A 57,671-nucleotide genomic window follows, 5' to 3' on the forward strand; every position below is an offset into this window, starting at 1 on the left:
CGACGGCGCCGCGCCCGCCGGTTCCACGGACGCCCTCGCCGGCGCGCTCGCGCGCTCCGCCGGCGCGGCGCGCGAGCTGGAGCGCCGCCTCAACGGCCTGGCAGAGCAGGCGCGACTCATGTTCGATGCCATGGACTTCCGCTTCCTTTTCGATTCTGGCCGGCATCTGCTCTCGATCGGGTATCAGGTCGCCGACGGCTGTCTCGATCCGAGCTGTTATGACCTGCTCGCCTCGGAAGCGCGGCTGGCCAGCTTTGTGGCCATCGCCAAGGGGGACGTGCCGGCCCGGCACTGGTTCCGCCTCGGGCGCGCGCTGACGCCGGTCGACCGCGGCTCGGCGCTGATCTCCTGGTCGGGCTCGATGTTCGAGTATCTGATGCCCTCACTCGTGATGCGCGCGCCGGCGCGCAGCCTCCTTGAACAGACGGGCCGCCTCGTCGTCCGCCGGCAGATCGGCTACGGCGCCACGCTCGGCGTGCCGTGGGGGATTTCGGAGTCGGCCTACAATGCGCGCGATCTGGCACTTACGTATCAGTACTCGAACTTCGGGGTTCCCGGCCTCGGCCTCAAGCGCGGACTCAGCGCGGACGCCGTCGTTGCGCCATACGCGACGGCACTCGCGGCGATGGTGGACCCGGAGGCGGCCACACGCAACTTTGCCCGCCTCGCCCACAGCGGGGGTCGTGGGGACTTCGGCTACTACGAGGCGTTGGACTACACGCCGGCGCGGCTACCCGAAGGCGAGCCGGTGGCCATTGTGCGCGCCTACATGGCCCACCATCAGGGCATGACGTTGGTCGCCCTCGACAACACACTTCACGACGGCGCGATGCGCACACGGTTTCACGCCGAACCCATCGTCCAGGCGACGGAGCTCTTGCTGCACGAACGCTGCCCACGCGATGTTGCGGTCGCCCGCCCGCGCGCCGAAGAGGTGGTTGCCGCCGTCAACCTTCGCGCCATCGTGCCCCCGACGCCGCGCCAGTACGACACCCCGCATGACCCGGTGCCACGCACGCACATCCTCTCCAATGGCCGCTACGCCGTGATGCTTACTGCAGCCGGTTCCGGTTACAGCCGTTGGCGCGATCTGGCGGTGACACGCTGGCGGGAGGATGTCACGTGCGACGCCTGGGGTACGTACGTCTTTCTACGCGACGTTCAGAGTGGGGATGTGTGGTCGGCGGCCTACCAACCGTGCGGCGTCGAGCCGGACAGTTATCACGTGGAGTTCGCCGAAGACCGGGTCGAGATCGGCCGCCGCGACGGGACGATAGCGACGACGCTCGCCGTGGCGGTCTCTCCCGAAGCCGACGCCGAGGTCCGCCGCGTGTCGCTTTCGAACCTCGGCAGCCGCCCGCGCGACATCGAGCTTACCTCCTACGCCGAGATCGTTTTGGCGCCGCCGGCGGCCGACGCCGCCCATCCGGCGTTTGCGAAGCTCTTCGTGCAAACGGAATTCGTCCCCACCGTCGGCGCGCTCCTCGCGACGCGCCGCCGGCGGTCGCCGGACGAGCCCGAAGTCTGGGCGGCGCACCTGGCCGTCGTCGAGGGCGCCGGCGTCGGCACCCTACAGTTCGAGACCGACCGGGCCCGGTTTCTGGGACGCGGCCGCGAGGTTCGCACGGCGGTCGCCCTCCTCGACGGGCAGCCGCTCTCCAATACGGCGGGTGTCGTGCTCGATCCCGTCTTCAGTCTGCGCCAACGCGTCCGGATTCCCCCGGGCGCAACCGTGCGTGTGGCCTTCTGGACCCTGGTTGCACAGTCACGCGGCGAGGCGCTCGACCTGGCCGACAAACACCTCGATGCCGCCGCCTTCGATCGGGCTGCCACCCTGACGTGGACCCAGGCGCAGGTTCAGCTTCATCATCTCGGTGTCGGCCCCGAAGAAGCCCACCTGTTCCAGTCGCTTGCCAACCACGTCCTTTACGCCAACCCGGCGCTCCGCCCGTCATCGGCAGTCCTCGCGCGCAGCGAAAGCGGTCCATCGACGCTCTGGGCACACGGCATCTCCGGCGACCTCCCGATCGTCCTGGTGCGCATCGACGAGGTCGACGATCTCGCTATCGTCCGGCAGCTTCTCCGGGCCCACGAGTACTGGCGGCTGAAGCTGCTGGCCGTCGACCTCGTCGTTCTGAACGAACGGTCGACGTCGTACACCCAGGAGCTGCAAGGGGCACTCGACGCAGCCGTGCGAGCCAGCCAGTCGCGGCCGCGGTCCTACGGCGAGGGCGCGCGTGGCAGCGTCTTTGTCCTGCGCTCGGACCTGCTGTCAGGCGAGGCTTACAGCCTGCTCCGGACGGTGGCGCGCGCGGTCTTGCTCAGTCGTCGCGGCAGCCTCGCCGAACAGCTCGAACACCTGGAGGCCGCGGCGCTCGCCGCCCCCCCCGGGGCCGCGCTCCCTGATGCTCGACGCTCACTGGCACGGATTGCGTTTCCACCGGTGACGCGAGATGCCGGGCGCGTCGCGTCGTCCGGCCCGGCGCCCGCCAGTGGAGCGCCGCCGCTCGAGTTCTACAACGGCCTCGGCGGGTTTGCCGCCGGCGGGCAGGAGTATGTGGTCGTCCTCGGCGCGGGACAGTGGACGCCCGCCCCCTGGATTAACGTCGTCGCCAATCCGTCGTTCGGCTTCCAGGTGTCCGCCGAGGGCGCCGGCTACACGTGGGCCGCCAACAGCCGCGAGCACCAGTTGACGGCGTGGTCGAACGATCCCGTGAGCGACCGACCGGGCGAGGTTATCTACGTCCGCGACGACGACACCGGCGCGCTCTGGGGGCCCACCGCGCTGCCGATTCGCGTCGAAACCTCGCGCTACCTGTGCCGGCACGGCCATGGCTACAGCCGCTTCGAGCACAGCGCCCACGGGCTGGAGCTAGAGTTGGTGCAGTATGTTGCGATCGACGACCCGATCAAAATCTCGCGCCTGACGGTGCGTAACAACTCGGGTCGCGCGCGACGACTCTCGATCACGGCATACGTGGAGTGGGTGCTCGGCTCCTCACGCGGCACTACGGCGCCCCACGTGGTATCCGAAATCGATGCGGAGACCGGGGCCCTGCTCGCGCGCAACCCCTGGAGCAACGACTTCGGCCGGCGCGTCGCTTTCGCCGACCTCGCCGGCCAGCAGATCGCATGCACCGGTGACCGCACGGAGTTCATCGGTCGCCACGGCACGCTCGCACAGCCGGCAGCACTCGCCGACGGTGCGATGCTGTCGAACCGGGTCGGTGCCGGGCTGGACCCCTGCGGAGCGCTGCAGACCCGGGTGGATCTCCGCCCTGGTGCGGTCGCCGAGATCGTCGTGTTCCTCGGCGAGGCGGCAAGCCGAACTGACGCGCGGGCCCTGATTCGACGCTACCGCACCTCCGACCTTGACGAAGTGCTCGGGGCGGTGACGCGCCACTGGGACGACGTCCTCGGCACGGTGCAGGTGCGCACGCCGGATCGGTCGATGGACCTCCTGCTCAACCGCTGGCTGCTCTACCAGACCCTCGCCTGCCGCCTGTGGGCGCGTTCGGCCTTCTACCAGGCGAGCGGTGCGTACGGCTTCCGCGACCAACTCCAGGACGTCATGGCGCTTGTGCTCACGCAGCCGGCGCTGATGCGCGCACACCTCCTGCGCGCCGCGGCGCGGCAGTTCGCCGAAGGCGACGTCCAGCACTGGTGGCTGCCACCCTCGGGCCAGGGAGTTCGGACTCGGGTGTCCGACGACGCGATCTGGTTACCCTATGCCGTTACCCATTACATCGAGGTGACGGAAGACGCCGGCGTTCTGGACGAGGTGGTGCCTCTACTCGAGGGACCGACTCTGGGCGACGGCGAGGACGACGCGTACTTCTGCCCGCGCGGCGGCGACGAAACCGCAACCGTGTTCGAGCACTGTGCGCGCGCGCTTGACCGGAGTCTGGCGGTGGGGGCGCATGGGCTACCCCTGATTGGCACCGGAGACTGGAACGACGGCATGAACCGTGTCGGTCACGCCGGTCAGGGCGAGAGCGTCTGGCTCGGTTGGTTCCTGTGCGCGACGCTCACCGGTTTTGCGCCGATCGCCGAGCGTCGGGGCGAGGCAGTGCGGGCGACGGCCTGGCGGCGCCACGCGGCGGCCGTCGGTGCGGCACTGGAACACGGGGCATGGGATGGCGGCTGGTACCGCCGGGCCTACTTCGACGACGGCACGCCGCTCGGGTCGGCCACCAACGCCGAGTGCCGTATAGATTCGGTCGCGCAGTCGTGGGCGGTGCTTTCCGGAACGGGCGACCCGGAACGGGCGGCGCGGGCCATGGCCGCCGTGGACGAGCACCTTGTGCGGCGCGATGCGGGACTCGTCCTGCTCTTCGCGCCGCCGTTCGACCAGACCCCCCTCGATCCGGGGTACGTCAAGGGATATCCCCCCGGCATCCGCGAGAACGGCGGCCAGTATACCCACGCCGCCGCCTGGTCGGTGATCGCCTTTGCAATGCTCGGGGACGGCGACCGTGCCGGAGAGCTGTTTTCACTGGTCAACCCCATCAACCACGCCACCTCGCGCGTCGCGATGCACCGCTACAAGGTAGAACCGTACGTCGCCTGCGCCGACGTCTACGGCCAACCGCCACACATCGGGCGCGGCGGCTGGACGTGGTACACCGGCTCGGCCGGATGGCTGTACCGGGCCGGTCTGGAGGCGATCCTCGGGTTTCGCGTCCGCGGCACGACACTGCTCCTCGACCCCTGCATCCCGCACGCCTGGTCCGGCTTCGAGGTCGTGTATCGCTACAAGTCGGCTCGCTACGAGATCGTGGTCGAGAACCCTTTGGGTGTCAGCCGCGGCGTCGCTCGGGCCGAGCTAGACGGCGCGACGCTGCCCGGTCCCGGCGCGCGTATCCCCCTGGCGGACGATGGCGCCCGCCATCGCGTCCGCGTGGTCCTCGGCTGATCGCGATGGAGATCGGCCGGCGGCGATCGCCCCGGCGTTGTTTGGCAGCCGGCGTTCGGGCACACTCCCGCGCGATCGGGGGCCGATGTCGAATGGCGCAAGAATCCGTGGATGTCCTGATCGTCGGTGCCGGTGCCGCCGGGGCGGCCCTGGCGTGGAGCCTGGCCGACACGCGCATGAACATCCTCTGCCTGGAGCAGGGCGACTGGATGGACCCGGCGCGTTACCCGCCGACGGCGATGGATTGGGAGGCGCGCCACCTCGGCGATTTCGCGGTAAGCCCGAATGTTCGGCAACGGCCGGAAGACTATCCCGTCAACGACTCGGAATCGCCCATTCAGGCCGCGATGTTCAACGCCGTCGGCGGCAGCACCATTCTTTACGCCGCCCATTTCCCGCGCTTCCACCCCTCCGACTTCCGCGTGCGCACGCTCGATGGCGTTGCCGACGACTGGCCGATCGACTACGCCCGCCTGGAGCCGTACTACGACCTGAACGCCCGCATGATGGGCGTGGCCGGGCTGGCCGGCGACCCGGCGTATCCGCCGAAGGAATTGCCGTTGCCGCCGGTGGCGTTGGGTAAGTACGGCGAAATGCTTGCCCGCGGGTTCAATCGTCTGGGCTGGCACTGGTGGCCGTCGGACAGTGCGATTGCCACGCAGGATTACGAAGGCCGCGCCGCCTGCGTCCATGCGGGGACCTGCCTGTTCGGCTGTCCGCAGGGGGCCAAAGCGAGTACCGACATCACTTACTGGCCCGAGGCGGTGCGGCGCGGGGTGCGCGTGCGGACGCGCTGCCGGGTGCGCGAGATCGCGGTCGACGCCACCGGCATGGCCACCGGCGCGGTGTATTACGACGCCGATGGCAGCGAGCGCTATCAGCCCGCGCACGTCGTCGTGCTGGCGTGCAACGGCATCGGCACACCGCGCCTGCTGCTCAACTCGCGTTCGCAACAGTTCCCCGACGGGCTGGCCAACCGCAGCGGCCTGGTCGGCAAGAACCTGATGTTGCACCCGTACGCCATGGTGCTCGGCGTGTTCGACGAACCGATCGAGGGTTACAAGGGCCCGACCGGCTGCTGCATCATGAGTCAGGAGTTTTACGAGACGGACCGTGCCCGGGGTTTCGTGCGCGGTTATTCCCTGGAGATCACACGGGGGTTCGGACCGGTGATGACGGCCATGTGGGCCCTCAACAACGGGCGCCTGCCGTGGGGCGCCGAGCATCACCGCGCCTATGCCGGCCTGTTCGACCGCATGGCGGGCATGGTGGCGATTTGCGAGGACCTGCCCGAACCGACCAACCGCGTCACGCTCGATCCGACGCTGGTCGACGGCCACGGGATTCCGGCCCCGAAGGTCACCTATCGTCTCGGGGACAACACCCGGACGATGCTCGCTCACGCGGTGGCGCGGGCACAGGAGGTGCTGGCAGCAGCCGGGGCCAGGGACACCGTCGTCGAGGCGCCGCTGGCGCTGGCGGGCTGGCACCTCATGGGCACGGCGCGCATGGGCACCGATCCGCGCGCGTCGGTGGTCAACGAGTGGGGCCGCTGTCACGATGTGCGCAATCTGTTCATCGTCGACGGCAGCATCTTCGTCACCGCCGCGGGCGTGAATCCGACCAACACCATCCAGGCGCTGGCACTCCACATCGGCGACACGATGAAGAAGAACCTGGCGAACCTGTTCGACTGAGAACGGCCGGAGCAAGCGCACGCCATGACCGACCACGTCGCCGCCCCTGAATCCGTGAATTTGTGCCTGCTCGCAAGCGTGCTCGACGAGCTCATCCCGGCGCGGCCGGACGCGGATCTGCCCGCCGCCGGCCAGCTCGATCTGGCCGGAGCGGTGGAAGCCGCCCTGCGCACCGCCCCGATGCTGCACGCGATGGTCGTCGAGGGTCTGAAGGATCTCGACGACGCCGCGCGCCGCCGTTTCGGCCGCGGCTTTCCCGATCTAAACGGTGCGGACAAGGTCACGCTACTCGGCGAGCAGGGCTTTGTCCTGCCGCTGACCCTGCACGCGTACATTGCGTACTACCAGCACCCGCGCGTCGTGAGCGCGCTCGGCCTCGAACCACGTCCGCCGCACCCGAAGGGTTACGAGGTCGAGATCGGCGACCTCACGCTGCTCGATCCGGTGCGGGCGCGGCCGACGCTCTATCGCCGCTGTTAGGCGTGATGTGACAGACGAAGTAACAGATAAGGATTAGCCACGAAGGTCACGAAGACCACGAAGAACGGCACCCGGGCATGACTGCGGCATGCCTCCGGCGCCGACGCCAGCAGACTCCCGCTGCCCCGAGCAGCATGATCAGCCAGCCCGGTCCGGTGCCCTCCGCTGCGCCGACGTGGCACCCGCCGCTGCCGGGAGCGCGCGAGCCCGCGCCGCCGCCTGCCTCGAGCGGCTGACCACCGGACTGGATGACCTCTACGCTGCCGTCGGCGGCCGCCACGTCGATCCGTTGCCCGCGCACGTCCGAGCCGACGACCTGGGTGGCAAGCAGCGGGTAGGCCCCCGGGGGTAGCCCATCGGGGGTCGACACCGTACACGTGTACAGGGTGTGGGGGTTGCCGAAGAACTCGGCGTCGGAGCTCAGCAGGATCGCCCGCAACCAGCCCGTACCGACCGTGAACCCGCGGCCGATGCTGCCTGTTTCCGGGCCCCGGCGGCAGTCCCCGACCTGCAGGCGGGGATCGAACACCAGGTCGTTCTGGATGGCGAATAGCGGAGCGCCTGCCGTGGTGAGGGTCACCGTGATCGTGCCGGTACCCCCGGCAGGTCCCGTGGTCGACCCGACCTGCAGGCATGGTGTGCCGCCCGGGCAGTGCGGGGTCGGGGCCTTCGTGGGTGTCAGCGTGAAGGTGGGGGTGGGCGTCGGCGTTGGCCGCGGCGTGTGGTCCGCGGGACGGCACGGCCCGGCCATACGCCCGACGGCAATATCGCGGGGATAGTTCCAGCCGGGAATCCGTGCGGTGACGGTCAGCGTGCTCGTGTCAACCGCGAGCACCGATCCTCCAGCCTCCGGCGCGAACACGGCGTGGCCGTCCGGGGTCACCGCCAGTGCCGTGACGGCCACACCCAGATCGAGGCTGCCGATCTGCTTCGTAGACGTGTCGATGGCGTGCAGCCTGCCAATGCCGTTGTCGCTTGCAACATAGAGGCGGCCACCATCCGGTGCGAGGGCCAGCGCGTATGGCGTGGTACCGTGGGGGGGGATCTCGACGTGGGCAATCGAAGAAGCGGTTACCACATCGAGGATCGGAACCGCGCCGAAACCGTCCCTGAGCAGCACGTACGCGGTTCGGTCATCGGGAGCCAGCACCACGCCTGTCGCGATGGGTCGTTCCAGGTCTGGGAGGAACGGGATCGTCTCAACCACCGCGCCGCTGTTCACGTCGACGACGGCCACGCCGCCGCGAAGGCCCCATGGCAGTGGCGCGTAGAGGCGCCCCCCATCGCGGCTTGCGGCGACCTTCACGTTCGTCCAGTCCCAGAAGCTCTTGGCGCCGAGCGGAAACTGGATCGACTTAATGAGCGAGCGGGAGGCGAGGTCGACGATCGAGACGAAGTCCTCGCACGCATCGACCACGTACGCGACGCTGCCGTCCGCGCTGACGGTAAGACTCGTGGGACACGAACGGACCTGCACGGCGTCGACCGGCTCGTACGTGTCCCCGGATACCACCCAGAGCCGCTCGCCGTCCGTGACGTAGACGAAGCGCCCGTTCGGATCCACCGCCACGCCGCGGGGTGCCCCTCCGACGTCTATGGTAGCAACGACCGCCAGCCTCTCAGCATCGATGACGGTGACGTAATCCGCTCCACTGTTGGCGACATACGCACAAACGTCCCCAGCGACCGTCGGCGCGGCTGTCGACACCGCCAGGACCGGCGCGGCAGCGGCGATAAGGACCAAGAAGCAAGACCGCTTGAAGGCTTCCATGTGAGGCTCACTTTCGCCGGTTGTTTCAGGGTTCACTCACCGCACTCGCCACCGATACGGACGTACCCTTCCGTGGCCGCGCTTTCGAGAACTCGGCCTAGCCGGCCGGCCACGATGGGTTTGGCAATCGCGAGAGAGGATTTCTCGCCCGCGCTGCCAACGATCTCGAAGCGACACGTTACTAAGGTGCCATCGTGCAGCACGGTGCCACCGCTGTCGAAGACAATGACCCGGAGTCGCCCGTCGTGAACGAGGTTGGTGTGGGCGCCCCCGCGGTAATCTGACTCGCCGGGCACGCACGCCATAAGGGGATCGGCCGGGCTCAGCGATGACGCGTCGTAGAGCAGGTCGAATTGGACACCATGCACCGCTGCCTCTCCGCCGTACATCGCGATCGGGACTTCCACGACTCGCTCCGCGCACGTGGAAACGGAGTCGACCGCGAGCGTGACCAATGGAGCAGCGGGCCCCTCGGCCGTCGCCATCGCTGTGCAGGTGATGCACTGGCCCGGTGCCACATTGAGGCATGCTGAGACCTTTGCCTGGGCCCCTGTCCCTTCATATGCCCCGATGTCGTAGGCGCCACCGCCCGGCTCGGGTCGCCCGTGGGCGTCAGCATCGCAGCAACCCGCCCGACATACTGGCAGCGGCGCGAAGCTGCTCGGCGGCAGTCCCCAATTGGAGCCTGCGCTGCTCGTCGTAAGGTGTCGGCCATCCCCCTGGAAAGACGGCAGGCTCGTCTGCGTGCGGTCGTGCACGTCGAAGTCGTTGGCGGCCCCCACGGCAGCAATGATTTCGTCCACCGTTACCGTCCGGTCGCCGTTGAGATCCCCCTGATAACAAGCGGAGAGCGGTTGCAGGCCATTGGCGATGCCCGTCATGATCAAGATCTCGTCCACGGCCACCGAGAAGTCGTAATCGCAGTCACCTACTGCGTCGCACATGCCGAGGGTCTGATCGGAGCTGCAGTCGCGCGGCGTTCCCGCGCGGTCGAAGTAACGCACCCGCGGACCGGCATCCGCCCGCGCCACGACGTCGCGGGTCCAGCGGATTTCGCCGCCCGACCCGTCAGGTGGGTTTCCCGACCCCGTATACTTCTTGGAGTACACCCACATGATCGAGTTACTACCCGTGATGATCGTGTTGTGGATACGGAGGTTGAAGCCAAGTACCCGACTATCGTTCCCCCCAGCTTGGATCCGCGGGTTTGGGCTTGCGGTGTTCCGGATCGTGCTAGTCAGGACCGTCACCTCGCCGACCACGGTCGACGGCGCCGAGCCCGCTGGTGGGCCGACGGCTACCCCAGCATTGGTGTTGTTCGCGGCATAGACGTTTTCGAGCTGGGCCGACATGCTGACTTTGAAACCGTTCTGCCCGTTCCCCGTTGCCTCCGCGTCCAGGAAGCGGGCAACGGGCGCGCTCAACGGGGTCGGCGTCGGGGCCGGCGCTGCCTGAATGTCGTAGCCGTCGTCGCCGCCCACGGCACCGTTGCCGGTCGCAACGGTGCGGTCGAAGGTGAGGTTCGACACCCGGTTGTTTGCCGAGGGGACCACGAAGCCGTCCCGCGCGCACTGGATGGCTTGCGCCGCGCGAAACACAATGTCGGAGGTCGGTGCTGCCGACGTACCGCTGATCAGAAAGCCGTTGCCGGCGCTACCCTGAACCCTTCCGCCATCCACGAGGACGCCGCTGCAACCGCCGATCCTCATGCCCAACTGGTGGGCGCCTTCGACAATGACGTTCTTGATGACGATGTTGCTGGCGTTCCCACCAACCTTCAGGGTGTCATTGAAGAGCATGCTCCCGCTCGGCTGGAAGGTGAAGTTCTCGACCTCCAGGTTCCTTACTCCGCCCTGGATCACGAACCCGTCGGTATTGTGCTGCTGCGGAATGACGACGACCGGCCCGGGGTCTCCGCGAAAGATCGTGCAGGCGGCTTTGCAGCTTGAGTCGGAACCGGCGCCAAGACGAGTAACATCAAGACGGGCGCGATCGGAAGGACGATCTGACGATCACTCACAGGAACCTCCCGTGGTGCCCTTGCTGCCGCCCTGTGAGAACAATCCTGCCACGGACGGGACTTGTCAACGGCGTTCTCCTCGCCCGGGCGCCACATGAACCCAAGGTGCCGAACGCCATTGGCGTCCATCACCCGGCTTGCCAGACCCCTGCGGCCCCGAACCCACGGCCGGGTGCTCCAGCCGTCGTCAGGCAGGGTCCGGACATCCGACCCGGTGGCTCGCCATAGGTAAGCGCCTCATCGAGGACCTCGATGCGCTCGTCGCTCAACTCGGCGACGCCTGAACCCGCGGTAGAGACCGGACACGACTGGTATACGCGACGCCCCCCGATTGCCGTACCTGGGCTCTTCCGGTACCTGAACTCATCCACCCAGTTGCGGCGCCGGCCGCCGGAGAGGGCACACCATGGGTTACGAGCGCGTTTCACTCGACTTCGACGGCAAGGTTGCCGTCCTCAAGTTCAATCACCCCGAGGTTCTGAACGCCATTGGCGGGCAGATGCTCGACGATATGCTTGCGGCGTTGCGCGAGGTTGGCGCGAAGGGAACGGCAGTGCGTTGCTTGCTGTTGACGGGCGAGGGGCGCGCCTTCTGTTCCGGGGCCAACCTGACCGATCGCGCCATTCGCACCAGTGCCGCCGAGGTGCTGCGCACGCGCTACCATCCGATCTTCTGCATGCTGCGCGATCTCGACATGCCGATGGTGACCGCCGTCCACGGCGCCGCTGCCGGGGTGGGCATGAGCTTCGCCCTCATGGCCGACATGGTATGCGCCTCGAAGGACGCCTACTTCCTGCAAGCCTTCGCGAAGATCGGCCTGGTGCCGGACGGCGGCGCGACTTTCCTGCTGCCGCGGCTCATTGGCTGGGGCCGGGCCGTGGAATTGTCGATGCTCGCCGAGCGGCTGCCCGCCGATAAGGCTTACGAGTGGGGCCTCATCAATCGCCTTTACGACGATCGCGAGGCCTTGATGGCAGGCGCCATGGAGCTGGCGCGCCGCCTCGCCGACGGCCCGCGCGCGCTCGGCCTGATCAGGCGTTTGTACTGGAGCACATGGACCAATGCCTACGAGCAGCAGCTCGATCTCGAAGCGCGCATGCAAGACGCCGCCGGCAACACCCAGGACTTCCGCGAGGGCGTCATGGCGTTCTACGAAAAGCGGCCGGCGAAGTTCACGGGGGAATGAGGTTGGGGAGAGGTTTCTAAGCACGATGAATTCCGTCGATTTCCGCACCATGATGGACCTCGAGCCGCACGGGCCCGACACCTTCGTCGGCACCGGGCCTCAGTACCCCTGGGGCGGGCTGTACGGCGGTCAGATCGTCGCGCAGGCCCTGCGGGCGGCCTCGCTGACGATCGACACCGGCTTTCAGGTGCACTCGTTGCACGCCTACTTCATTCGTCGCGGCGACGCCACCGAACCGATTCGACTCGAAGTGGACCGCATTCGCAACGGCCGCAGCTTCCTCACCCGGCGCGTCGTGGCGCGGCAGTCGATCGGCGCTATCCTGAACATGTCCGCCTCGTTCCAGACGCCGGAAGCGGGGGCCGACGTGCAGACCGAGGCAATACCGCCGGTGGCAGGGCCGGCGGGACTGAGCGCGGACGCCTGGGGTTCCCTCGTGGAACGGCGCTTCCTGCCCGAGGACATCGGCCCGGGCCGGGTCGGCGCCTGGATGCGCCTGACGGAAGATCTCGGGGACGATCCGCTGCTCAACGCCTGCGGCATCGCCTACTTGTCGGACGACCTGCCCACGGATGCCGTCGTGGCCCGTCATCCGCTGCGACCGCCGCCGGGCTCGACCGAGCGGCGCTTCTGGAACGCCAGCCTCGATCACGCCATCTGGTTCCACTACCCGACACGGGCGGTCGACTGGCACCTGCACGATTTCGCCTGTCGCGGCCTTACCGGCACGCGCGGCCTGTCGATCGGTTCGATCTTCGATGCCGCCGGCCGGCACGTGGCGACGGTGTCGCAGGAAGTGGTCATTCGCGCCCGACGCGAGTGATTCGCTGCCCGCCGTTCGTTGTCCCCTATCGACCGCCTTGTTATAGACTCGCCCGATGGATTTCTCGCTGAGCGATCGCTGCAAGGAGTACCGGGAACGCCTCCTGGCGTTCATGGAATCGCACATCTACCCGAACGAATCCGTGTACGAGGAGCAACTGCTCGCCGGCGGCGACCCGCACGGGCATCCTCCGATTATGGAAGAGCTCAAGGCCGAAGCGAAGCGGCGCGGACTCTGGAACCTCTTCCATCCCCACAAGGAGTGGGGCCCCGGTCTGAAGAACGCCGAGTACGCCCCGCTCGCCGAAATCATGGGTCGCAGCCCGATCGCCTCGGAAACCTGCAACTGCTCGGCCCCCGACACCGGCAACATGGAAGTGCTGACGATGTTCGGCACTCCGGCACAGCAGCAGCAATGGCTCCGTCCGCTGCTCGACGGCGAGATCCGTTCCGCGTTCGGCATGACCGAACCCGGGGTGGCCAGCTCCGACGCCACCAATATCGCCATGCGCATCGAACGGCACGGCGACCACTACGTGCTCAACGGCCGCAAGTGGTGGACCTCGAACATCTACCATCCCAACTGCAAGATCATGATCACGATGGGGAAAACCGACCCGTCGGCCCCCACGCACCGGCAGCAAAGCATGGTGCTCGTACCGGTGGACACGCCCGGCGTGACCGTGCAGCGCAACCTGACGGTTTTCGGCTACGTCGACCAGGAAGGGCACGGCGAAGTCGTCTACGACAACGTCCGGGTCCCGGCCTCGAACCTCGTCGGCACCGAGGGTGACGGCTTTCTCATCAGTCAGGCACGCCTCGGGCCGGGCCGCATCCATCACTGCATGCGCACCATCGGGGCCGCGGAACGCGCCCTTGACCTCATGTGCCGGCGGGCGCTCAACCGTACGACCTTCGGCCGCCGCGTCGCCGAACGGGCGAACATCCAGGATTGGATCGCGGAAGCGCGCGTCGAGATCGAGATGATCCGGTTGCTGACCATGAAGACGGCGTGGCTGATGGACACCGCCGGCAACAAGGGCGCCCGGACGGAAGTGGCGGCGATCAAGGTGGCGGCCCCGAACGTCGCCCTGAAGATCATCGACCGGGCTATTCAGGTGCACGGCGGCGGCGGGGTGTGCCAGGACTTCCCGCTGGCGCGCATGTACGCCCACATTCGCACGCTGCGTCTCGCCGACGGGCCGGACGAAGTTCACAAGATGGTCATTGCCCGGCGCGAGTTGCGGCGGTTCGATCCGGAGTTCCGCACCGACGCGCCCAACGAATTGGCCTCGGGCAGCGGGAAAGGGTAAGGGCTGGGGCAAGGGCTGGGGAGCACAAATGGGACGCATCTTCGAAACCCGCAAGCACACGATGTTCGCGCGCTGGGACCGCATGGCGAAGGCGTTCACGCGCATCGGCAAGGAAATCGCCATCGCCGTCAAGACCGGCGGACCCGACCCGACTTCCAATCCGCGCCTGCGCCGCGTCATCCAGAACGCCCGCGCCGTCAACATGCCGAAGGACAAGGTCGAGTCGGCAATCAAGCGGGCGGCCGGGCGCGACGCGGCGGACTATGCGGAAATCCTTTACGAAGGTTACGCGTCACACGGCGTCGCCGTTCTGGTCGAGGCCGCCACCGACAATCCGACTCGGACAGTGGCAAGCCTGCGCAACATCTTCGGCAAGAACGGCGGCAACCTCGGCACCAGCGGCAGCGTCGGCTTCCTGTTCAAGCGCATGGGAGTCTTCCGCCTCGACCCGGCGGGCATCGATCAGGAGACGCTCGAGCTCGACCTGATCGATCACGGCCTCGAAGAGATGGGCGAGAGCACCGGCGAGAAAGGCGAGCCGCAACTGGTAATCCGCTGCGCCTTCAACGATTTCGGTCGCCTGCAAAAGGCGCTCGAGGACCGCGGCATCAAGCCGTTATCGTCGGAGTCGGAGTACATCCCGGTCACCCCGACCGAACTGGACGAGGAGAGCGCCAAGGACGTCCTCAAGCTGGTCGACGCCGTGGAACAGGACGACGACGTGCAGAAGGTGTTTCATAACCTGGTATAGCGGCGCCCCGACGCGCCACCGGCCCCACCAGCCTTTGGGCTGGCGGTCAATAGCTTCTACCGGGACGCCCGCGGGCAGGCGTCGCAGGGCGGCCACTCAGGCCGGCTCATCCACCCAGCGACCCACGAACGCCGCCGTGCGCGCGGCAACGTCCGCGTGCGCCGCTACGACCCCGCGTCCGCGCTCGCCCGCCTCCGCCGCTGCCGCCTCGTCGGCCACATACCTCGTCCACACGGCCGACAACTCCCCTGCGCTCTCGATGCGCACCGCTCCGCCGGCAGCGAGTAAAGCCTCGGCCCACAAGGCGACGTTGGCCGTGTGCGGGCCAAAGGCCACCGGCTTGCCGCACAGAGCCGGCTCGGCCACGTTGTGCCCCCCCACTGCCGCCACCGTGCCACCGACGAACACCGCGCGCGCCGCCGGCAACAGGCCCGGCAGCTCCCCGACCGTATCGAGCAACAACACCTGCACGTCCGCCGGCACCGCACCCATCACCGCCGTGCGCCGCGCGCGGCGCAGACCCGTCGCGGCCACCAACCGGTCCACTTCATCGAAGCGCTCGGGCCGCCGCGGCGCCACCACGAGCAGCAGCGCCGGATGCCTCGCCCACAGCGACGCACAGGCGTCGAGCACGAGTCGCTCCTCACCCGCGTGGGTGCTGGCAGCAATCAGAACCGGACGCGCGCCGAAATCGATCGCGGCCCGACCGACAGGCACCGCCCCCGCACTGGAACGGGCGAACTTCAGGTTGCCGATGACCTCGACCCGGTCGGCGGGTGCACCCAGGCTTACGATCCGGGCCGCATCGGCGGCCGACTGCATCGCGAAACCGTCGACCTGCGCGAACACCGCCTTGGTTAACCAGCGCACCCAGCCGTATCGCCGCGCCGCACGCTCGGAGATGCGACCGCTAACGATCACCCGAGGCACGCCTGCTCGACGCGCGGCGCGGATCAGTCCCGGCCAGATCTCCGTCTCCATGATAACCAGTGCCCGCGGGTGAAGTTGCCGCACGACCCGGTCGACAATACCGGCCGGATCGACCGGCAGCAGCATCGCGCCGGCGACCGGAAGACTGGTCCGTGCCACCTCACGGCCGGTGGCCGTAGTGGTCGATACCAACCGCGGCACGCCCGGATACCGCTGCCGGAGTTCGCGCAGCAGCGGCTCGGCTGCCAGCGCTTCGCCGACCGACGCCGCGTGAACCCAGATGGGACGGTCGAGGGCGCGCACCGACGCTGGCAAGCAACCCAGCCGCTCGCGCAATCCGCTACCGTGGCGGCTCAACGCCAGCACGGGCAACACGGGCAGAGCCAGCACGCCGAACAGGGCCGCCACGGTGTCGTAGACGGCGTAGCTAACCTTACCGGCGGCGTCCCCCGCGTCGCGTCGGCGCCATGCGCCGGACGGGTTCATGGTGCCGCCGCCCCGTCACCGTCGAACGCGTTGCCGACCCGCGCTTCGGCTTCGCGGGTGATGGCGTTAAGCCGCGCTTCCAGCTCCGCCCGCAACCCCTCGACCTCGTCGTCGGTCGCCTCGCGCGGCACGTGCAGCGGTTCGCCAACGACATAAACGACGCGGGCAAACGGCAAGGGCAGGATGAGGCGGTCCCAACTGCGCAGCCGGCGCCGGCGGGTCGCCGCAAAGCTCACCGGGTAGATCGGCGCCCCGGTAACCCGCGCGAGGTGGATCACGCCCGCCTTGGCAACGTACCGCGGGCCGCGTGGACCGTCAGGCACGACCGCCAGGTCGTAGCCATCGCGGTACGCCCGCACCAATTGCAGGAACCCGCGCGCACCGCCGCGCGACGCCGAGCCTCGTACCGAATGGATCCCCCATCTGGCCAGGGCCCGTGTGGCGATCTCCCCGTCCCGGCTCTGGCTGTTCATGATGCAGAGTTTTCCACCCCGATACGGGATCGGCATCATCACGAGCCGGTTATGCCAGAAGGCGATAATACTCTGTTCGCGGCTTTCCCAGCGCCGCAGCAGCGCCTCGGCGCGCAGCAGCTCCACCCGCACCGTGAGCTGCAGCAGGCGCAGGCCGCCGCTGATCGCACGCGGACCCAGCTCCATGAGCAGCCACAGGAAGAACCCTTCGCGCCACCACCGGCGCCGCCCCGTACTCCCACCCACCGTCGTTATCCGTCCTTCCCTACTCAGCGCGGGCTGCGCCCGCAACCCATTGCGGATTGCGGAATGCGGATTGCGGAACTCATGAATCCGTCGTCCGCATTCCGAAATCCGCATTCCGAAATTCTTCGCACCATGAGACGAACTCGCGAACGAGTAACACAGCACGGGCTGCCGCCCGCAACCCAAAGCGAACAACCAGCCCGTTCGCCCCGAGTAGGAGCCCTTCCCCTGGGCTCCGTATCAAGGGGCGCGCCCCTGCCGAGCCTGTCCCTCGATACGCGCCAGAAGAAGGCGCTACTCGGGACGAACGGGAAGGCACTGCCGCTCCATGCCCCGAAGATTTCTTCGCGTCGTGCGCGCACACTCGGAAATCGTAAATCAGTGCAGCAACTTGGCCTCGTCGGGCTTTTCGTCGCGGAACTGCAAGTCGTACAGCTTACGGTACTCCGCGTTGAGCGCCAGCAGCTCCTCGTGCGTCCCCTCCTCGACGATACGGCCGCGCACCAGCACAACGATGCGGTCGGCGCGGCGAACGGTCGATAGACGGTGCGCGATGACCAGCGTTGTCCGGTTCCGCATCAGGGCTTCCAAAGCCCCCTGCACCAGACGCTCGGACTCGTTATCGAGCGCCGAGGTCGCCTCGTCGAGGATCAAGATCGGAGCATCCTTGAGCAGTGCCCGCGCGATGGCCAGTCGCTGCCGCTGCCCCCCGGACAGTTTGACGCCGAGTTCACCGATCACCGTATCGTACCCTTGCGGCAACTCCGCGATGAACTCGTGCGCGTTGGCCGCTCGTGCCGCCGCAATCACCGCCTCCATGTCCTTACTCAACTCGCCATAGGCGATGTTGTTGCGCACGGTGTCGTTGAACAGGAAGGTGTGCTGCGTGACGATGGCAATCTGACTGCGCAGGCTGGTCAGCGTGTAGTCGCGGATGTCGACGCCGTCAATGCAGATGCGGCCCTCGCCGACATCGTAGAAACGCGGGATGAGGTCGGCGAGCGTGCTCTTGCCGCCCCCGCTCGCTCCGACCAGAGCCACGACTTTGCCGCGCGGAACCGCCATGGACACGTCGCGCAACACGAAATCGCGATCGTAACGGAAGCCGACGCCTTCCAGTCGGATGCCGTCGCGGATCCCCGCCAGCACGCGGGCGTCGGGCCGGTCCCCCACCTCGGGCTGCGTATCGAGCAGTTCCATCACCCGCTCCGCGGCCCCGAGCGCCTGCTGGATGGCGGTGTTCGTCCGCGCCAGGCCCTTGAAGGGCTCGTACAGCAGGAACAGCGCCGTAAGAAAGGCGAAGAAGCTACCCTGCGTGCGCCCGCCGCCGATGACACTGTGGCCCCCGTACCAGACAACCCCGGCAATGCCGAAGGCGGCCAGGATCTCCATCGTCGGATTCTGTACCGCTCGCATCATCGTGCTGCGCATGTACAGCCGGAACATGCGCTCGTTCTCCGCCGCGAAACGCTGGTCCTCGTACCGCTCCATGCCGAATGCCTTGACGACCCGATTGCCCTGGATGGTTTCCTGCAGCAGCACCGTCAGCGCCCCCATGGATACCTGCCCGCGATTGGCGAGGGTCCGCAGCTTCTTGCCCAGTCTGATCACCGGCAGGACCGACAGCGGAAACGCGAAGAACGCGATCAACGCCAGAAACCAGTCCTGGTAGAACGCCACGGCCACGAGGACGATCAACGAAGAGGCGTCCTTCAGCAGAGAGGCAACCGAATCGGTCAGCGCGGTACGCACCAGCGCCACGTCGTTGGTCACGCGCGACACGATCGTCCCGGTCGGCGTGCGGTTGAAGAACGACAGCGACAGGCGCTGGATATGATGGTTCACTTCGTTGCGGATATCGGCCACGATGCGCTGCCCGACGTATTCGGTCAGGTAGGTACTGCCGAAGGCGACGAAGCCGCGAAATACGAAGACGCCGATAATGATCAGCGGCAACACGGACAGGGCCGCGACGTTCTTGTTGGTGAATACATCGTCGAAGACGTGGCGCACAAGGAAGGGCATGACGCCGTTGGTGCCGCTGAACGCCAGCATACAGACGACGGCGAGGGCGAACTGCGGCCACCAGTAGGGGCGCAGATAGCGCAGCAGTCGACGGTAGAGGGTCGGTCGCGGCGTCATGCCATCACCGCCAGAGCCAGTCGTGCCGCGCGAACCGCCGCGCCCGGCTCGCCGAGCCGATTGCGCAGCTCGCGCAGCGCGGCTTCGACGTCGCTCCGCCTTCCCACCACGTCGCGCACCGCGGCGGCGAGGTTGTCGGCGGTCACCGCTCCCTGAATCAACTCCGGGAACACCCGGCGGCCGAGCACGATGTTGGGCATGCCGATGCAGTCCACACCGCGCACGAGCATCCGTCCCAGCGCGTACGTCACCGGGCCGACGCGATACATGATCGCCATCGGCCTGCCAAGCAAAGCCGTCTCCAGCGTCGCCGTCCCCGACGCCACCACGGCGGCGTCGGCGGCGTGAACGACATCGTAGGTGTCGTCCTCGGCGATCGGAATTGCCGGCCACTGCCGTCCGAACGCCGCCATCAGATCGTCGCGCGTCAACGTGTGCGCCAACGCCAGAATCGGCTGCCAACCCTCGGCGGCAAGGAGCTCGGCGGCGGCGACCGCCGGCCGTACGAGGGCGCGGACCTCTTTCTTCCGACTCCCCGGCAGCAGCGCCAGCACCGGCCGGACGGGGTCGAGCCCGTAGCGGGCCCGGGTTTCCTCCCGACTGCGGGTCGGGCGCACGATGTCCAGAAGCGGGTGCCCGACAAACTCGGCCACCGGTCCGTTAGCGTTGTACAGCGCCGGCTCGAACGGGAAGACCACGCCGAGTCGGTCGACCCGCTCGATGATCTTGCGTACACGGCCGCGACGCCATGCCCAGACCTGCGGGCCGATGTAATAGAAAATGGGAACCCCCAGCGCCCTGGCGCGGCGCGCAAGAAACAAATTGAACTCGGGGTAATCGATCAGCACGAGCAGCGCCGGCCGCTCGGCGGCAAGGAACTGCGAGAGGCGCCGGTACGCGGCGACCAGTCGTCCGAGCGTACCGAAGGTTTCCGTAAATCCCATGGTCGCCACGTGCGCGGTCTCGACAAGGATCTCCATCCCCGCTCCGCGCAGGCGGTCTCCCCCGACCCCGTATACCGCCAGCGTCGGGTCGGCGGCGCGCAAGGCCCTAACCAGCGCCGCACCGTGCACATCCCCGGAAGCCTCGCCGGCGACCAGCAGGACCTTGCGCCCAGGCACCGGCGGCGACGGGGCCGCGGTAACCGCCGGACTCGCCGGTGTCATGCAGTCTCCATGCGGCTGCGAATCAGATCGGCGACTTCGAGGGCCCGCAACGCCGTGCGGCCGTCGACGAGCGGCCGCTGTCGCGTGCGCACCGCCTCGACGAAGTGTGCAATCTCGTCGGCCAGCGCATCGCCGGAGTCGAGGTCTCGCTCCTCCACGGTAATCGTCGGCTCGCCGTCGACCGGCACCCGTCGGCAGACGCGGACATGTTTCTCTCCGTAGTCCACCGCGACGTACGTATCCGCCTGGAAGATGCGCAACTTGCGCTCGCGCTTCAACGCGACGCGGCTGGCGGTGATGTTGGCGATGCAACCGCCGGCGAAGCGCATCCGCACGTTGGCGATGTCGACCGCCTCCGAGAGCACCGGCACGCCCACCGCCTCGACCGCCTGCACGTCGCCGTGGACCAGGCTGAGGATCACGTCGAGATCGTGAATCATGAGGTCGAGAATCACGTCGACATCGGTACCTCTATCGACGAAAGGTGCCAGACGATGGCACTCGATGAAGCGCGGCCGGGTCACGATCTCGGCGAGGGCGCGGATCGCCGGGTTGAAACGCTCGAGGTGCCCCACCTGCAAGATGCGGCCGTGCCGCTCGGCAGCGGCAACAAGCGCCCGTCCGTCGGCGAGGTCCGCGGTCATGGGCTTCTCGACCAGGACGTCGATGTCGTGGGCCAGCAGGTCGTGTGCAATGGGGAAGTGGAACTGGGTCGGCACGGCAACACTTACGCAATCGACCTGACCGACGAGCGCCCGGTAATCCGTGTACGCAGCGGCATGCGTGCGATCGGCGATCTCCCGCGCCCGCTCCGCATCGGTATCGACGACACCGACCAGGGTTACACCGTCGAGCGCAGCGTACTTTTCGGCGTGGTAAGCACCGAGGTAGCCGACACCAACCACGCCGGCGCGCAGGGGTACGGTCACACCTGCCCCCCGGCTTCGACGCCGACGATCGCCAGTCCGCCGGCCTCCGCCAACGCCACCGCCTCGTCCCGGTCGAGGACCAGCGTCTTGCCAGCCTCGACCGCCAGCACCGCGACCCCGGCCCGGCTGCATTGCCGCACGGTCTCCGGCCCCACCGCCGGCACGTCGAAGCGCAGATCCTGCTGCGGCTTGCTCACCTTCACGACGACCGCTCCGGGTCGGGCGCCACGAGCGATCGTGGCATCGGTGCCCTCGATAGCCTCGACTGCCAACACCATACCCGACCTCACCACCACGCTCTGCCCGACATCCCACTGGCCCAGCGCCTTGGCGACTTCGATTCCGAGGCGGATGTCGTTCCACTGGGCGGGCTCGGGCACACGCGCCGTCAGCGGCCCGCAGGGCGCCAGCAGAGAGGCCAGAAACAGCGTCGACGAAACCACCGAGATGCCTTCCGCTTCGAGTTCTTCGGCGACACCTCGCAGCAGCACATCGTCGCCCCAGGTCGTCAAGCGCGCGAGGAACCGCTGCGCCCGCTCGTCCGGAACGAAGTGTTCGAGCAGCGCTTCCTTTCGGATGCCGCCAGCCATCACGGCGCGCCGCACCCCGGCGGCAACCAGAGCATCGATGATACGGCCGAGTTGCCCGACCCGGACCCAGGTGATCGCCGCTACCATGCCGGCGAGTTCGGGAGGGGTTTCGCCCTCGTGGGCGACGGCAACCACGCGCACGCCCGCCGCGCGTGCCGTCTCCGCAAAGATCAACGGAAACCTACCGTTGCCGGCAATCAACCCAACGGTCTCGGCCCCCCCCGAAGAAGCAGGCTGAGAGTCCACCGCCTGCACTAGCGACACACTCCCCGCTCGGACCCTTCCACGAACGCGACGAAGCGATCAACCTCCGGCGACGGCTTGACCTCGGCGCGGATCCGGGCAACCGCATCGACCACCTTGAGCTTCGACTGAAACATTAGCCGGTAGGCCCGCTTCAGCTCGCGCACCGCGGCCTCGTCGAACCCGCGGCGTTTGAGACCCAGCAGGTTGAGTCCGAGCAGTCGCGCCCGGTCGCCAGTCGCACTGCAGAAGGGCGGCACGTCCTGCGACACCATCGACCCGGCCCCGAGAATGGCCGACTCGCCGATATGCACAAACTGGTGAATGCCGGTCAGCGCCCCGACGATGACGAAGTCCTCGATGGTCACGTGCCCGCCGAGCTGCGCCCCGTTGGCGAGGATATTACGGTCGCCGAGCCGGCAGTCGTGCGCAACATGGGTGAAGTTCATCAGGAGGTTGTGGCTGCCGACCGCGGTGATCATTCCCCCGCCCGCCGTCCCGATATGCAGCGTCGCGAACTCGCGGACGGTGTTGTGGTCGCCGATGACGAGTTGCGCGTCCTCGCCGCGATACTTGAGGTCCTGCGGCACCGCCCCCACCGAGGCGTGGTGGAAGATGCGGTTGCCTGCACCGATCGTCGTCCGCCCCTCGATCACCGCGTGCGGGCCCACCACCGTCCCCCGTCCGATGCGCACGTGCGGGCCGACGATCGCGTACGGGCCGATCTCGACATCGGCGTCGATCTCCGCGCCGGCGGCGACGACCGCCGTCGGATGGATGCGCGTTTCACTCACGGATCGGCACTCCCGGACGCTCTCGGCAGACAGTTACTTCTTACGGCTACCGCTATTGTATTGCCGAATGATCTGGTCGGTGAGGTCGGCGTTCTTGGCCCCGTAAAGAACCGCACTGTTGCTCGCCTCGAGAATTACGGTGAAACCCTCCTTTTCGCCGTATTCCCGAATCACTTCCTGCAGCTCCTTGATGATGGCGCCGGTAAGTTCGCCGTCCTTGCGCTGCAGATCCGCCTGCGAATCCTTGTAGTTGCGTTCGAAGTCGCGCAGCTTGCGCCGGTACTCTTCCTCGGCGTTGTCGCGCTCCGCGTCCTTCATCACCAGGGCTTTCTTCTCGAGCTGATCCTTGAGACCGTCGATTTCGTCCTTCTGTTTCTTGAGCTTCGCCTGGAGTTTGTCGACGTCGACCTTGAACTCCTCCTTCGCCTTGCGCCCGGCGTCGGACTCGTTGAGCGCCCGCTGCAAGTCGACGTACCCGATCTTTTCCTCGGCGCGAACTGCCGCCACCGTAACCAACAACGCCGCCGCGCTCGCCACCAGTACCCTGAAACCATTCATTAAGTCGTGCCTCCTTGCACCGTTTGCACTCGTCACGGGGGGCCCCCGAACGAAAACATGACCGTCTGCGTGTCGTCCCCTACCTGCTTATTGATGGGGAACCCGATCTCGATGCGCAACGGCCCCACCGGCGACAGCCAGCGGACACCGCCGCCAACGGCCAGCCGCATCTCCGGGAAATCGATTCCCTGCGAAACCGTGAATGCGTTACCGGCATCGAAGAACGCCACTCCCTTCAGGCCGAGCGATTCGGCGATCGGGAAGATAACCTCGGTGTTGAATATGAGCTGCTCGCTACCGCCGATCGGATCGCGGCTGATGATCTTCCCGTAGGAATTCTGCACGACGTTTTGCGGCCCGAGAGACAGGATGCGAAAGCCGCGCACGGAGTTGATGCCGCCGGGGAAGTAGCGTTCGAAGAGAGGCAGCTCACGGCGGTCCCCGTAACCATAGCCGAGCCCGAGCGTCCCGCCGAGCGAAAACACGAAGGTTCCCAGCGACGGCGTGCGGTAGAAGGGGTAGTACCAGCGCACGCGCGCTTCCGGCTTGATGAACTTGCTCTGACCGCCGAGGCCGGCGATTTCGAAGGCGAAGTCCATCAACGTACCGCTGGTCGGGTCGAACGGGTGGTTGCGGGTATCGCGGAACAGCCGCGGCACAATCGCACTGGTCAGGCTCTCGCCCTGCTCGGCCCGGATCACCGACGGAGCGTCGAAGGCGACATCGGTAATCGAAGCCTCCTCGATCCGGTACTCCAGCCCCCCGCGCCAGTCCTCGAGCGGAACCCCGAGGAACGTACCCCAGCCGAGCGCCGCCAGCGGGTAGAGCAAACCGACACTGCCGCCCGTACCGCCACGGGTGAAGTCGCCGAAGATCAGCCGCCAGTTGAAGGCACTGACGCGACCGGTGACCAGCGTGTCCATCACGTACGGCTCGGTGAAGTCGAGGCTGAAGTTGCGGCGGATGGAACCGAAGTCCGCGTTCAAGGTGAGCCGCTGCCCGCGTCCGAAGAGATTGATCTCCGTCAGGCGGATATTGAACAGGAACGCCTCTCCCGACGAGATGCCGGCCCCGGCCGAGAACGAACCCGTGGACGCTTCCTTCACGTCGACCAGCAGGTCGAGACGGTCCTCGTTCTCCGCCCGCCGGGTCGTGATGTTCACGTCTTCGAAGAACCCCAGCCGCTTCAGCCGTTCCTGACTGCGCCGCAGGCGCGAGCCCGAAAACAGCTCCTGCTCGCCCAGCAGGATCTCGCGGCGAATGACCTTGTCCCGGGTCTTGCTGTTGCCGGTGATCTCGATCTTGTCGATGTACACCTGCGGGCCTTTGCTGGCCTTGTAGGAGACATCGACGGTCTTGTCTTCGGGGTTCACGCGGGTGTCGGGAGTGATGTTGACGAAGGCGTACCCTTCGTCGCCGTACACCTCGGTCAGGGTGTTGATATCCTCGCGCAGCTTGCTGGTCCGGAAGACATCTCCGGATTCGAGCGCGAGCGCCCCGCGGGCGCGTTCCTGATCCGGGAGCATATCCCCGGTTATGGTGACCGTGCCGACCTTGTACTGCTCGCCCTCGTCGATCTTGATGGTGACCTGAAGGCCCTTCTCCTTGCGCTCGACGACGGGGTCGGAGATCTTCACGTCGATGTATCCGTTGTCGTAGTAGTACGCGGTGAGCCGCTCGGTGTCGGCCTTCAGCACTTCGTTGTCGAGATTGCCGCGCCCGGTCAGGAAGGACAGGAACCACTCCTCCTGAGTTTGCATGACCCCCTTGAGCTGTGCCGGCGTGAAGGCCTGCGCCCCCTCGAGATTGAGGCTGGTAATGCGCACGACTTTACCCTCGTCGATGTCGTACTGCAGCACGACCTCGTCGTCCGGGGCGGGCTCGGTCTTGTACGTGATCGTCGCGTCGAGATAGCCCTTTTTCTCGTAGAGCTTTTTCGCCTCGTCGATGCCGGTGCGGACCTTGCCGGGGTCGAGGATGGTGTTGGGCCTGATTTTGAAGGCGGCGTCGAGCTCCTCGCGATCCAGCTTGTCGTTGCCCTCGATGCGAACCTGGCCGATCAGCGGTCGCTCGCGGACGGTATAAGTCAGGACGCCGAGGCCGTTCTCCCGGGAGAAATCCGCTTCGATGTTGTCGAAGAAACCCATGCGGTAGAGCGCTTTGATGTCGCTGTCGACCGTGGCCTCGTCCAGGCGGGTCCCCGGCTGCGATCGCAACTGCACGCGGATCGCCTCTTCCTCGACGCGCTTCTCGCCGCGGACGTCGACGCGGTCGATACGCGCGTCATCCTCGGCGCCGGCCGCCGGTGCGGTCACGGCCAGCAGCATCCACAGGGCCGCGAGTAAGGCGCCGCCCCGGCGTCGCCATCCGCGGCGACCATGGCGAGCGCTAGCACCGGCCCCCTGCCCTGTAAACCCTCGTTTCAGCTCCGCCTCCCCATCCCACACTTCAGTGCAACTTGCCGTTGTGCAGCCGCAATCTCCGATCGACCTGGGCGGCGAGCTCCTGGTTATGGGTGACGATAACGAGGGTGAGCCGATGTTCACGGTTGAGCTCGAGCAGCAGACGGTGCACCTCGGCGCCGGTTTCCGGATCGAGATTCCCGGTCGGTTCGTCGGCGAGCACGACGCGCGGCGACAACACGACCGCACGGGCCACGGCAACGCGCTGCTGCTCGCCTCCGGAAAGCTCGCCCGGCTTGTGCGTCAGCCGCTCGCCGAGACCCACCCTGTCCAGCAAAGCCCGCGCCCGGGCCTCCGTCTCGGCCGCTCCCAGCCCTCGGATCAGCGCCGGCATCATCACGTTCTCGAGCGCCGTGAAGTCCGGCAGCAGATGATGGAACTGAAAGATGAAACCGATCTCGCGGTTGCGGAACCCCGCCTGCTCGCGCTCGCTCAGGCCGAACACGTCGACGCCCCCGAACAGCACGCGACCCGTCGAAGGCCGATCGAGTGTACCCAGCACGTGCAGCAACGTGCTCTTGCCGACCCCCGACTGCCCGACGATCGCCACGGACTCCCCCGCCTCGACCTGCATGTCGAGGTCCACCAGCACGTCGATACGCTGCCCGTCCCCGTAGTGCTTGGACAGACCGACCGTCCGAATGAGCGGCTCACTCATAACGGATCACATCCACCGGCACTAACCTCGCCGCCTGCCGCGCCGGGTACAGGGTCGCCGCGACGCTGATCGCCAGGGCCGCAACGGTCACCGCAACAAAGTACTCCACGTGCATCACCACCGGCAGGGTGTTGACGTAAAACACGTCCTTTGGCAACTCGACCAGCTCGTAACGGCCGAGCAGCCAGCAGGCAGCAAAGCCGAGGAGGTTGCCGCACAGCGTGCCGGCCATACCGACCAGCATGCCCTTGAAGACGAAGATGCGCGCCACCCCTGCGGCCGTCGCCCCCATCGATTTCAACACCGCGATGTCCTTGCGCTTCTCCATCACCACCATGATCAGCGTGGTAACGATGTTGAACGCCGCCACCACCACGATCAGCAGCAAGACGATAAAGTAGACCGTCTTCTCCAGCCGCAGCGCCGAAAACAGACTGCGGTTGCTCTCCATCCAATCGCGCACCCGCACCCCCGGCGGCAGCGCCGTCCGAATCGCCGCCGCAACCGCATCGGCCGCTTCGGCGTCCCGCACCCGGACCTCGATGTCGCTGACGTCGCGGTCGAGATCGAAGAAGCGCTGCGCGTCCGGGAGGTGCATGAACGCCAACGGCTCGGCCATGCCCGAGTCGAATACGCCAACGACGACGAATCGCTTGACGCGCGGGATCATCCCGATTGCCGTCGGTTTGGTCACCGGGGAGATCAGAGTCACGGGGTCGCCAACACCGACCCCCAACTGGCGCGTTACTTCCTTGGCGAGGACAATACCCCCGAGTTCAACCGCCCCCTCGTGCCCATTTTCGAGCGCCACCTCGTGCAGGCGCTCCAGGTCGGCGAGCCGTCCGGCACTCAGTCGACTCTCGATGTCCAGCACGTCGAAATCGGGAGGCAGTCCGACCACCTTCGCCCCGGTAACGCTGCGCTCGGCCGCCAGCATCGCCTGGCCCTCGACCACGGGGGCCACGGCGACCACGCCGGGAAGGGCTCGTACCTTCTCCACCGCCGCGGCCGCCAGCGGCACGCGGCCCCCGTCGCCATGGATCGCCACATGCGGATTGAAGCCGAGAATCCGGTCGCGCAAGTCTTCCTCGAAGCCGGTCATTACCGCCAGCACGATGTTGAGGGTCATCACCCCCGCGGTAACGCCGAGGACGGAGAACACCGTGTTGAGCGAAATAAAGGTCTCCGTACGCTTGGCTCGCAGGTAGCGGAGGCCGATGAGGAATTCGTAGCGCATGCCAGTTCGCGGTCGCGGGGTCCCGAGGGGCTACTCGTAGCGGATGATGTCGACCGGCGACAGGCGCGCGGCGCGCCACGCCGGGTAGAGGGTGGAGAGCAAGCTGACCAGCAGCACCACGGCCGTAACGACGACGAAGTACTCCGGATAGACCTTCACCTGCAGGCGGTCCATGCCGTAGACGTCGCGCGGTAGCTCGATGACGCGGTACTGGGTGATCAGGTAGCAGACGCCGAGCGCCAGGAGGTTGCCGAGCGCCGTACCGACCGTTCCGATGATCAGGCCCTTGGAGACGAAGATGCGTCCGACACCGGCGCGCGTCGCCCCCATCGACTTGAGGATGGCGATATCCTTCCGCTTCTCCATGACCACCAGGACGAGCGTCGACACGACATTGAAAGCGGCCACCAGAACGATGAGCAGAATGACGATGAAGTAGACCGTCTTGCCGACCCGCAGAGCGCCGAACAGATTGCGGTTGAGATCCATCCAGTCGCGCACGACAAAGGGGAAACCGAGGTGATGCGCGATCGTCCCGGCCAACGCCCGCGCCGCGTAAAGGTCCGTGAGACGAACCTCCACGCCGGTTACCGCCGCCCCCAGACCGAAGAAATGCTGCGCGCTGGGCAGGTCCATGTACACCAGCGACGAGTCGTGCTCCGCCATGCCGGAATCGAACAGACCGACGACGACGAAACGACCGATACGTGGCACGGTGCCGACTGCCGCCGTCGTCGCCACTGGCGAGATCACGTCGACGGCGTCGCCGACACCGACGCCGAGTCGGCGCGCCAGTTCGGCACCGACGATGATTGCCGGCAGCTCTGCGGCCGTCCCGCTCGCCGTCGTTCGCCGTTGCGTGCGCCGCAACTCGTCCATGTGCCCGGCGACCAGAAATCGCGGCACGTCGAGTACGGCGGCGGACTCGGGCGCCAAACCGCGAACGAAGGCGCCGGCGACGCCACCCGGGGCCGAAAGCATCGCCTGCCCGTAAACCACCGGTGCCGTGGCGCCGACCCCCGGCACTTCTTCTAGGCGCCTGGCGACCTCGGCCGGGTCGGCCACCGTGCCGCTGAAACTGAGCACGATCACGTGCGGATTGAAACCGAGGATCCGGTCACGGAGATCCTCTTCGAAGCCGGTGAACACGGCCAGCACCACGTTGAGGGTCATCACGCCGATAACCAGGCCAACCGTGGCGAAGCCGGTGATCAGCGAGATGAACGCCTCCTTGCGCTTGGCACGCAAGTAACGCAGACCGATGAGAAGCTCGTAACGCATGGGCACTGGGAAGTCGCCGGTGGTTCCTCGTTCGTTACCAGTCGTTCGCGGGGCGTCGTTCGTTAGTCGGCCGGCGTTGCGGCACCCTCACCGCTCCGCGCCAACCGCTCGCCGGCGATGGTTCCCGGCCACTGACCACCAGCCACCCGCCACGCGGCACTACCGCCGCTCCGGGCGCATGTGCGGGAACAGAATGACGTCGCGGATCGAGGCGGCGTTGGTGAATAGCATGACGAGCCGGTCGATGCCGATCCCCTCGCCCGCTGCCGGCGGCATGCCGTGCTCGAGGGCGCGCAGGAAGTCTTCGTCCATCACGTGCGCCTCCTCGTCACCGGCCGCGCGGGCACGCAGTTGCTCCTCGAAACGGGCCCGCTGGTCGTCGGGGTCATTGAGCTCCGAGAAGGCGTTGCACAGCTCGCGGCCGACGACGAACAGCTCGAACCGATCGACGAACTCCGCGCGGTCGGCATTGCGGCGGGCCAGCGGCGAGACCGCGGCCGGGTACTCGTACACGAACGTCGGCTGCACCAGTTCGGGCTCGGCCACGGCCTCGAAGAGGTCCACCAGCAGGTATCCCGCCGCACCCGGTCCGTAGTGCCCGACGTAGTCCTGCTGCACCGGAAAGCCAAGCGTCGCCGCCGCCGTCTTCAGGGTCGGCAGATCGAGCGCCAGCACGGCGTCGAGGGACACGCCCGCCCGCTCCGCCACGTACTCGGGAATCGACACCCGCCGCCACGGCGGGGTGAGGTCAACCTCCCAGTCGCCGTATTGAAGGACACGACGCCCGAGCAGCTCGTCGGCGAGCGTCACGACCAGGTCTTCGGTCAGTTGCATCAGGTCCAGGTACGTCGCGTAAGCCCAGTAGAATTCGAGCATCGTGAATTCGGGATTGTGACGCACCGAGATGCCCTCGTTGCGGAAGTTGCGATTGATCTCGAAGACCCGCTCGAGTCCGCCCACCAGCAACCGCTTCAGGTACAGCTCCGGCGCAATGCGGAGGTAGAGGTCCATGTCGAGAGCGTTGTGGTGCGTGACAAACGGACGCGCTGCCGCACCTCCCGGCAGCGGCTGCATCATCGGGGTCTCCACCTCGACGAACTCGCGCGCCGTCAGGAAAGCACGCACACGGTCGATCAGCCGCGAGCGCAGCACGAAGACCTCGCGCACCGCCGGATTGGCAATGAGGTCCAGATAACGCTGCCGGTAGCGCGCCTCGACGTCGGTGAGGCCGTGCCACTTCTCCGGCAGCGGCCGCAACGCCTTGCCGAGCAGGCGCACCTCGCGCGCTTCGATCGTCAGCTCGTCCGTCCGCGTGCGGAAGGGTCGTCCGACGACGCCGACGAAGTCGCCGATGTCCATCGCCTTGAAGACCCCGAACGCCGCCTCGCCGACGAGGTCGCGCTTCACATAGGCCTGGATCCGCCCGCTGCGGTCCTGCAAGTGCAGGAACGCGGCGCGGCCGAAATCGCGCAGCGCCACGATCCGACCGGCAAGGCTGACCGTCTCCGAACCGGCATCCAACGCCTCCCGCCCGAGAGACCCGAACCGCGCCGCTACCGCCTCCGCAGTATCGGCCGGACGGAAATCGTTCGGATACGGGTTGACGCCCAGAGCGCGCAGCTCATCGAGCTTGCGCCGCCGAACGGCTTCGAGATCGGAAATGTCGGATTCCACACCTTCGCCCGCCAAGCCCCGGGCTCTAACCGCTACGGTTGGGGGAGTCAAGAAAGGTCTTGGGGTCTTGGGGTCTTGGGGTCTTGGGGTCCTGGGGTCTTGGGGATCTAGAGTTCAGGCCCTCAGGCCGCCAAGCCTCCACGCCCTGATCCGCATCCATCCGCTGCGTTGCCCACCGCGATGATGAGGTCGTCGATCGTAATCGAGCCGTCGCCGTTGGCGTCTCCCGCGGCGCAATCCTCCAGCGGGGCCATGCCGCCGGCGATCGCAACCATCAGCACGAGGTCGTCGACGGTCACCTCGCCGTCGCCGGAGCAGTCGCCGGCACAAGCGACCGTCTGACCCGCAAAGGTCGTGGCAACCACCTGGGCTGTCCCCTGCCCTTTGAATCTGTCGACCAGAATATGCCAGGGACCGGCGGCAGGGGCGTCGATCTCGCAGACGCCGAACGGCCGCCCCGTGAAGTCACGGCAATCGTAAGTTTCGCGCGTCGGCGGCGCTCCGGCCCTGACATAAAGGTCGAAGTCGCTCTGTCCCGCACGGCTCTCCGCCTGATGATTGAGGGCGACACGCAGACGGCTGGCGCCTTCCGGCACTTCCACCTCGTAGCGCAACGCGCCGCTGCCGGCGCCGAGGTTACCCTGGAACGCCGACGTCTTCGCCCCGGAGGTTCCGACCTGCGGCAGCGACCCGCACGACGTACGATCCAGGTCGCTCCCGGCAACTGTACGGACGAAGTCCCGGTAGACGAAGACGTCGGTGTCGAAACTCTCCCCATCCGGCGCCACCAGGCAGCTATTGGGCAGCCCCCCGGAGGTCAGTCCGGCCACCACCGGCCCGTCGCCGAAGTCGACGAACAGCGGCCCTCCGGAGTCGCCCTGGCACGTATTGGAGTCATCGCCGACCGGACCGACGGGACCCGTAAACGGCCAGCAGATGTTCGCATCGTCGGGCACATGATCGCAGGGCGCCGTCACCATGCGTCCCCACCGCTTCACGCCGAAGTCGACATTGGTGCTCGGGTTCCCGCCGCTGCGACCGAAGCCGACGATTTCCCCCGCGGTGCCGAACGCAGGACGCATCGACGCGTTAATGCGCGACGGTGCAACACCGTCCACCGGCACGGTCAACCGCACGAGCGCCAGATCGCCGCCAACCGCAAACTCGTAAGCCGGATGGATGCCGATCTCGCCGACGTCGAACACCCCCCCGTGCGCCAGGAATACGAGCCAACCGTCCGCTTGCGCGCCGCCACGGGAGAGGCACTCTGCGGCCGTGTCCGTGCTCGACGGGCACACGCAGTGGGCGGCGGTCAGGAAAGTCTCGCAACCGATCAAGGTGCCCGAACAGAAGGCGCCGGACGGATGGTATAGAATGCCGACGGTTGGGTACTCGGTCGTGGTCAACCCGTTGACGATGCGAGGCTCCAGCGACGCCGCCTTCACGACACCCGCCGTCGCGAACCAGGCGACGGACACCGCCACCGCGACAACCCGACAACAGACACTCGATCGCTTCACCCGATCTCCCTTCGAAAACTCGACGCCATCCTCATGCAACATATCACGGGGTTGCGGGTTAAACCCGAGTTCGGCTTGATCGATCGGGGTCGGGGTCGGTATCGGTATCGGAATCGAGGACAGCACGATGAGCTTCGGCCACGGGCGACTTGAAGTTTGGCGAGCAGCCATCGAGTCCGCCGGCCGGGTACACCGGGCAACGGATCGATTCCGATACCGATACCGATACCGACCCCGAGGGGAAGTCGCTGCCAGGGAAATACCGAACAGAACGGGTGGACGTGAGACACCCACGCACGCCGGAGCGGTGGGTGTCCTGCACCCCTTGCTGACGCTCCGCTCCCAGCGGGCCAGCACAGCCTGCATCTCCCGCCCCCGCGGCGTCAACGTCGCTGTTAGCATCGTGGCTACCTCCGCCGCCATCGTGCTCACCGGCGGGGTCGCCACGCTACATGTGGTTCGTCACCCGCTTACGAGGAGTAGGGCCACCGCGCAGGCACTCGACAATACGCGCGCGGCTCGCCGCATCGAAGTCCGGCCCGTAGATCCGCAAGAACAGTTGCACCCGCATGGCGGGCGAATCGTCGCGCCCATCGGCATTGCCGAGACTGGCGCGCACCAGGCGCTTCGCTGCCTCGAACATCGATGCCCCCATCCGCAGGCGATCCGCGCCGGATCGGCGCATCAGCATCTCGCGGTACCGTTGCTCAACGTGTGGGGGGGTATCGGTCATGCACGTACCAGCGTCACGAGATCGGAGACCGACAAATCGGCTGCCCACTTCGCAACATAGTCCCAATCGAGGCTCGCTACGCAGGCGATGAGGTTCCGCGCGTCCTTCAGCTGCAGCTCCGAGTGGCTGTCTTTGGCCCAATGCAACTTTGAGAGCAGGAGATCTTCCGGACTCACCATCCACACGGTCGCGCCGCCAATATCCACCAGCCGCCGCCTCGCGAACTCCGTCACGCGGTAGGCGGCGCTTTTGCGGACGATGAAGTCCACCTTCACGATAGCCTCTCGATGAATGATATTGAACATCGCACGCCGCCGCGCGGCCTCACGCACGGCCTCGATCTCGCACAAAAATTCGGCGGCAAACAGTGCCGCGACGCGATCCGCGTCGGCGGCATCGAGCTCGATGACGATGTCAATATCGCGCGTCATGCGCGGCTGGGCGTAGTAGTTGATGGCCATCGATCCGCTGACCATGTAAGGGATGCTGGCCGCCTCCAGACGCGCGGCCACCAGCTTCAGAATGTCGATCTCGTCAACCATCGCCGGCCTTGGACGAGCGGCGCAGGCTCACAGCCGGCGCCGGCGCGACCGCCACTCACACCCCGACGACGGACACGAAGCTCACGCCGCGGCCCGGGGCGCCGCCGAGGTTGTGCGTCATGCCAACCTTGGGGTGTTTGATCTGCCGCGCCCCGGCTTCGCCGCGTAGCTGCAGCCACATCTCGTACATCATGCGCAGTCCGCTGGCGCCGATCGGGTGCCTGAAGCTCTTCAGCCCGCCGTCCGGGTTGATCGGTCGCGGCCCGTCGCCGTCGAAACGCCCGGCGAGCACGTCCTGCCACGCCTGGCCACGCGCCGAGAAGCCCATGTCCTCCATAAGCACCAGCTCCGTCGGCGTGAAGCAGTCGTGGACCTCGGCCATGCTGACCTGTTCGCGCGGGTTGGTGATGCCGGCTTGCGCATAGGCGTCCCGTGAGCTGGCAACGACCTCGGGGAAGGTGGTGAAGTCGTACTCCTGGCTGTAGAACCCCGCGGCCGGTCCGGCGGCGAAGGAGAGCGCCTTTATGAAGACCGGCTGCGCGCAATACTTGTGCGCGTCCTCGGCACGGCAGAGAATGGCCGCGGCGGCGCCGTCGCAGACGCCCGAGCAGTCGAAGATACCGAGCATGCGCATAGTCCGCATTAGCTGGAGTATTTAACGTAACACCCCATATCAGACCTTCGACCTCGCTCCTTCCGGAACCGATCAGGGCCGGTTTCACCGTCGCCTTGCCTCCGATGAGCGGCTTACTGCGGGTCGGCAGTCGGTGTCAACGCCCGGATCCATAGTTTCGGGCAAGGCTCGACCGTGCTGAGCCGGGGTGGCGCTGCTCAGTGGCGGTATTCGTCAGCCGTCCCGAATCCAGGCTCGCTCAATATGCGGGGTAGTGGGTCGATATCTAACCGCAATATCGTAATCCGACTTGGGATCGGGGCGCCACGCGTCGCGCGGGTTCCGACCGTGGTGACTGCGCTGCCGATTCGTTCCGGCCCGACCGAGCGGCCGGCCTACAGGGAGTGGCGTTCCTGACCCGAGCGGGGGCCCGGCGCTACAGGAGATCGATGAACTCCGCCGTGGTGAGGCCGGCTTGTTCTATGATCGCGCGCAATGTCCCATGGGGCAGCTCCTTCCGCTTCGGCACGATGACGAGGCGGACCTTGCCAGCAGCGTCGAGCTTGTAGAACGCCATGTGGCTCCCCTTACCCCGCTTCGGCGCGTACACGAAGCCGGCGCGTCGTAATGCCCGTGCAACCTGGTCGGAGGAGACACCGGGCAGCTTGCTCATCTGACAGAGGCAGCGAACGATGCTGTGAACTTCCCGGGTGCGGTCAGAATCGGGCGGAGTTCGCGCAACAGACCCAACCGCTTGGCATTATCGAGGTACAGTTCCACCGCTTCCTTCAGGTTGTTCAACGCCTCCTCGGGGGTGTCGCCGCAGCTTGCAACGCCCGTTTCCGGGCACTTCGAGACGTAAGCATCCTTTTCCTTCCAGATCACAGCGGTCATGCTGTACGTTCGCATTCGTCAACCTCCGCACGCCGAGCGCGTTCTTCGTTCGCATCGTAACATACCGCGGGCGGAACGCTCGCCCCTTACTCTGCGCTGGGCTGTTCGCCTCGGCACGGACCCGGGAGTGGTCGATAGGACATCCACACGGGCCCGCCAGAGCGATGGGTGTCCAGCACCTCTCCTCCAGCACCTCTCCTGAACCGGAGCGTTCGGCTTGATCGATCGGGGTCGGGGTCGCTATCGGTATCGGAATCGAGGACAGCACGATGAGATCCGGCCACGGGCGACTTGAAGTTTGGTGAGCAGCCATCGAGTCCGCCGGCCGGGTACGCCGGGCAACGGATCGATTCCGAAGCCGATACCGATACCGACCCCGAGGGTAACGCGCCGCCAGGTGAATGCCGAACAAGACGCTCCACTAGACCGGCGCCGCGGTGCCGATCGGGCAAACAGGCAGCGTCTCGTTTCGGCGCAAGCTGGTGAGCTTCGGCGTTAGGCCGCGTGGTGGGAGTCTCTGCGAGTGGGCAGTGCACGGACCGCGGGGCCCGCTGGATGCCGGCGAGGTATGGCCAGACACCCGTAGGGGCAACCCCCCGTGGTTGCCCGTCGGCCGACGGGGGGCCTGCTGTCCGGACCCCGGACGAACTGGAGGAAATCATCGACCCGATCGTGAGCGACCACCGCCGGAAAGTTTGCAGCGCGCATGCCGTGGCGAGTCGTCGCTGACTCCAACGTCCCGATCTCGGCGGTCTACAGCGCCGCCGGCAACCCGCTCGTGCGATCGGCCGCGCTTCGATCGGAGCCTGGCGCCGGTGCGACGCGGCGCCTGCGTCGCAGCGCTGGCCTTCCACTCCGTACAAGTACTCAGCGCAGCGGTACACGTACTCGTACTCGTACACGGACTGCCGGCACGCAGCCATGAAGTTGGACCACGAGCGGTTGGAGGTTTACGAGGGAGCGGCCGTGTACGAGTACGAGTACGTGAACGAGTACGGGTACGGGGGAAGAGGTGGTCATCGACGAAATCCAGCGGCTGCCCGATTGGCCCAACGAGGTCCATCGACTCATCGAGAACGCCACGTTCGCTTTCTACTGACCGGCTCCAGCGCACGTTCCACCGAGCTTGATTCGAATTTTGGGTCTGTCAACGTATGGGGGAATCGCATAGCGGATCGGGAAGGAGGATCGACGATGGCCATAACCGAGGGGAAAGCTGCACCGGACTTCACCTTGACCGACAGTGACGGGAATCGTGTTTCGCTCGCCCAGTTCAAAGGCAAGCACGTCATCCTGTATTTCTACCCGAAGGACGACACGCCCGGCTGCACCAAGGAGGCGTGTGGCTTCCGCGACGAATGGAAGGACATCACCGCACGGCACAACGCCGTGGTCCTCGGCGTGTCAGCCGACAACCCCGAGTCGCACCGGAAATTCGCGACTAAGTACAAGCTCCCGTTTCCGCTGCTCTCCGATCCCGACCGCAAGGTCATGGAGAAGTACGGTGCCTACGGGGAGAAAACCATGTACGGTAAGAAGGTCACCGGCGTCATCCGTTCGACGGTATGGGTAGGGCCGGACGGTAAGGTCAAGAAGCATTGGGCCAAAGTTGCCAGGGCCGAGACTCACCCGGCACAGGTATTGGAAGCCTTGCGCGAAGGAGCTTGAGTCGGCGGCTCGTGGGCCGCCGTTCCTGGTTCGTCGTTGGTGGCGCGGAGTTGCCATGATCCATGGACGCCTTGCCTCGCGGGCGGTTGTTGTGCTCGGGACAGTCGGGGCGGTGCTGCTGCCGTGGGTATCTGCCGGTACCGCGTATGCCCTGACCATCGCCGGGCAGATTCGTTACTACGCGAGCGGCGCCCCGGTCGGCGGCGTCACCGTTCAACTCGACGGGGCGGTACCGGCAACGACCACCACAGACCCGAGCGGCCAGTATGCATTGACCGGCCTGGCCGCAGGCACGTGGACGGTCACACCCGGCAAGGTGGGCGATCTCGAGGGGGGCCTGAGTGCCCTCGATGCGTCGCACGTGCTGCAGGCGACCGTCGGTCTACGGACGTTCACTTCCGAACAGGCGCTGGCCGCCGATGGCACGGCAAACGGGACCGTCAGTGCGCTCGATGCGTCGCGCATCCTGCAGGTCGTCGTCGGAATCCTCCCGCGCCTGCCGGCGGGCGACGCCTGCGCATCGGACTGGGTGTTCATTCCGGTACCGGCACCGGCCGCTAACCAAACCCTCACCGATCCGGCGTTCAGCGGCGGCGCCTGCACGTCCGGAGCGATCGGCTTCGCTCCGCTCGCGAACGACGCCGTGGCGCAAGACTTTCTGGCGGTACTTATAGGCGACTGCACCGGCAACTGGTCCGGTCCGCCCACCGCAACGCCGACCGTCACGGAGACGCCGACCACCACCCCCACCGCACCGGCAACCTTGACCGCCACGGCGCCGCCGACGCATACCGCCTCGCCGACGCAAACGCCGTCCGTTACCGCGACCCGAACCGGCACGCGCACACCGACGCGGACGCGGACGCCGACGACGCCGCCAACCGCCACCCCGACCGCGCCGTTCGCCTGGCCGCAGATCTCCATGACGCCGATCGCCACAGGCCTGTCGTTGCCAGTCCAGGTCAGCCACGCCGGCGATGCGACCAACCGTCTCTTCATCGTGCAGCAGGGCGGCCTCATACGCCTCGTCAAGAACGGCGTCGTGCAACCGACGAGTTTCCTGGATGTCACGAGCAAGGTCAGTTGCTGCGGCGAACGCGGCTTGCTCGGACTGGCGTTCCCCCAGACGTATTCCGGCACGGGCCGCTTCTACGTCGCCTACACGAACGCGGCCGGCAGCCTCGTCGTGGCCCGCTATCGCGTGAGTGCCGACCCGGATGTCGCCGACGCCGCCAGCGAAGAGGTCCTGCTCACGGTTCCTCATCCGGGCTTCTCCAACCACAATGGCGGGCAGATCGCGTTCAGTCCCATCGACGGTTACCTGTACGTCGGCACCGGCGACGGAGGAGGCGGCGGCGACCCCGGCAACAACGGGCAGAACACCACCGTGCTGCTTGGCAAGATTCTACGGCTGGATGTCGAGCTGCCGACGCCGACGGGCACGCCCACACCGTACGCAATCCCGACCACCAACCCGGCGATTCCGACGCCGGGAGCGCGGCGCGAGATCTGGGCGTGGGGTTTGCGCAATCCGTGGCGGTTCGCCTTCGATAGGCTCACGGGCGATCTGTACATCGGCGACGTCGGCCAGGGGCTCTGGGAGGAGGTGGACTTTCAGGCGGCCAACAGCCCGGGTGGGGAGAACTACGGCTGGCGAGTAATGGAGGGGCCTGCGTGCTACGACCCGAATCCGTGCAGCTCGGTCGGTTTGACCCCGCCGGTGTTCGCGTACGATCACGGCCTGGGATGTTCGATCAGCGGCGGCGTGGTGTATCGAGGTGCGACCTACCCGCGCATGCACGGCACCTACTTCGCCGGCGACTACTGCAGCGGACGCATCTGGGGTCTGCGGCGCGAGGGCGCCGTCTGGTACTCCAGCATGCTGCTCGACACGGCGCATCAAATCGTCGCCTTCGGCGAAGACGAGGCCGGTGACGTCTACGCGGTCGCGTACGGCGGCACGATCTACCGCATCGCCGACAGCGTGGTAGCCACGCCCACTCCCACCCCGGCCTAACGGCAGTCGGGCGACCCCGACGCTTGCCGTAACCGTCGACAGCTCGCGCACCTCCCGGTCGCTTCCTGACCTGACCTCTTCCGTCCGCATCGCCCGTCGTCGCGATCGCGGCCCCCTCGATGCGGAGTGCCACAGCCGGGAGGCATGCCTCTTTTCCTTTTACCGCGACTTCCCTGCCGCACTCCCCCGGTTGAATCGAGTCCCGAAAGGAAAACCGAAGGATCGCCTCGACGATCAGCGGTGGCCGGACCGCTCGCGGGCCGAGCGCACCGCGAGCACGGCGAGGGTAACCGCGGTCAGCGGCAACACGAACACCACCATCGCCTGGCTGAACGCCGGCAGGGCGTCATGCCGCGTCGCCGCGAGCGCGAGGTACGCCACGTAAGCGACGTAGTAAGCCAGGAAGAGGCCACCCTCCCAGCGTGCGATGCTGTGACCGGTGAGGAAGATCGGGAGACATGCCACCGCCGCGGCGACCATGACCGGGAGGTCGAAGTGCAGTAGCGCGGGCGCAACCGCCAGTCCGCCGGGCGCCACGACGGCGGCAGGGCCCAGCACACCGAGGACGTTGAAGATGTTGCTGCCGACGACGTTACCGACGGCAATGTCGCGTTCCCCCCGCAGGCTGGCGATGACCGAGGTGGCGACTTCGGGCAACGACGTCCCGGCCGCCACGATGGTCAGCCCGATCACCAGTTCGCTCACCCCAAGTCGTTGCGCCACGGTAACCGCCGCCGCCACAAACCAGCGCGCGCCGAGCACAAGTCCGCCCAGCCCGACAAGCACCATGAGCAGGTTGACGGCCGTGCCGCGCCGTGGGCCTGCCGAGGCCTCGATCTCCGCCGCGTACTCGGCCCGCACCGCCGCGCTCTCGGCGCGGCTCGAGCGCACCGCAAAGACGGAGTACGCAACGATGCCGGCGAACAAGCCCACGCCCTCCGCGCGCGACACCCGACCGTCGGCACCGAGCAGCCAGAGCAGGACCGACACGGCAATCATCAGCGGCACATCGAGACGCACCAGTCGCTGCGCGACGACGAGCGGCGCGACCAACGACGACAACCCGAGAGTGAACAACACGTTGAAGATGTTGCTGCCGACCACGTTCCCGACCGCGATGTCGGTTTGCCCGGCCAGACTCGATGCCGTGCTCACCGCGAGCTCGGGGGAACTCGTCCCGTACGCGACCACGGTAAGGCCGATTACCAGCGGCGAAATACCGAGCGCCGACGCCAATCTCGCCGCCCCGCGAATCAACGCCTCGGCACCGGCGATCAACAAGGCACCGCCGCCGATGAACAACAGGAAGGTATGCCAGTCCATCATCCTCCTCGGTGCGCGCCGCCCGCTCCGCCATCACGGCAACATGGCACGCCGGCGCACACTACCGCGCCGGCCGAGTCGCGAGAAGGGGCTCCCGCCATGACCGCGGGGATTTGCGGGGTTCTCTTGTCGGCCGGCTGTGGTAGCTAAAGGTGGTCTGTCCGGGGTAACCGTGGATTACGTATTCCTTGCACCGCTGCTGCCGGGGTTACCTCTGGCCGTCGCCGCCATGCTGCCGTTCGCGACCGGCATGGGACCGCGTGGCCTGGCATGGGTGGCGGGGCTGACCGCGGCAATTGGCACGGCGATCGGAATTCGGCTTGGCGTGGCGGTCAGCGCGGGAGCGGTCGTCCGTACGGCCCTGCCCTGGGCACCCTCGCTCGGTCTCGGTCTGTCCTTTTACATCGACGGCCTGGCTGTCCTGTTCGTGCTGCTGATCGCCGGTATCGGCTTGCTGATTGTCGTCTACGCCCGCTTCTACATGCCCGCGGAGGATCCGCTGCCGCGGTTCTACGCCCTGTTGTTGTTCTTCATGGCGGCCATGCTGGGGGTGGTAACGGCGGGCAACCTGTTGCTCCTGGTGGTCTTCTGGGAGTTGACCAGCATTTCCTCGTTTCTCCTCATTGGCTTTCGCGACGAGGACGTAGCGGCGCGCACCGGGGCGTATCAATCGTTGATCGTCACGGGTCTCGGCGGCCTGGCACTGCTCGCCGGTGCGATCGTGCTCGGGCAGGCGGCCGGTACATATGACGTTGCCGAGCTGCTGGCGCGGGCGGGAACGGTGCGGAACCTGCCGGCTGCCCCGATCGCCCTCGGCCTCATGTTGTTCGGGGCCTTTACGAAGTCGGCGCAGGTACCGTTCCATTTCTGGTTGCCAGGTGCCATGGCCGCGCCGACGCCGGTGAGCGCTTACCTGCACTCGGCGACGATGGTTAAGGCGGGGCTCTTCCTGCTTGGCCGGCTGTTTCCGATCTTCGGCGACACGGCGGTCTGGCAGGTAGGCGTCACCGGCGTCGGGGCCGTCTCCGTCGTCGTCGGCGGCTGGATCGCGCTGCGCCAGACCGACCTCAAGGCTCTTCTCGCTTACTCGACCATCAGCCAGCTCGGTTTGATCACGCTCTTCTATGGCTACGGCAGCCGCGCGGCCGCGATCGCGGCAACCTTTCACGTGCTCAATCATGCGCTTTTCAAGGCCCCCTTGTTCATGGCGGCCGGCATCGTCGACCACGAGACCGGCGAACGCGACCTGCGTCGTCTCGGCGGCCTTGCCCGGGTCATGCCGCGCACCGCGCTCGTCGCCTCGGTGGCCGCCGCCGCGATGATGGGAATTCCGCTGCTGAACGGCTTCCTGTCGAAGGAAATGCTGCTCGAGGCCGCCATTGCCGGGAGCGCCACCGGCGCCTGGGCGAGCGGCCTGCTCGCCGCGGTAACCATCGGTAGCGTCTTCACCGCCGCCTACAGTCTGCGCTTTCTCGCCGGCACCTTTCTCGGCCCGGTGCCGCCCTTCGGTTCGCCTCACGAGGCGGGCCTGGGACTGCTAGCGCCGGCCGCCGGCCTCGCGGCTTTGTGCGTCGCGATTGGTGTGGTCCCCAACCTTCTCGTCGGCCCGCTGCTGCAGAGCGCCGCGAGCGCCGTGGTGGGCGGCCCAGTGGAGGTGTACGTCAAGCTATGGCACGGCTGGACCGCGGCGCTCTGGCTGAGCCTGTCCGTACTCGTCGCGGGCGGAGCGTATTTCCACGCGCGCCGCCGCACCCTGAGGGAATTGCTGCCCCCGCGCCTCGGGCGCACCGCCGCGGAGCTATACGAAAGCGGGGTCAAGCTGCTGATTAGCGGCGCCGCGCGGCTCACCGACAGCTACCAGACCGGGAACCTCCGCCTCTACATTCGTGTGGTGTTCGGCACCGTCATCCTGATCGCCACGGCAGGGTATCTCGCGACACCCGGCGGCGGCGTCGGGGAGCGGCCGGGCCGGTTGGCTGCCACCCCGCCCCTGCCCGGGGCGGCCATCCTGACCGCGTGACGGCGGTGTATTTCGCCTGGTTGAGCGCCCCCGATCTGGTGCTGACCCAGTTGCTGGTCGAGGTGGTCACGACGCTGATGATCCTCCTCGTCCTATATTATCTGCCGCGCGAACTGCCGGGCCGCGAACCCACCCGGCGCGTGGCGCTCGACGCGAGTATCGCCGGGGCCGCCGGCGTCGGTATCGCGTTGCTGAGTTACGCCGTGATGCAACGCCCGCTGGCATCGATCTCGGCCTATCACGTCCTCAACAGTGTCGGACTTGCCGGCGGCAATAACGTGGTCAACGTGATTCTTGTCGATTACCGCGGCTACGACACTCTGGGCGAAATCGCCGTGCTGGCGATCGCCGCGCTCGGCGTCGTGGCCATCGTGCGCAGCGGGCGGAGAGCGACGTGATGCCGTCCCCTCTTCTCCAGACGGCGGCGCGCGCAATTCTGCCGATCGCCCTGTTGCTCTCGGTGCACATGCTGGTGCGCGGCCACAACCTGCCCGGGGGCGGATTCGTCGCCGGGCTCATGACGGCGTCGGCACTCGTCCTCCAGTTCGTCGCCGCGCCGCGTCGCCTCGTCGAGCGCGCCCTTCCCTGCACACCGACAACCGTGCTCTGGCTCGGGCTCGCCGTGGGGTTGGCCAGTACGCTGGCGCCGCTCCTGCTCGGGCATCAGTTGTTGACGCATACCTTCGGAGGAATTGCGGTGCCGGTTCTCGGCTACTTCAAGCAGTCGACGGCGATGTTGTTCGACATCGGGGTCTATCTGGTGGTCACCGGCGCCACCCTGACCATCCTGATCGCCATCGAGGACTGAGGACGGCGATGGAACTGCTGCTCGCGATAACGATCGGCGCCTTTGTCGCCACCGGCAGCTTCATGCTGATGCGGCCGCGAGCGTTCTCCGTGGTCCAGGGTTTCGTGCTCCTCAGCCACGGCGTGAATCTGCTGCTCGTTTCCATGGGCCGGGTGCAATTGGCGTCGCCGCCGATCGTCGGCGACGCCGCCGATGCGATTGCCGATCCGCTGGCGCAAGCACTGGTGCTCACCGCGATAGTCATCTCTTTCGGCATGACGGCCTTCGTCCTGGTTCTCGCGTATCGCAGCTATCAGCAAAGCGGCACGGAGCACGTCGACCTTGGCGGCAAGCATGTCTGACCTCGTCGCGGTTATCGCCATCGGACCTCTGGTGGCGGCGCTCGCCCTGGGCGTATGTTCGCCCGCGTGGCGCCGCCCGCTGGCGTGCCTGGCCGTCGCGTTTCTGATTGCCGCCGAGCTGCGCCTCGGGGCGGCGGTCGCAGGGGGGGCCGTGTACGTCCATCATGTCGGGGCATGGGTGCCGCCGTTCGGTATCGTTCTGGTGGCCGACCGCCTGGCGGTCATCATGCTGCTGCTGGCGTCCGTTACCGGGTTCGCCGTGCTGCTCTATGACGCGGCCGCCCCCGATCCCCGTCTGGACGATACGCCATTCTTCGTTCTCTTCCTGGGCTTGCTGTTCGGCCTTAATGGGGCATTCCTCACCGGCGACCTCTTCAATCTGTTCGTTGCCTTCGAGGTCTTGCTCATCGCTTCGTACGGGCTCCTGGCCCTCGCAGCGGACGGGCGCCAACTGCTCGCGGGGGTGCAGTTCACGGTGCTGAATCTGGTTGCCTCGGCGCTATTTCTCGTCGGTGTGGGGATCGTTTATGGACTGACCGGCACGCTCAACTTCGCGGACCTCGCCGTCAAGGTGCCGGCGGTGGCGGCCGCCGACGCCGCGCTCCTTCAGGTCGGTGTCCTCGTGCTCCTGATCGTATTCGCCGCCAAGGCCGCCTTGCTGCCTCTGGCGTTCTGGCTCCCGGACGCGTACCCGGCCCCACCGGTGCCGATCTCGGCGATGTTCGGCGGGATAGCGACCAAGGTCGGCGTCTACGCGTTGCTGCGGGTGTTCACGACGGCGTTCGCCGAGGTACGCCATCCGGCGGCCGACATTCTACTCGCCCTCGCCGTCGTATCCATGCTGATCGGCGTCCTCGGGGCCGTGGCGCAGACGGAGATTCGTCGCCTGCTTTCGTTCCATATCGTCAGTCAGATCGGCTACCTTGCATTCGGGGTGGCACTGTTCACCGTCACCGGGGTCGCCGCCGCGCTGGTTTATCTCGTGCACTATACGATCGTGAAGTGCGCCCTGTTCCTGCTCGGCGGCCTCGCCGAGTCGGCCGGGGGCAGCCGCGACCTGCGCCACCTGAGCGGCCTCGCGCACAGATCGCCGGTGCTGGCGGGGCTGTTCTTCGTCGCCGGTCTGTCGCTGGCCGGAGTGCCGCCCACCAGCGGCTTCGTCAGCAAGCTGGTGCTGGCGAGCGCCGGCCTCGAGGCCCGGCACTACTTCGCCGTGACGGTTGCCTTCGGCGCCGGCATCCTGACGCTCTTTTCGATGATGAAGATCTGGACGATGGCCTTCTGGGGCGTGCCGGACGCCGCATCGGCGGCGGTGCCGCGGCCACTGCAACTCGGCGCGGCGGCGTTGCTGGTCTCCTTCTCGGTCACTCTCGCATTGGCCGCCGAACCGCTTTACGCCTGGGCGCTGGCCACTGCCCACCAGGTCATGGACGTTTCGGCCTATGTCGCCGCGGTGCTGCCGCCGGTAACGTCATGAATCCCCGCCTGCGCGCTTCCGTGGATCAGGGTCTTTACGCCGCGGTACTCGCCGCCGCCTGGATCGCCCTGCAACAGCGCCTCACGATCGGCGACGCCGCGATCGGACTGGCACTGGGACTGGGGCTCGTGCGGGCCACCCGGCATTTCGCGGCCGGACGCATATGGGTGCGCCGGCCCGTGGTCGCCTTTCGTCTGGTGGTGGACTTCCTGCGGGAACTCACCGTGTCGACACTGCAGGTCGCCGCCACCGTGATGAGTCCGCGACTGCGGATTCGTCCGGCTTTCATCGTCGTGCCCCTCGCGCTCGCCGACGATTTCGCCATCACGATTCTGGCCAACATGATCACCCTGACCCCGGGAACTCTCACGCTCGACATCGCCCCGGATCGCTCCGCTCTCTATGTTCACTGCCTGTCGGTGGACGACGTCGAAGAGGTCCGGGCTCGGATTCGACGGTTGTTCGAACGGCCCATCGAGGAGGGCGTAACGTGCTCGATCTCGCCATTGACGTGAGCCTGGTGGGCCTGGCGTTGTCGCTCGCGCTCTGCGCGATCCGTCTCGTTCGCGGCCCGCACGCGGTCGATCGCGTGCTGGCGCTCGACACCATGACCGTCAATGTCGTCGCGTTGCTCCTGGTGCTGTCGGTGGCGTGGCGAACGGAGGTCTTCCTCGAAAGTATCCTGGCCCTGGCTGTACTGGCGTTCGTCAGCACCGTGGCCATCGCCAAGTATCTGATGCGCGGCCGCGTAATCGAATGACGTATGGAGACCGCCGCCGCCATCTTGCTGCTGCTGGGCACCGGGTTCACCCTGATCGCCTCCGTCGGTCTGGTCAGGCTTCCGGATTTCTACACCCGGATGCACGCGCCCACGAAGGCCGGAACCGTCGGCGTGAGCAGCATCGCGGCGGCGGCGGCCATGGCCTTGCCGGGCGATCCGATCGAGATCGCCCTCAAGGCCGCCCTGATCATCGCTCTGCTGTTCGTCACCGCCCCGATCGGAGCGCACATGCTGGCGCGGGCCGCGCGCTCCGCTCGGGTACCGGCCACCGAGGCAACGCACGTCGACGAACTGCCGCCCGCCGGGCCCCTCTGATCGGCGGTTGACTTACCTTTGCATTCGGACTACCGCTCAATCCGGATACACGGATCGATATGGCGACCCCATCGATGCTGGAGTGGATGAACGCGCTCGGCGACGCGACCCGCGCGCGGCTGGTGCGAGCCGTGGAGCACGCCGAACTGAGCGTCGCCGACCTGTGCGCGATCCTGCAGCTGCCGCAGTCGACGGTCAGCCGTCACCTGAAGGTCCTGCGCGACGCCGGTTGGGTCGCATCGCGAACCGAAGGCACCAACCATTTCTACCGTCTGGCCGCGGCCGACCTGGAGCTGCCGGCGCGCCGGCTCTGGGCTCTACTGCGCGAACAACTCGCGGGCCGCCGTGACGTGGAGAACGACGACCGGCGGCTGGCCGCGATTTTGGCGGCCCGGCAGACGCGTTCGCAGGCGTTCTTCAGCTCGGCGGCGGGACAGTGGGATCGCCTGCGGCGCGAGCTTTTCGGCGATCGCTTTGATCTCGTCGCGCTGGGGGCCCTGCTCGACGAGGCCTGGATCGTCGGCGATCTCGGCTGCGGCACCGGTCAGCTCAGCGAGGTGCTGGCGCCGTTCGTTCGCCGCGTCGTCGCCGTCGACGGTTCCCGTGCGATGCTGACGGCGGCGCGGCGCCGTCTGAACGGCACGGGCAACGTCGAATTGCGGCACGGGCGTCTGCAGGCGCTACCCATCGACGACGCGGCGCTCGACGCGGCATTGAGCTGCCTCGTACTGCACCATGTCCCCGACCCGGCGGCGGCGCTGCGCGAGGCGGCGCGGGTTCTGCGCCCGGGCGGGCGCCTGTTGATCGTCGATATGCTGCGCCACGACCGCCGCGAGTACCGGCAACAGATGGGCCACGAGTGGCTCGGCTTCGAACCGACGGAGTTGAGCGGGTGGCTCGCCGAGACCGGCTTCGATCGTGTTCGCGTGCAGTCCCTGCCACCCGCTCCGCAGGTGAAGGGTCCGGCACTATTTGCCGCGTCGGCGAGGCGCACCGCGTCGCCGGCCGGCACCAACAAGCGCAACGCCATCAAACCCAACAGGAGGAACGCATGAGCAAGACCGCGGAGTTGAAGAAGGCAGCGCCACACCTGACTGCCGATCGGCCGCCGTTCAAGGTGAAGGATCTGTCGCTGGCGGCGCTCGGCCGCGCCGAGATCCGGCTCGCCGAGCAGGAAATGCCCGGCCTCATGGCCTTGCGGCAGAAGCACGCCGCCGCACAGCCTCTCCAGGGGGCGAAGATCATGGGCTCGCTGCACATGACGGTGCAGACCGCCGTCCTGATCGAGACGCTGACGGACCTCGGCGCCGATGTGCGCTGGGTGTCGTGCAACATCTTCAGCACCCAGGACCACGCCGCGGCGGCGGCCGTCGTCGGCCGCACTGGCACCGTCCACGACCCGCGCGGCGCCGCCGTGTTCGCCTGGAAAGGCGAGTCACTCGAAGACTACTGGTGGTGTACGAACGAGGCACTGGTGTGGCCGGACGGTTCGGGGCCGGACCTCATCGTCGACGATGGCGGTGACGCCACGCTGCTCGTCCACAAGGGACTCGAGTTCGAACGGTCCGGCGCGGTACCGGGCTTCGACGCAAACAGCGAACCCGAGGAGTGGGGCATCATCCTCGATCTGCTGCGCCGCCTGCAGAAGAACGCGCCGGGGCAGTGGGAACGCATCAGCACCCGCATCCGCGGCGTGAGCGAGGAAACGACCACCGGCGTGCACCGTCTCTACGAGATGGCGAAAAAGGGCACGCTCCTTTTCCCCGCCATCAACGTCAACGACTCGGTAACGAAGAGCAAGTTCGACAACATTTACGGCTGCCGGCATTCGCTGATCGATGGTCTCAATCGCGCCACCGACGTGATGCTGGGGGGTAAGATTGCCGTAGTCTGCGGTTTCGGCGAAGTGGGCAAGGGCTGCGCCGAGTCGCTGCGCGGCCAGGGCTGCCGGGTGATCGTTACCGAGATCGACCCGATCTGCGCACTGCAAGCGGCGATGCAGGGCTACGAGGTGGCAACGGTCGAGGACTACGTGCGCACGGCCGACATCTTCGTCACCGCGACCGGCAACTTCGGCATTATCACCGCGGCACACATGGCGCAGATGAAGGACAAGGCGATCGTCGGCAACATCGGCCACTTCGACAACGAAATCGACATGGCCGGCCTCGCCAGGCTCCCCGGAATCGAGAAGATCAACATCAAGCCGCAGTATGACGAGTGGGTCTTCCCCGACGGCCACTCCGTGCTCGTCCTCGCCGAAGGGCGCCTGCTGAATCTCGGCTGTGCCACCGGCCATCCGTCGTTCGTCATGAGCGCGTCGTTCACCAACCAGGTCCTGGCGCAACTCGAACTGTGGCAGCACAACGCGGAGTACGAGCGCAAGGTCTATATGCTACCGAAGCAACTCGACGAAGAGGTGGCCCGGCTGCATCTCGGCAAGCTCGGCGTCAAGCTTACCCGTCTGACGCCGCAGCAGGCGGAGTACATCGGCGTCGCGGCCGACGGCCCATACAAGCCGGACCATTATCGGTACTGAACGGGGGCATCGCCGCCCCCTCGGCGGCCGGAACGGGACGCCGGAGGGGCGAGCCCGCCGTTCTCGCGTCGGTCGCGCTGCCGCGCCGCCGTAGCGGCGCGTTCGCTTCGGAAGTGCCTCAGCCCAGCAGCCGGAGTTTGTTCCTGGCGGCCTTGCCGACCTTGGTGCGGCCGAGCTTGCCGGCGAGGTATTGGAGCACCTCGCCGGCCACGGCGCGCTCGGCCGGCGTCCCCTCGGCAAGGTTGAAGCCGACATAGAACAGTTCCTCCGGTGCCAGCGCGCGCTCTTTCCGCAGGCGCTCGCCGACCGGCATGGCGCCACCGGCCAACTCGCGCAGCCGATCGAGGGCGGGGTCGTGCCGGCGCACGGCACCGCCCGCCACCCGCTTGTGCGCCTTGAGTTCGCACAGCGCCAGCGCGTACTTCGCCTCGTCACCGAACGCCGGCGTGTCGCGCAGCAGCCCCAGCCAGCGCGCCGCCACTGCGTATTCCTTCTTTTTGCGCCGCTGTTCCGCCGCGGCGCGAATGCGTTCCAGAATCCCGTCGCCGTCCAGCTGGCGCAGGACGTGAAGGAAGGCGCTGTACAGGCGGTCTTCCCGCTCGTCAACGGCGGCCGCGAACCGCCGCCACAACTCGTCGCGCACGTCCTTGCGCCAGGCGCGATCGTGCGCAAGGGCGATCTCGGCAAGCGTCCACGCCCGGCGTTCGTCGTCGCAGGCGAGCAACTCCTTCATCACCGCCGCGCGCGCCGCCGGGGTCCTCTTCAACGTCGAGGCCGCCTCGCTGCGCCGGGCGTAGCTGGCGTCGCCCAGATATCCGATGAGCTGCTTGACCACGGCCCCGGAATCGAAGGTTCCAAGGCTGTGCACGGCGAAGCGCTTGACCACCGGCTGGGGACTCTCGGCGAGGCGCTGCAGCCGTTCGAGGTGTTTGCGCTCGAACGACTGACCCTCGAGTAGCGACACGGCCGGCCTGAGAATGCCGGCCTCGTCGTCTTCGTCGAGCAGGGCCAGCAGCGCCTCGACCTCTGCCGCCGGCAGGCTCTCGCCGCGCAGGCACTGGAGCAGAGCGCCAAGGGCATGGGTGCGCACCGCGTGCGGGTGGTCCTTGGCCAGCAGCGGGAACAGGCGCTTGCGGCAGCGCGGTTCACCCAGAGCGCCAAACAGCTTGAGGGCGGAAACCAGGGCAACGCGGTCCTCGTGCACGTCCTCGGCAAAGCGCTCGACGCGGGAGTAGAACCCCTTGCGGTCGGCTTCGGACAGGTCGCGCACGGCGGCCTCGAGCAGCTCGCCGACGAGGCGGTTGAGGTCGTAATCGCCGCCCGCCATGAGCTGGAAGAGGAGATCGAAGGCAGCCGTCGAGCGCACCCGCCCGCAGAGATCGGCGATGGCGTTCAAGCGCCGCCGCGGGGCGTCCTTGAGCAGTTTACGCGCGGCGCTGACCGTCGCAGCGCCGTAGGCCGACAGGATCTCCGTGGCGCGCCGGCGCACCGCATCGTCGTCGCTGTCGAGCAGGCCGAGCAGATCGTCGAGCGCGGTCTTCGGCCGGACCCGCGCGAGGAAGTTCAGCGCGAAATCGCGTACGACAACATTGGGCCCGCGCAAGGCCCCGCGCACCGCCGCCACGACGGGATCGTCGCCGCAGCCAAGCTGCGCCAGCACCAGCAACGCCGCGCAGCGCAACTCCACGTCCGGCGCACCGACGAGCCCCGCCACCGCCTTCAGCGTCTTGTCCATGCCGGCCTTCTACCAAGCGCGGCCCGCCGGGGGAAAGCGCGCGCGGCACCTTGCGACGACCCGTCAAGCGCCGACGCGCAGCTCGTGATTCACCCACAGAACGGCGCCAAGCAGCAGCATCGCGCCGGCCTGGTGCGCGGCGGCCCAGGCGACCGGGACCATCTGCAGCAACGTCGCAATGCCGAGGGTCGCCTGCACGGCGATCATGGCGAGCATCAGGTCGGCCGCCAGTCGGGACCGCGGCAGCTTCACCGCCCCCCGCACCCGCCACCACAACCACGGCCCCAGCCCGCTCAGGAACCCGGCGAATAAACGATGATCGAACTGCACCGTCGTGATGTTGTTGAAGAAGTTCATCCACCACGGCGTGAGCTCCCACATCCCCGGCGGCACGAGGTAACCGTTCATGAGCGGAAATGTGTTGTATGCGTACCCCGCCCGCAGACCCGCCACCAGGCCGCCGGTCAAGACCATCAGGTACACGACTCCCACCACCCCGGCCGCCAACCGCCGCACCCCGACCGGCGCCGACGGGGTCGCCGTCCGCGCCCGCAGAAGATCGAGTGCCGTCCACAACATGAGAGCGAAGATCAGAAATGCCAGTCCAAGGTGCGCGGTCAGTCGATACGGACTGACCCAGGGGTCGTCCACCAGACCGCTGCGCACCATGTACCAGCCGAGCAGCCCCTGCAGCGCCCCGAGCCCAAGAAAGGCGAACAGCCGCGGCACGAGGACACGGTCGACGCGGCGCCGCACCACAAACCAGACCAAAGGCAAGAGGAAGACTACGCCGATGCTGCGGCCGAGGAGACGATGCCCCCACTCCCACCAGAAGATGAACTTGAATTCGCCCAGCGTCATGCCCTCGTTCACCTTGCGGTATTCCGGGGACTCGCGGTACTTCGCAAACGCCTCCAGCCAATCGCCTTCGGACAACGGCGGGATCGTCCCCATCACGGGCTGCCACTCGACGATGGACAATCCCGAACGGGTCAGCCGCGTCACGCCGCCGACCACGGTGGTGGCGAACACCATGAAGCAGCAGGCCAGCAGCCAGTACGCGATCGGGCGTGACGAACCGTTGCTCATACGCTCTTCATTGTCTCAGTTGGCGCACACGATTCCAGGCGTCGACGGCCACAAGTCCCCCACCCCGCGTCGTGAGGAGGATGCGCAGAGGCGCGCTCTCGATTCTGCCGACGCGCCGCCCCGTGCTGCTGCCCGCGGCGCGGCCAGGGATCGGGTCGCCGGGCACGTTCAGCGCGTCTTACGGATCTTCGCCGCCGGGGCGGCGGTTCCGGCAGGCCTGGCGCGCGGGGCGGCCGCCACCGCCGGATTTACGCTCGCGCTCGGCGCCATCGCCGCGCCGGGGTACAGCTTGACGAGGGTCAGCACGTTGCGGCCGCCGCTGCTGTGGTATCGCACCCGATCGCTGAAGGCGTGCATGATGTAGAGTCCACGGCCGCCTTCCTGCAGGCCGGCGCGGTCGTCGCAGTCGACGGGAGGAAGGCGGACCGCCAACTTTTCCAACGCCCGGCCGGTGTCGCACACCTCGAACGTAACGGCCTCGGCACCGACCGTGACCACCACCTCCACCCGGTGCCCGGCCTCGCTGCCGTAGGCGTGCTTGATGACATTGTTTACCGCCTCGACCACCGACACCTCCGCCTCGTAAGCCGCTTGCTCGCTAAGGGGAATCGAAGCGCAAATCTTATTGACCGCCAAACCGACGAGGAAGACGTTCTCGATCCGACTGTCGATGGCGAGGGTTATCGCGCCGGCGCGCATTGAGAGTATCCTTTCCGATCTTCCCTACCTGGCAAGAGCCGCGACCGCGTCGCCAACGTCCGTAAACATCTGGAACACCTTGTCGAGCCGGGTCAGCTTGAACATGCTCCTCACGGTGTCCCGCGCCCCGCAGATCACGAGATCTCCCTGCCCGGCGAGCTGCTTGAGGACGGCGACGATCACGCCGAGGCCGCTGCTGTCGATGAACTCGATTTCGCGAATGTCGAGCACAATGCGAGAATGGCCCTCGTCGATTAGAGCGACCATCTTATCCTTGAAAGGCGACGCCGACCGCGCGTCGAGGCGCTTCTCGAGCAACGTCACGACGAGAACATTGCCTTCGCTCCGGTGTTCCAACTCCATAAGACTCTCCTCGCGCGGTCAGGCGGTCTCTCAGTCCGCCCCCGCATCCGCCATACCGGCGACGCCGCGGAACTCTATGGCGACCAGAGTTATGTCGTCCTGCGGACGCTCGCTGGCGCCGAACCTGCGCATCGATTCCATTACCCGCTCGCACACTGTCTCGATCGATTCCCCGCCGCCGGCGCGCAACTCCGCCGCCAGTCTCTCTTCTCCGTACATCTCGCCGCTGCCGTTCTCCTGTTCGAGGATGCCATCGGTGTACAGGTAAAGCCGGTCACCGGTCCGCAGCGTGACCTCTCCCTCCTCGAACGGTGTGGCACTGCCGAGGCCGATGATCGTCCCGCCGGCGGCCAGCATCTCCGACTGGCCGTCGCGCCGCACGACGATCGGCATCGGGTGACCGGCACGGCTGTAGCGCACGTGGCCGGTCGCCAGGTCGAACACCAGGTAGCAAATCGTAAAATACTTCTCGAACCGCTCGATGGGGTACTCACGGTCGAGTCCCGCCAGTACCTCACTCGGGGCCGGAATCGAAAAGCCGCCGGTGGTTTCGCCCTCGCGCCTCACGCTGTATCCAAGCAGCGGCGACAGGCTCTGGGAAACCGACACCGTCACCATTGCCGCGGGCACGCCGTGGCCGCTGACGTCGACCACGTACGCTACCAGATGGCGGTCGTCGAGGCGGTAGAGATTGAAGACGTCGCCTCCGATTCGGTCGCAGGGCTCGAATATCCAGCGCACATGCACGGCGTCATCCACGGGCGCCGCCCGGGGAATCAGGCTCACTTGAATGTCACGGGCCGCCTCGAGGTCGCGATCGAGGTTCTCTTGCTTCTCCAGCAGATCGCGGTTGGCCGCCACCAGCTCCTGCGTCAGATGGCGGATCTTAAGATGGCTGCGGACTCGCGCCAGCACTTCGGCCTGGTCGAACGGCTTGGTGATGTAGTCGACGGCACCGAGATCCAGCCCCTTGACCTTATTGGCGGTCTCGGTCAGGGCGGAAAGAAAAATAACCGGAATATCCGCCGTCGATGGATCCTTCTTCAGCCTGGAGCAGACCTCGTAGCCGTCCATGAGCGGCATCATGATGTCGAGGAGGACGAGGTCGGGATGTTCGCGTCGCGCCGCGGCCAGCGCCTGGGCGCCGTCCGCCGCCTGCAGCAGGGCGTAGCCCTCCTTGCGCAGGATGCCCATGAGCACCTGCCGATTGATGTCGTTGTCGTCGATGATGAGAATTTTGTCCGGCGCCGCCGGACGAACCGTGGGTCTACCTGCCTCCAGTGTCACAGCCGCGCCTCTCCCCCCGGAGTCCCCCTCTCCGGTGTGTTTCATGAATGCCATAATTGCGGTGCTTGTCATAGGTTGCCGGATGGTCAGGCGGTTTGGCGGCATGGGTTTCGGGGTGTTACGCTGCCGGGCAAAGAGGTGGTCTCCGGTCAGCCTCTTGCGGTATCTCAGCCGGACTTCAGGGAGCCCTTTATGCGCCTCGAACTCGTCGTCTTCGACATGGCCGGTACGACCGTTTATGACGGCGATGCGGTTAACGTGTGCCTGCGGGCCGCTCTCGATGCCGCCGGCTTTGCGGTCACGCGCGACGACGTAAACGCCGTAATGGGTTTACCGAAGCCGGAAGCGATCCGACACCTGGCAATGGGCCGTGCGGGCGACCGGGCGACCATCTCGCCGGCGCTGGTCGCGGTTATCCACGAGGACTTCGTCGCCCGCATGATTCGCCACTATCGCGAGGACCCCGAAGTCCGGCCCTGCGACGGCACCGAGGCGCTGTTCGCCCGCCTCCACCGGGCCGGGGTGAAGATCGCGCTCGACACCGGGTTTAGCCGCGACATCGCCGACATCGTCTTGCAGCGCTTCGGATGGGCACGCGATGGCCTGGTCGACGTAACGGTCACCAGCGACGAAGTGCCGCGTGGACGGCCGTTCCCCGATATGATTCGGCGGGCCATGGAGCTGACCGGCGTCGGCGACGTCGGACACGTTGCCAAGGTCGGTGACACGCCCGCCGATCTGCGCGAAGGCCTGGCCGCCGGCTGCACGTTCGTCGTCGGCGTGACCAGCGGCTCCCACACGCGCGAGGAGTTACTGGCCTTTCCGCACACGCACCTGATCGCACATCTGAGCGAACTGGCGGTCGTCCTCGGACTGCCGCAATCGTGAGTGCGGGCATGACCGAGCAACGACCTGCGGGAGCCGCCGACAAGAAGCTGTTCACACCGGGCCCCCTCACCACGAGCCCGAGCGTCAAGCAGGCAATGCTGCGCGACCTCGGGTCGCGCGATTTCGAGTTCATCGAGCTGGTGCACCGCGTACGCATCCGACTCCTCGCCCTCGCCGGCGTTTCGCCAGCGGCCGGCTACGAGGCCGTCCTCATGCAAGGCTCGGGCACGTTCGCTGTCGAGGCCGTTCTCGGCTCCTCGGTGCCGCGCGATGGCAAGCTCCTGGTCATCGCCAACGGCGCTTACGGCGAGCGCATGCTGCGCATCGCCACCGTTCTGGGCATCGCCAGCCGGGCCCTGCGCTGCCCCGAAGACGCCGTGCCCGAGGCGGTCGACGTCGAACGGGTTCTGGCCGCGGACCCCGCGGTGACCACCGTCGCCATCGTACACTGCGAGACCACCACGGGTATCGTGAATCCGATCGACGCAATCGGCACCGTCGTATGCCGTTTCGGCAAGACTTACTGTGTCGATGCGATGAGCAGTTTCGGCGGGATCCCGCTCAACCTCGCCGGCGGAACCATCGACTTCGCAATGACTTCGGCGAACAAATGCCTGGAGGGTGTGCCGGGAGTGTCGATCGTTCTCGCTCGGCGATCGGCCATCGAAGACGCCGCGGCGGCGCGCAGCCTCAGCCTCGACCTGCGCGCCCAGTGGCGCGGGCTGGAGGCCGACGGCCAGTTTCGCTTCACGCCCCCCACCCACGTCATCCTGGCCCTCAGTCAGGCCCTCGACGAACTCGCCGCCGAAGGCGGCGTGTCCGGTCGCGCCGCGCGCTACGCCGCGAACCACGCCCGTTTGCTCGCCGGCATGCAGGAGCTGGGATTCGAACCGTATCTGCGTTCCGCACTCCGCGGGTACGTGATCGCTTCTTTTCGCTACCCCGTCGATCCGCACTTCGACTTCGAGACCTTCTACGCACGCCTCAACGAGAGGGGACTGGTTATCTATCCGGGCAAAGTGAGCCGGGCCGATTGCTTCCGCATCGGCACGATCGGACGGCTCTTCCCGGATGACATCGACCTCCTGCTGGCGACGATCCGCGCAACGCTATTGGAGATGGGCGTGGCCTTACCGGTCCGGTAACGGGATCGGCGCCGCGCGCCGGCGCCGGCGGGGGCCCTGCTTGCCCCGGGCGCGGGGGGGCCTCGATCGACTGGCCGGAGGCGGCCGCGTCGCGCTTATCGCCGCGGCGCAACCGGCGACAGCCAGCAGGACGCGCAGCCATTCCCAGGCGGACCACTGCCACAACACGGTGGCAATGCGACCGGCCGGCACGCCATTCGGCGTCGCCAGCAGGCGCGACATGGGCCAGTGGAAGAATCCTCCAATCGCCGCGATACCCAGAACCGCCACGCACGCAAGCGCGATCCGCACCCGGCGATCGCGTTCCTGCCACACCTCCACCACCCCACCCAGCGCCGCCAGACAAGCCAGGACGACAATGACCGCCGTAAGCCAGTCGATTCGCCAGGCGTGTCGGCCGAACCACTCGTTCACCCCCGGCGGCGGCAACGATTGCCAGAACGGCACCAGGGCGGCGGCGTCGAGAAGCATGACGCCGGCCAGAAGAGCCAGCAGGACGGCAGAAAGGCGAACCAACATGATCGCTCGCTCAGGCACGGTTGCAGGCGGACGGTAGCATAGACGGAAGACGACGGAACTCGCGTCCTGGGCCGCGAGGTTCGCCGTTCGTCCTCCGTTCCAGGTCGGCCATTGGCGGCGAGAGCGCCTACGGCCGCGGGCGGGATGCGGGACGACGACGCCTCACCGGGGTGATTTTCTTCTCCGGAGATGCCACTGTTTCGCTTGTATGGCCGAGCCCCGTCGCCGCCGCTGGCTGAGCACCATGACCGCCCTCGGCGTGCTCGTGCCGGTGGCCGCGTTCGTAATCTATTCGAGCTTCCAGATCGGCGAGGTCGAATGCGAAGTCTGCATCGCCTTCGACGGGCGCGAGGTCTGCCGAACCGTAACCGGGGCCAGCGAAGAGGAAGCCCTGCGCGCCGCCATCGACAACGCTTGCGCTCTGTTGGCCGGCGGGGTGACCGACACCATCCGCTGCTCGCGCACGCGGCCGGTCAGGGCAGAATGTCGGCCGGCGGGCGGGGTCTGATGACCTGGAGGCTGGCGCGGCTCACTTCCGGCCCGGTCTGACCAGCAGGCCGGCGGCGAGGACGCCGAGGAGGATAGCCGCAGCAGAGCCCGGTGCGTTTCGGCGGCGCAAATTGCAGCCGGATGAACCGCCGCCGTCATCATCCGACTCACCATCGCCCGGTCGTGTCGGCGCGGGTGGACGGCGGGTTGACGTGGGCCGGGGCGTCGGCGAGTCGCCAAACGTTGGACTTGGCGTACCGGGGCCAACGGTGTTGGTCGGTAACGGCGGGAGCTCGCTGACACTGGTATTGCGGAACACGGTGGCGTTGTCCGCGCCTTCATTGACAACCACGAGGTCAGGCAACCGATCCGCAAACAGGTCCGCCGCCGCCACAGCCGCCGGCCCGCGGCCGACGCTGAAGCGCCGCCCGCCGTCGAAGCTGCCGTTACCCCTGCCTTCGAACACGACCAGGGAATCGTCAGCGGTCCCGACAACTACCAGGTCCGCGTGCTCGTCGACGTTCAAGTCCATGGCACGCACCGTCACCGCGCCCGGGGCGACAGGCAGATCGGTTGCCGCGCTCAGATCGCCGTCGCCCTGGTTGAGTAGAATGCGAACGATGCCTGCCTCCGCGCTGAGCACGGCAACGTCGACCGTTCCGTTACCGTCGAAGTCGGCGGTGTCCAGAGCCGTCGGAACTACCGTCAGACCGGTGACCACCCGACCGCCGAAGGAGCCGTCGCCGTTACCGCGAACGAGATCGAGCGACGCGGGATCGGTCACTGCGGCAATCAGATCCGGCACCGCGTCGCCCGTAAGATCCGCGACCGCCGCTGCCACCGCGAGTCCACCGACCTCAACCTCACGGGAGGCGCTCAATTCTGTACCGGTCGAAAGCAGCACACCGACCAGATTGGCCTGCGACCGCGTCACGACCACGTCGCCCAGGTTGTCGCCGTTGACGTCGGCGGTCGCAATACTGCCGATCAGAGCGTCAGTGCGCACCGTCAACGGGGGACGGAAGTTCCCACTCGCGGCGCC

Annotated in this window: 50 protein-coding genes and 1 pseudogene (1 of these 51 running past the window's edge); 22 read left to right on the forward strand and 29 right to left on the reverse strand. The window is 67.0% G+C overall.

Annotated features, from left to right (window positions below; genetic code table 11):
• From L6Q96_05845 to L6Q96_05855, 3 genes are all read left to right on the forward strand, one after another.
• Window positions 1-4,915, forward strand: a 4,915-nt coding sequence (locus tag L6Q96_05845) for a glycosyl transferase (protein ID MCK6554093.1), incomplete at its 5' end; no start/stop codon positions are given.
• Between the two features lie 92 nt (window positions 4,916-5,007).
• A complete protein-coding gene (locus L6Q96_05850; protein MCK6554094.1) occupies window positions 5,008-6,612 on the forward strand; it encodes a GMC family oxidoreductase in 1,605 nt (534 codons plus the stop codon).
• A gap of 24 nt (window positions 6,613-6,636) precedes the next feature.
• On the forward strand, window positions 6,637-7,092 hold the full coding sequence (locus L6Q96_05855) for a gluconate 2-dehydrogenase subunit 3 family protein (GenBank protein ID MCK6554095.1): 456 nt from the start codon (window positions 6,637-6,639) through the stop codon (window positions 7,090-7,092).
• A 46-nt stretch (window positions 7,093-7,138) separates the two neighbouring features.
• Here L6Q96_05855 and L6Q96_05860 read toward each other — a convergent pair whose 3' ends face one another.
• Together L6Q96_05860 and L6Q96_05865 are read right to left on the reverse strand one after the other, a co-directional pair.
• Complete coding sequence (locus L6Q96_05860) at window positions 7,139-8,863, reverse strand: YncE family protein (GenBank protein ID MCK6554096.1); 1,725 nt, start codon at window positions 8,861-8,863, stop codon at window positions 7,139-7,141.
• A 32-nt stretch (window positions 8,864-8,895) separates the two neighbouring features.
• Window positions 8,896-10,725 carry a right-handed parallel beta-helix repeat-containing protein gene (locus L6Q96_05865; protein MCK6554097.1) on the reverse strand — a complete coding sequence of 610 codons (1,830 nt, stop codon included), beginning with the start codon at window positions 10,723-10,725 and terminating at the stop codon, window positions 8,896-8,898.
• 564 nt (window positions 10,726-11,289) lie between these two features.
• Between L6Q96_05865 and L6Q96_05870 the strand changes: the two genes are divergently transcribed.
• From L6Q96_05870 to L6Q96_05885, 4 genes are read left to right on the forward strand one after another with little or no spacing between them, the layout of a single operon-like run.
• Window positions 11,290-12,069, forward strand: a complete 780-nt coding sequence (locus tag L6Q96_05870; protein MCK6554098.1) for an enoyl-CoA hydratase/isomerase — start codon at window positions 11,290-11,292, stop codon at window positions 12,067-12,069.
• A gap of 25 nt (window positions 12,070-12,094) precedes the next feature.
• Window positions 12,095-12,892: a thioesterase family protein gene (locus tag L6Q96_05875; GenBank protein ID MCK6554099.1), complete on the forward strand. Its 798-nt coding sequence runs from the start codon at window positions 12,095-12,097 to the stop codon at window positions 12,890-12,892.
• Between the two features lie 55 nt (window positions 12,893-12,947).
• On the forward strand, window positions 12,948-14,204 hold the full coding sequence (locus tag L6Q96_05880) for an acyl-CoA dehydrogenase family protein (GenBank protein ID MCK6554100.1): 1,257 nt from the start codon (window positions 12,948-12,950) through the stop codon (window positions 14,202-14,204).
• Between the two features lie 28 nt (window positions 14,205-14,232).
• On the forward strand, window positions 14,233-14,955 hold the full coding sequence (locus tag L6Q96_05885; GenBank protein ID MCK6554101.1) for a YebC/PmpR family DNA-binding transcriptional regulator: 723 nt from the start codon (window positions 14,233-14,235) through the stop codon (window positions 14,953-14,955).
• Window positions 14,956-15,051: 96 nt separating this feature from the next.
• On the opposite strand, the gene L6Q96_05890 is transcribed toward L6Q96_05885, so the two are convergent.
• The 19 genes and pseudogenes from L6Q96_05890 to L6Q96_05980 form a co-directional block, all read right to left on the reverse strand.
• A complete protein-coding gene (locus tag L6Q96_05890) occupies window positions 15,052-16,371 on the reverse strand; it encodes a 3-deoxy-D-manno-octulosonic acid transferase (GenBank protein ID MCK6554102.1) in 1,320 nt (439 codons plus the stop codon).
• Entirely contained in the window at window positions 16,368-17,090 is a 723-nt protein-coding gene (locus L6Q96_05895; protein ID MCK6554103.1) for a lysophospholipid acyltransferase family protein, read from the reverse strand. The genes L6Q96_05890 and L6Q96_05895 overlap by 4 nt, the downstream gene beginning before the upstream one ends.
• A 378-nt stretch (window positions 17,091-17,468) precedes the next feature.
• Window positions 17,469-19,232 (reverse strand): lipid A export permease/ATP-binding protein MsbA, encoded by a 1,764-nt coding sequence (msbA, locus tag L6Q96_05900; GenBank protein MCK6554104.1) that lies wholly within the window; start codon window positions 19,230-19,232, stop codon window positions 17,469-17,471.
• Entirely contained in the window at window positions 19,229-20,398 is a 1,170-nt protein-coding gene (gene lpxB, locus L6Q96_05905; GenBank protein ID MCK6554105.1) for a lipid-A-disaccharide synthase, read from the reverse strand. The genes msbA and lpxB overlap by 4 nt, the downstream gene beginning before the upstream one ends.
• Window positions 20,395-21,327 carry a Gfo/Idh/MocA family oxidoreductase gene (locus tag L6Q96_05910; protein MCK6554106.1) on the reverse strand — a complete coding sequence of 311 codons (933 nt, stop codon included), beginning with the start codon at window positions 21,325-21,327 and terminating at the stop codon, window positions 20,395-20,397. The genes lpxB and L6Q96_05910 overlap by 4 nt, the downstream gene beginning before the upstream one ends.
• Window positions 21,324-22,118: a UDP-2,3-diacylglucosamine diphosphatase LpxI gene (lpxI, locus tag L6Q96_05915; GenBank protein MCK6554107.1), complete on the reverse strand. Its 795-nt coding sequence runs from the start codon at window positions 22,116-22,118 to the stop codon at window positions 21,324-21,326. The genes L6Q96_05910 and lpxI overlap by 4 nt, the downstream gene beginning before the upstream one ends.
• 53 nt (window positions 22,119-22,171) lie before the next feature.
• Complete coding sequence (lpxA, locus tag L6Q96_05920) at window positions 22,172-22,954, reverse strand: acyl-ACP--UDP-N-acetylglucosamine O-acyltransferase (GenBank protein ID MCK6554108.1); 783 nt, start codon at window positions 22,952-22,954, stop codon at window positions 22,172-22,174.
• A 33-nt stretch (window positions 22,955-22,987) separates the two neighbouring features.
• On the reverse strand, window positions 22,988-23,512 hold the full coding sequence (locus L6Q96_05925) for an OmpH family outer membrane protein (protein ID MCK6554109.1): 525 nt from the start codon (window positions 23,510-23,512) through the stop codon (window positions 22,988-22,990).
• Window positions 23,513-23,544: 32 nt separating this feature from the next.
• Entirely contained in the window at window positions 23,545-25,839 is a 2,295-nt protein-coding gene (bamA, locus tag L6Q96_05930; protein ID MCK6554110.1) for an outer membrane protein assembly factor BamA, read from the reverse strand.
• A gap of 121 nt (window positions 25,840-25,960) precedes the next feature.
• Entirely contained in the window at window positions 25,961-26,632 is a 672-nt protein-coding gene (locus L6Q96_05935) for an ABC transporter ATP-binding protein (GenBank protein ID MCK6554111.1), read from the reverse strand.
• Window positions 26,625-27,869, reverse strand: a complete 1,245-nt coding sequence (locus L6Q96_05940; protein MCK6554112.1) for an ABC transporter permease — start codon at window positions 27,867-27,869, stop codon at window positions 26,625-26,627. Before L6Q96_05940 ends, L6Q96_05935 begins: the two co-directional genes overlap by 8 nt.
• Window positions 27,870-27,899: 30 nt before the next feature.
• Window positions 27,900-29,150: an FtsX-like permease family protein gene (locus tag L6Q96_05945; protein ID MCK6554113.1), complete on the reverse strand. Its 1,251-nt coding sequence runs from the start codon at window positions 29,148-29,150 to the stop codon at window positions 27,900-27,902.
• Window positions 29,151-29,309: 159 nt separating this feature from the next.
• Window positions 29,310-30,824 carry a lysine--tRNA ligase gene (gene lysS, locus L6Q96_05950; GenBank protein ID MCK6554114.1) on the reverse strand — a complete coding sequence of 505 codons (1,515 nt, stop codon included), beginning with the start codon at window positions 30,822-30,824 and terminating at the stop codon, window positions 29,310-29,312.
• Between the two features lie 122 nt (window positions 30,825-30,946).
• Complete coding sequence (locus tag L6Q96_05955; protein ID MCK6554115.1) at window positions 30,947-32,344, reverse strand: trypsin-like serine protease; 1,398 nt, start codon at window positions 32,342-32,344, stop codon at window positions 30,947-30,949.
• 448 nt (window positions 32,345-32,792) lie between these two features.
• Window positions 32,793-33,035 carry a hypothetical protein gene (locus tag L6Q96_05960; protein MCK6554116.1) on the reverse strand — a complete coding sequence of 81 codons (243 nt, stop codon included), beginning with the start codon at window positions 33,033-33,035 and terminating at the stop codon, window positions 32,793-32,795.
• A gap of 38 nt (window positions 33,036-33,073) precedes the next feature.
• Window positions 33,074-33,619: a hypothetical protein gene (locus L6Q96_05965; protein ID MCK6554117.1), complete on the reverse strand. Its 546-nt coding sequence runs from the start codon at window positions 33,617-33,619 to the stop codon at window positions 33,074-33,076.
• Between the two features lie 55 nt (window positions 33,620-33,674).
• Window positions 33,675-34,244: pseudogene (locus tag L6Q96_05970) on the reverse strand (acetyl-CoA acetyltransferase).
• Window positions 34,245-34,668: 424 nt separating this feature from the next.
• Window positions 34,669-34,905, reverse strand: a complete 237-nt coding sequence (locus L6Q96_05975) for a type II toxin-antitoxin system HicA family toxin (protein MCK6554118.1) — start codon at window positions 34,903-34,905, stop codon at window positions 34,669-34,671.
• Window positions 34,902-35,141 (reverse strand): type II toxin-antitoxin system HicB family antitoxin, encoded by a 240-nt coding sequence (locus L6Q96_05980; GenBank protein ID MCK6554119.1) that lies wholly within the window; start codon window positions 35,139-35,141, stop codon window positions 34,902-34,904. The genes L6Q96_05975 and L6Q96_05980 overlap by 4 nt, the downstream gene beginning before the upstream one ends.
• A 1,179-nt stretch (window positions 35,142-36,320) precedes the next feature.
• Between L6Q96_05980 and bcp the strand changes: the two genes are divergently transcribed.
• Window positions 36,321-36,794 carry a thioredoxin-dependent thiol peroxidase gene (bcp, locus tag L6Q96_05985; protein MCK6554120.1) on the forward strand — a complete coding sequence of 158 codons (474 nt, stop codon included), beginning with the start codon at window positions 36,321-36,323 and terminating at the stop codon, window positions 36,792-36,794.
• Window positions 36,795-36,849: 55 nt separating this feature from the next.
• A complete protein-coding gene (locus tag L6Q96_05990) occupies window positions 36,850-38,811 on the forward strand; it encodes a PQQ-dependent sugar dehydrogenase (protein ID MCK6554121.1) in 1,962 nt (653 codons plus the stop codon).
• A 234-nt stretch (window positions 38,812-39,045) separates the two neighbouring features.
• Here the strand turns inward: L6Q96_05990 and L6Q96_05995 are convergent, their stop codons facing one another.
• Window positions 39,046-40,134, reverse strand: a complete 1,089-nt coding sequence (locus L6Q96_05995; GenBank protein MCK6554122.1) for a calcium/sodium antiporter — start codon at window positions 40,132-40,134, stop codon at window positions 39,046-39,048.
• Between the two features lie 172 nt (window positions 40,135-40,306).
• Here L6Q96_05995 and L6Q96_06000 point away from each other — a divergent pair, with 172 nt between their 5' ends.
• Genes L6Q96_06000 through ahcY form a run of 10 tightly spaced genes read left to right on the forward strand, consistent with a single transcriptional unit; the run spans window position 40,307 to window position 48,415 of the window.
• On the forward strand, window positions 40,307-42,154 hold the full coding sequence (locus tag L6Q96_06000; GenBank protein MCK6554123.1) for a hypothetical protein: 1,848 nt from the start codon (window positions 40,307-40,309) through the stop codon (window positions 42,152-42,154).
• A gap of 5 nt (window positions 42,155-42,159) precedes the next feature.
• Window positions 42,160-42,552, forward strand: coding sequence for a DUF4040 domain-containing protein (locus L6Q96_06005; GenBank protein ID MCK6554124.1), 393 nt, complete (start codon window positions 42,160-42,162; stop codon window positions 42,550-42,552).
• A complete protein-coding gene (locus tag L6Q96_06010; GenBank protein MCK6554125.1) occupies window positions 42,552-42,962 on the forward strand; it encodes a hypothetical protein in 411 nt (136 codons plus the stop codon). Before L6Q96_06005 ends, L6Q96_06010 begins: the two co-directional genes overlap by 1 nt.
• Window positions 42,963-42,970: 8 nt before the next feature.
• Window positions 42,971-43,303 (forward strand): Na+/H+ antiporter subunit C, encoded by a 333-nt coding sequence (locus tag L6Q96_06015; GenBank protein MCK6554126.1) that lies wholly within the window; start codon window positions 42,971-42,973, stop codon window positions 43,301-43,303.
• Entirely contained in the window at window positions 43,296-44,780 is a 1,485-nt protein-coding gene (locus tag L6Q96_06020; protein MCK6554127.1) for a Na+/H+ antiporter subunit D, read from the forward strand. Before L6Q96_06015 ends, L6Q96_06020 begins: the two co-directional genes overlap by 8 nt.
• Window positions 44,777-45,295, forward strand: coding sequence for a Na+/H+ antiporter subunit E (locus L6Q96_06025; protein MCK6554128.1), 519 nt, complete (start codon window positions 44,777-44,779; stop codon window positions 45,293-45,295). Before L6Q96_06020 ends, L6Q96_06025 begins: the two co-directional genes overlap by 4 nt.
• Complete coding sequence (locus tag L6Q96_06030) at window positions 45,271-45,540, forward strand: monovalent cation/H+ antiporter complex subunit F (GenBank protein ID MCK6554129.1); 270 nt, start codon at window positions 45,271-45,273, stop codon at window positions 45,538-45,540. Before L6Q96_06025 ends, L6Q96_06030 begins: the two co-directional genes overlap by 25 nt.
• Window positions 45,541-45,543: 3 nt before the next feature.
• On the forward strand, window positions 45,544-45,876 hold the full coding sequence (gene mnhG, locus L6Q96_06035; protein MCK6554130.1) for a monovalent cation/H(+) antiporter subunit G: 333 nt from the start codon (window positions 45,544-45,546) through the stop codon (window positions 45,874-45,876).
• Window positions 45,877-45,935: 59 nt separating this feature from the next.
• Window positions 45,936-46,931 carry a metalloregulator ArsR/SmtB family transcription factor gene (locus tag L6Q96_06040; GenBank protein ID MCK6554131.1) on the forward strand — a complete coding sequence of 332 codons (996 nt, stop codon included), beginning with the start codon at window positions 45,936-45,938 and terminating at the stop codon, window positions 46,929-46,931.
• Window positions 46,928-48,415, forward strand: a complete 1,488-nt coding sequence (ahcY, locus tag L6Q96_06045) for an adenosylhomocysteinase (protein ID MCK6554132.1) — start codon at window positions 46,928-46,930, stop codon at window positions 48,413-48,415. The genes L6Q96_06040 and ahcY overlap by 4 nt, the downstream gene beginning before the upstream one ends.
• A 118-nt stretch (window positions 48,416-48,533) precedes the next feature.
• Here ahcY and L6Q96_06050 read toward each other — a convergent pair whose 3' ends face one another.
• From L6Q96_06050 to L6Q96_06070, 5 genes are all read right to left on the reverse strand, one after another.
• Window positions 48,534-50,150 (reverse strand): HEAT repeat domain-containing protein, encoded by a 1,617-nt coding sequence (locus L6Q96_06050; GenBank protein MCK6554133.1) that lies wholly within the window; start codon window positions 50,148-50,150, stop codon window positions 48,534-48,536.
• A gap of 63 nt (window positions 50,151-50,213) precedes the next feature.
• On the reverse strand, window positions 50,214-51,239 hold the full coding sequence (locus L6Q96_06055; GenBank protein ID MCK6554134.1) for a COX15/CtaA family protein: 1,026 nt from the start codon (window positions 51,237-51,239) through the stop codon (window positions 50,214-50,216).
• Window positions 51,240-51,407: 168 nt separating this feature from the next.
• Complete coding sequence (locus L6Q96_06060; protein ID MCK6554135.1) at window positions 51,408-51,938, reverse strand: ATP-binding protein; 531 nt, start codon at window positions 51,936-51,938, stop codon at window positions 51,408-51,410.
• 24 nt (window positions 51,939-51,962) lie between these two features.
• Window positions 51,963-52,301 (reverse strand): STAS domain-containing protein, encoded by a 339-nt coding sequence (locus tag L6Q96_06065; protein ID MCK6554136.1) that lies wholly within the window; start codon window positions 52,299-52,301, stop codon window positions 51,963-51,965.
• Window positions 52,302-52,331: 30 nt separating this feature from the next.
• On the reverse strand, window positions 52,332-53,588 hold the full coding sequence (locus L6Q96_06070) for a SpoIIE family protein phosphatase (GenBank protein ID MCK6554137.1): 1,257 nt from the start codon (window positions 53,586-53,588) through the stop codon (window positions 52,332-52,334).
• Between the two features lie 192 nt (window positions 53,589-53,780).
• On the opposite strand from L6Q96_06070, the gene L6Q96_06075 reads away from it, so the two are divergent.
• On the forward strand, window positions 53,781-54,476 hold the full coding sequence (locus tag L6Q96_06075; protein ID MCK6554138.1) for a phosphonatase-like hydrolase: 696 nt from the start codon (window positions 53,781-53,783) through the stop codon (window positions 54,474-54,476).
• Between the two features lie 8 nt (window positions 54,477-54,484).
• Window positions 54,485-55,621, forward strand: a complete 1,137-nt coding sequence (locus L6Q96_06080; GenBank protein ID MCK6554139.1) for a 2-aminoethylphosphonate--pyruvate transaminase — start codon at window positions 54,485-54,487, stop codon at window positions 55,619-55,621.
• Here the strand turns inward: L6Q96_06080 and L6Q96_06085 are convergent.
• Entirely contained in the window at window positions 55,607-56,140 is a 534-nt protein-coding gene (locus tag L6Q96_06085; GenBank protein ID MCK6554140.1) for a hypothetical protein, read from the reverse strand. The two genes, L6Q96_06080 and L6Q96_06085, sit on opposite strands and share 15 nt — an antisense overlap.
• Window positions 56,141-56,348: 208 nt before the next feature.
• Here L6Q96_06085 and L6Q96_06090 point away from each other — a divergent pair, with 208 nt between their 5' ends.
• Complete coding sequence (locus tag L6Q96_06090) at window positions 56,349-56,648, forward strand: hypothetical protein (protein ID MCK6554141.1); 300 nt, start codon at window positions 56,349-56,351, stop codon at window positions 56,646-56,648.
• Window positions 56,649-56,669: 21 nt separating this feature from the next.
• Here the strand turns inward: L6Q96_06090 and L6Q96_06095 are convergent, their stop codons facing one another.
• Window positions 56,670-57,671, reverse strand: partial view of a VCBS repeat-containing protein gene (locus L6Q96_06095; protein MCK6554142.1) — the 3' portion only. It continues 1,719 nt past the right edge of the window; 1,002 of the gene's 2,721 nt are visible here — the last part of the coding sequence; the start codon falls outside the window, past its right edge; its stop codon occupies window positions 56,670-56,672.

The sequence above is a fragment of the Candidatus Binatia bacterium genome (assembly GCA_023150935.1).
GTDB lineage: Bacteria > Desulfobacterota > Binatia > HRBIN30 > HRBIN30 > JAKLJW01.

What these genes read in the sequence shown, in the direction of transcription:
- L6Q96_05980 (MCK6554119.1), bottom strand. Translation starts at nt 35,141, where the DNA reads ATGCGAACGTACAGCATGACCGCTGTGATCTGGAAGGAAAAGGATGCT.
- bcp (MCK6554120.1), top strand. Translation starts at nt 36,321, where the DNA reads ATGGCCATAACCGAGGGGAAAGCTGCACCGGACTTCACCTTGACCGAC.
- L6Q96_05890 (MCK6554102.1), bottom strand. Translation starts at nt 16,371, where the DNA reads ATGAACCCGTCCGGCGCATGGCGCCGACGCGACGCGGGGGACGCCGCC.
- L6Q96_05995 (MCK6554122.1), bottom strand. Translation starts at nt 40,134, where the DNA reads ATGGACTGGCATACCTTCCTGTTGTTCATCGGCGGCGGTGCCTTGTTG.
- L6Q96_06025 (MCK6554128.1), top strand. Translation starts at nt 44,777, where the DNA reads ATGAATCCCCGCCTGCGCGCTTCCGTGGATCAGGGTCTTTACGCCGCG.
- L6Q96_06040 (MCK6554131.1), top strand. Translation starts at nt 45,936, where the DNA reads ATGGCGACCCCATCGATGCTGGAGTGGATGAACGCGCTCGGCGACGCG.
- L6Q96_05965 (MCK6554117.1), bottom strand. Translation starts at nt 33,619, where the DNA reads ATGGTTGACGAGATCGACATTCTGAAGCTGGTGGCCGCGCGTCTGGAG.
- L6Q96_05860 (MCK6554096.1), bottom strand. Translation starts at nt 8,863, where the DNA reads ATGGAAGCCTTCAAGCGGTCTTGCTTCTTGGTCCTTATCGCCGCTGCC.
- L6Q96_05935 (MCK6554111.1), bottom strand. Translation starts at nt 26,632, where the DNA reads ATGAGTGAGCCGCTCATTCGGACGGTCGGTCTGTCCAAGCACTACGGG.
- L6Q96_05875 (MCK6554099.1), top strand. Translation starts at nt 12,095, where the DNA reads ATGAATTCCGTCGATTTCCGCACCATGATGGACCTCGAGCCGCACGGG.
- L6Q96_06055 (MCK6554134.1), bottom strand. Translation starts at nt 51,239, where the DNA reads ATGAGCAACGGTTCGTCACGCCCGATCGCGTACTGGCTGCTGGCCTGC.
- L6Q96_06015 (MCK6554126.1), top strand. Translation starts at nt 42,971, where the DNA reads ATGGAACTGCTGCTCGCGATAACGATCGGCGCCTTTGTCGCCACCGGC.
- L6Q96_06010 (MCK6554125.1), top strand. Translation starts at nt 42,552, where the DNA reads ATGCCGTCCCCTCTTCTCCAGACGGCGGCGCGCGCAATTCTGCCGATC.
- L6Q96_05855 (MCK6554095.1), top strand. Translation starts at nt 6,637, where the DNA reads ATGACCGACCACGTCGCCGCCCCTGAATCCGTGAATTTGTGCCTGCTC.
- L6Q96_06065 (MCK6554136.1), bottom strand. Translation starts at nt 52,301, where the DNA reads ATGGAGTTGGAACACCGGAGCGAAGGCAATGTTCTCGTCGTGACGTTG.
- L6Q96_06050 (MCK6554133.1), bottom strand. Translation starts at nt 50,150, where the DNA reads ATGGACAAGACGCTGAAGGCGGTGGCGGGGCTCGTCGGTGCGCCGGAC.
- L6Q96_05885 (MCK6554101.1), top strand. Translation starts at nt 14,233, where the DNA reads ATGGGACGCATCTTCGAAACCCGCAAGCACACGATGTTCGCGCGCTGG.
- L6Q96_05880 (MCK6554100.1), top strand. Translation starts at nt 12,948, where the DNA reads ATGGATTTCTCGCTGAGCGATCGCTGCAAGGAGTACCGGGAACGCCTC.
- L6Q96_05925 (MCK6554109.1), bottom strand. Translation starts at nt 23,512, where the DNA reads ATGAATGGTTTCAGGGTACTGGTGGCGAGCGCGGCGGCGTTGTTGGTT.
- msbA (MCK6554104.1), bottom strand. Translation starts at nt 19,232, where the DNA reads ATGACGCCGCGACCGACCCTCTACCGTCGACTGCTGCGCTATCTGCGC.
- L6Q96_05870 (MCK6554098.1), top strand. Translation starts at nt 11,290, where the DNA reads ATGGGTTACGAGCGCGTTTCACTCGACTTCGACGGCAAGGTTGCCGTC.
- L6Q96_06060 (MCK6554135.1), bottom strand. Translation starts at nt 51,938, where the DNA reads ATGCGCGCCGGCGCGATAACCCTCGCCATCGACAGTCGGATCGAGAAC.
- L6Q96_06020 (MCK6554127.1), top strand. Translation starts at nt 43,296, where the DNA reads ATGTCTGACCTCGTCGCGGTTATCGCCATCGGACCTCTGGTGGCGGCG.
- L6Q96_05850 (MCK6554094.1), top strand. Translation starts at nt 5,008, where the DNA reads ATGGCGCAAGAATCCGTGGATGTCCTGATCGTCGGTGCCGGTGCCGCC.
- L6Q96_05990 (MCK6554121.1), top strand. Translation starts at nt 36,850, where the DNA reads ATGATCCATGGACGCCTTGCCTCGCGGGCGGTTGTTGTGCTCGGGACA.
- lpxB (MCK6554105.1), bottom strand. Translation starts at nt 20,398, where the DNA reads ATGACACCGGCGAGTCCGGCGGTTACCGCGGCCCCGTCGCCGCCGGTG.
- L6Q96_05940 (MCK6554112.1), bottom strand. Translation starts at nt 27,869, where the DNA reads ATGCGCTACGAATTCCTCATCGGCCTCCGCTACCTGCGAGCCAAGCGT.
- bamA (MCK6554110.1), bottom strand. Translation starts at nt 25,839, where the DNA reads ATGCTGCTGGCCGTGACCGCACCGGCGGCCGGCGCCGAGGATGACGCG.
- mnhG (MCK6554130.1), top strand. Translation starts at nt 45,544, where the DNA reads ATGGAGACCGCCGCCGCCATCTTGCTGCTGCTGGGCACCGGGTTCACC.
- L6Q96_06080 (MCK6554139.1), top strand. Translation starts at nt 54,485, where the DNA reads ATGACCGAGCAACGACCTGCGGGAGCCGCCGACAAGAAGCTGTTCACA.
- L6Q96_05960 (MCK6554116.1), bottom strand. Translation starts at nt 33,035, where the DNA reads ATGCTGATGCGCCGATCCGGCGCGGATCGCCTGCGGATGGGGGCATCG.
- L6Q96_06085 (MCK6554140.1), bottom strand. Translation starts at nt 56,140, where the DNA reads ATGTTGGTTCGCCTTTCTGCCGTCCTGCTGGCTCTTCTGGCCGGCGTC.
- L6Q96_06075 (MCK6554138.1), top strand. Translation starts at nt 53,781, where the DNA reads ATGCGCCTCGAACTCGTCGTCTTCGACATGGCCGGTACGACCGTTTAT.
- ahcY (MCK6554132.1), top strand. Translation starts at nt 46,928, where the DNA reads ATGAGCAAGACCGCGGAGTTGAAGAAGGCAGCGCCACACCTGACTGCC.
- L6Q96_06090 (MCK6554141.1), top strand. Translation starts at nt 56,349, where the DNA reads ATGGCCGAGCCCCGTCGCCGCCGCTGGCTGAGCACCATGACCGCCCTC.
- L6Q96_05975 (MCK6554118.1), bottom strand. Translation starts at nt 34,905, where the DNA reads ATGAGCAAGCTGCCCGGTGTCTCCTCCGACCAGGTTGCACGGGCATTA.
- L6Q96_05945 (MCK6554113.1), bottom strand. Translation starts at nt 29,150, where the DNA reads ATGCGTTACGAGCTTCTCATCGGTCTGCGTTACTTGCGTGCCAAGCGC.